Origin of the sequence: Rhizobium sp. BK212, from assembly GCF_014197475.1 — a bacterium.
GTDB classification, from domain to species: Bacteria; Pseudomonadota; Alphaproteobacteria; order Rhizobiales; family Rhizobiaceae; genus Rhizobium; species Rhizobium anhuiense.
The window spans coordinates 1-57,671 of record NZ_JACIFS010000009.1 but is presented as its reverse complement, the minus strand read 5'-3'; the positions used below and the strand labels follow the sequence as shown (position 1 = coordinate 57,671).

46 protein-coding genes (1 of these 46 running past the window's edge) are annotated in these 57,671 nt (G+C 61.0%); 18 read left to right on the top strand and 28 right to left on the bottom strand.

What is annotated here, in order from left to right:
- From FHT79_RS24830 to FHT79_RS24815, 4 genes are all read right to left on the bottom strand, one after another.
- Window positions 1-402: the 5' portion of an RNA polymerase sigma factor gene (locus FHT79_RS24830; RefSeq protein WP_183904349.1), read on the bottom strand. It extends 309 nt beyond the left edge of the window; 402 of the gene's 711 nt are visible here — the first part of the coding sequence; it begins with the start codon at window positions 400-402; its stop codon lies off the left edge, out of view.
- Between the two features lie 108 nt (window positions 403-510).
- Window positions 511-837, bottom strand: a complete 327-nt coding sequence (locus FHT79_RS24825) for a cupredoxin family copper-binding protein (protein ID WP_183904446.1) — start codon at window positions 835-837, stop codon at window positions 511-513.
- Window positions 838-845: 8 nt separating this feature from the next.
- A complete protein-coding gene (locus FHT79_RS24820) occupies window positions 846-1,367 on the bottom strand; it encodes a DUF4142 domain-containing protein (RefSeq protein WP_183904348.1) in 522 nt (173 codons plus the stop codon).
- 136 nt (window positions 1,368-1,503) lie between these two features.
- Window positions 1,504-1,851 (bottom strand): DUF488 domain-containing protein, encoded by a 348-nt coding sequence (locus tag FHT79_RS24815; protein WP_047616892.1) that lies wholly within the window; start codon window positions 1,849-1,851, stop codon window positions 1,504-1,506.
- 205 nt (window positions 1,852-2,056) lie between these two features.
- Here FHT79_RS24815 and FHT79_RS24810 point away from each other — a divergent pair, with 205 nt between their 5' ends.
- Window positions 2,057-3,196 carry a polysaccharide biosynthesis/export family protein gene (locus tag FHT79_RS24810; protein ID WP_183904347.1) on the top strand — a complete coding sequence of 380 codons (1,140 nt, stop codon included), beginning with the start codon at window positions 2,057-2,059 and terminating at the stop codon, window positions 3,194-3,196.
- Here the strand turns inward: FHT79_RS24810 and FHT79_RS24805 are convergent.
- The 14 genes from FHT79_RS24805 to tssA form a co-directional block, all read right to left on the bottom strand.
- The gene (locus FHT79_RS24805) at window positions 3,193-4,125 is read right to left on the bottom strand and encodes a serine/threonine-protein kinase (protein WP_183904346.1); all 933 of its coding nucleotides are present in this window, start codon (window positions 4,123-4,125) and stop codon (window positions 3,193-3,195) included. The two genes, FHT79_RS24810 and FHT79_RS24805, sit on opposite strands and share 4 nt — an antisense overlap.
- Window positions 4,115-5,488 carry a type VI secretion system-associated protein TagF gene (gene tagF / locus FHT79_RS24800; protein ID WP_183904345.1) on the bottom strand — a complete coding sequence of 458 codons (1,374 nt, stop codon included), beginning with the start codon at window positions 5,486-5,488 and terminating at the stop codon, window positions 4,115-4,117. The genes FHT79_RS24805 and tagF overlap by 11 nt, the downstream gene beginning before the upstream one ends.
- 10 nt (window positions 5,489-5,498) lie before the next feature.
- On the bottom strand, window positions 5,499-8,975 hold the full coding sequence (tssM, locus tag FHT79_RS24795; RefSeq protein WP_183904344.1) for a type VI secretion system membrane subunit TssM: 3,477 nt from the start codon (window positions 8,973-8,975) through the stop codon (window positions 5,499-5,501).
- On the bottom strand, window positions 8,972-10,498 hold the full coding sequence (tssL, locus tag FHT79_RS24790) for a type VI secretion system protein TssL, long form (RefSeq protein WP_183904343.1): 1,527 nt from the start codon (window positions 10,496-10,498) through the stop codon (window positions 8,972-8,974). The genes tssM and tssL overlap by 4 nt, the downstream gene beginning before the upstream one ends.
- A complete protein-coding gene (gene tssK / locus FHT79_RS24785; protein WP_183904342.1) occupies window positions 10,495-11,835 on the bottom strand; it encodes a type VI secretion system baseplate subunit TssK in 1,341 nt (446 codons plus the stop codon). The genes tssL and tssK overlap by 4 nt, the downstream gene beginning before the upstream one ends.
- Window positions 11,825-13,015, bottom strand: coding sequence for an FHA domain-containing protein (locus FHT79_RS24780; RefSeq protein ID WP_183904341.1), 1,191 nt, complete (start codon window positions 13,013-13,015; stop codon window positions 11,825-11,827). The genes tssK and FHT79_RS24780 overlap by 11 nt, the downstream gene beginning before the upstream one ends.
- 10 nt (window positions 13,016-13,025) lie before the next feature.
- Window positions 13,026-14,027, bottom strand: a complete 1,002-nt coding sequence (tssG, locus tag FHT79_RS24775; protein ID WP_183904340.1) for a type VI secretion system baseplate subunit TssG — start codon at window positions 14,025-14,027, stop codon at window positions 13,026-13,028.
- Between the two features lie 20 nt (window positions 14,028-14,047).
- On the bottom strand, window positions 14,048-15,829 hold the full coding sequence (gene tssF / locus FHT79_RS24770) for a type VI secretion system baseplate subunit TssF (protein ID WP_183904339.1): 1,782 nt from the start codon (window positions 15,827-15,829) through the stop codon (window positions 14,048-14,050).
- Window positions 15,822-16,331, bottom strand: a complete 510-nt coding sequence (gene tssE, locus FHT79_RS24765) for a type VI secretion system baseplate subunit TssE (RefSeq protein WP_183904338.1) — start codon at window positions 16,329-16,331, stop codon at window positions 15,822-15,824. The genes tssF and tssE overlap by 8 nt, the downstream gene beginning before the upstream one ends.
- Complete coding sequence (locus FHT79_RS24760) at window positions 16,324-17,154, bottom strand: type VI secretion system accessory protein TagJ (protein ID WP_183904337.1); 831 nt, start codon at window positions 17,152-17,154, stop codon at window positions 16,324-16,326. Before FHT79_RS24760 ends, tssE begins: the two co-directional genes overlap by 8 nt.
- Window positions 17,151-18,539 (bottom strand): type VI secretion system contractile sheath large subunit, encoded by a 1,389-nt coding sequence (gene tssC, locus FHT79_RS24755; RefSeq protein WP_183904336.1) that lies wholly within the window; start codon window positions 18,537-18,539, stop codon window positions 17,151-17,153. The genes FHT79_RS24760 and tssC (FHT79_RS24755) overlap by 4 nt, the downstream gene beginning before the upstream one ends.
- Before the next feature lie 75 nt (window positions 18,540-18,614).
- Window positions 18,615-20,096: a type VI secretion system contractile sheath large subunit gene (gene tssC / locus FHT79_RS24750; RefSeq protein WP_183904335.1), complete on the bottom strand. Its 1,482-nt coding sequence runs from the start codon at window positions 20,094-20,096 to the stop codon at window positions 18,615-18,617.
- Between the two features lie 130 nt (window positions 20,097-20,226).
- Complete coding sequence (tssB, locus tag FHT79_RS24745; RefSeq protein WP_047616886.1) at window positions 20,227-20,751, bottom strand: type VI secretion system contractile sheath small subunit; 525 nt, start codon at window positions 20,749-20,751, stop codon at window positions 20,227-20,229.
- 56 nt (window positions 20,752-20,807) lie between these two features.
- On the bottom strand, window positions 20,808-21,872 hold the full coding sequence (gene tssA, locus FHT79_RS24740; RefSeq protein ID WP_183904334.1) for a type VI secretion system protein TssA: 1,065 nt from the start codon (window positions 21,870-21,872) through the stop codon (window positions 20,808-20,810).
- A 230-nt stretch (window positions 21,873-22,102) separates the two neighbouring features.
- Between tssA and tssH the strand changes: the two genes are divergently transcribed.
- The 15 genes from tssH to FHT79_RS24665 all read left to right on the top strand — a co-directional run bounded on the left by tssH (window position 22,103) and on the right by FHT79_RS24665 (window position 41,446).
- Window positions 22,103-24,877, top strand: a complete 2,775-nt coding sequence (tssH, locus tag FHT79_RS24735; RefSeq protein ID WP_183904333.1) for a type VI secretion system ATPase TssH — start codon at window positions 22,103-22,105, stop codon at window positions 24,875-24,877.
- 41 nt (window positions 24,878-24,918) lie between these two features.
- Complete coding sequence (locus tag FHT79_RS24730) at window positions 24,919-25,395, top strand: type VI secretion system tube protein Hcp (RefSeq protein ID WP_003575677.1); 477 nt, start codon at window positions 24,919-24,921, stop codon at window positions 25,393-25,395.
- Between the two features lie 150 nt (window positions 25,396-25,545).
- Window positions 25,546-26,622, top strand: coding sequence for a hypothetical protein (locus tag FHT79_RS24725; RefSeq protein ID WP_183904332.1), 1,077 nt, complete (start codon window positions 25,546-25,548; stop codon window positions 26,620-26,622).
- A gap of 9 nt (window positions 26,623-26,631) precedes the next feature.
- A complete protein-coding gene (locus tag FHT79_RS24720; RefSeq protein WP_246714051.1) occupies window positions 26,632-27,564 on the top strand; it encodes a hypothetical protein in 933 nt (310 codons plus the stop codon).
- A gap of 28 nt (window positions 27,565-27,592) precedes the next feature.
- Entirely contained in the window at window positions 27,593-29,857 is a 2,265-nt protein-coding gene (tssI, locus tag FHT79_RS24715; protein WP_183904331.1) for a type VI secretion system tip protein TssI/VgrG, read from the top strand.
- A 10-nt stretch (window positions 29,858-29,867) separates the two neighbouring features.
- Window positions 29,868-30,977, top strand: a complete 1,110-nt coding sequence (locus FHT79_RS24710; RefSeq protein WP_132574931.1) for a DUF2169 domain-containing protein — start codon at window positions 29,868-29,870, stop codon at window positions 30,975-30,977.
- Window positions 30,974-32,641, top strand: a complete 1,668-nt coding sequence (locus FHT79_RS24705; RefSeq protein WP_183904330.1) for a DUF4150 domain-containing protein — start codon at window positions 30,974-30,976, stop codon at window positions 32,639-32,641. Before FHT79_RS24710 ends, FHT79_RS24705 begins: the two co-directional genes overlap by 4 nt.
- Window positions 32,628-33,704: a hypothetical protein gene (locus FHT79_RS24700; protein WP_210304835.1), complete on the top strand. Its 1,077-nt coding sequence runs from the start codon at window positions 32,628-32,630 to the stop codon at window positions 33,702-33,704. Before FHT79_RS24705 ends, FHT79_RS24700 begins: the two co-directional genes overlap by 14 nt.
- A 57-nt stretch (window positions 33,705-33,761) precedes the next feature.
- Complete coding sequence (locus tag FHT79_RS24695) at window positions 33,762-35,264, top strand: DUF4150 domain-containing protein (RefSeq protein WP_183904328.1); 1,503 nt, start codon at window positions 33,762-33,764, stop codon at window positions 35,262-35,264.
- Window positions 35,264-36,376, top strand: coding sequence for a hypothetical protein (locus FHT79_RS24690; protein ID WP_097543403.1), 1,113 nt, complete (start codon window positions 35,264-35,266; stop codon window positions 36,374-36,376). Before FHT79_RS24695 ends, FHT79_RS24690 begins: the two co-directional genes overlap by 1 nt.
- A 93-nt stretch (window positions 36,377-36,469) precedes the next feature.
- Complete coding sequence (locus FHT79_RS24685; protein ID WP_246714050.1) at window positions 36,470-37,732, top strand: hypothetical protein; 1,263 nt, start codon at window positions 36,470-36,472, stop codon at window positions 37,730-37,732.
- A gap of 62 nt (window positions 37,733-37,794) precedes the next feature.
- The gene (locus FHT79_RS24680; protein WP_183904327.1) at window positions 37,795-38,529 is read left to right on the top strand and encodes a GAD-like domain-containing protein; all 735 of its coding nucleotides are present in this window, start codon (window positions 37,795-37,797) and stop codon (window positions 38,527-38,529) included.
- Window positions 38,530-38,599: 70 nt separating this feature from the next.
- Window positions 38,600-39,352 (top strand): GAD-like domain-containing protein, encoded by a 753-nt coding sequence (locus tag FHT79_RS24675; RefSeq protein ID WP_183904326.1) that lies wholly within the window; start codon window positions 38,600-38,602, stop codon window positions 39,350-39,352.
- A gap of 72 nt (window positions 39,353-39,424) precedes the next feature.
- Window positions 39,425-40,573, top strand: coding sequence for a hypothetical protein (locus FHT79_RS31950; protein WP_210304834.1), 1,149 nt, complete (start codon window positions 39,425-39,427; stop codon window positions 40,571-40,573).
- Between the two features lie 300 nt (window positions 40,574-40,873).
- Complete coding sequence (locus FHT79_RS24665; protein WP_183904325.1) at window positions 40,874-41,446, top strand: methyl-accepting chemotaxis protein; 573 nt, start codon at window positions 40,874-40,876, stop codon at window positions 41,444-41,446.
- Between the two features lie 117 nt (window positions 41,447-41,563).
- Here FHT79_RS24665 and FHT79_RS24660 read toward each other — a convergent pair whose 3' ends face one another.
- From FHT79_RS24660 to FHT79_RS24625, 8 genes are all read right to left on the bottom strand, one after another.
- Window positions 41,564-43,009: an aldehyde dehydrogenase gene (locus FHT79_RS24660; protein ID WP_183904324.1), complete on the bottom strand. Its 1,446-nt coding sequence runs from the start codon at window positions 43,007-43,009 to the stop codon at window positions 41,564-41,566.
- Between the two features lie 23 nt (window positions 43,010-43,032).
- A complete protein-coding gene (locus FHT79_RS24655) occupies window positions 43,033-43,818 on the bottom strand; it encodes a coniferyl-alcohol dehydrogenase (RefSeq protein WP_183904323.1) in 786 nt (261 codons plus the stop codon).
- Window positions 43,819-43,858: 40 nt separating this feature from the next.
- Window positions 43,859-44,884 (bottom strand): branched-chain amino acid ABC transporter permease, encoded by a 1,026-nt coding sequence (locus FHT79_RS24650; RefSeq protein WP_183904322.1) that lies wholly within the window; start codon window positions 44,882-44,884, stop codon window positions 43,859-43,861.
- Complete coding sequence (locus FHT79_RS24645; RefSeq protein ID WP_183904321.1) at window positions 44,881-45,795, bottom strand: branched-chain amino acid ABC transporter permease; 915 nt, start codon at window positions 45,793-45,795, stop codon at window positions 44,881-44,883. Before FHT79_RS24645 ends, FHT79_RS24650 begins: the two co-directional genes overlap by 4 nt.
- Window positions 45,792-46,520, bottom strand: a complete 729-nt coding sequence (locus tag FHT79_RS24640) for an ABC transporter ATP-binding protein (RefSeq protein WP_183904320.1) — start codon at window positions 46,518-46,520, stop codon at window positions 45,792-45,794. The genes FHT79_RS24645 and FHT79_RS24640 overlap by 4 nt, the downstream gene beginning before the upstream one ends.
- Entirely contained in the window at window positions 46,517-47,269 is a 753-nt protein-coding gene (locus FHT79_RS24635) for an ABC transporter ATP-binding protein (RefSeq protein ID WP_183904319.1), read from the bottom strand. Before FHT79_RS24635 ends, FHT79_RS24640 begins: the two co-directional genes overlap by 4 nt.
- 5 nt (window positions 47,270-47,274) lie before the next feature.
- Window positions 47,275-48,594: an ABC transporter substrate-binding protein gene (locus FHT79_RS24630; protein ID WP_183904318.1), complete on the bottom strand. Its 1,320-nt coding sequence runs from the start codon at window positions 48,592-48,594 to the stop codon at window positions 47,275-47,277.
- 68 nt (window positions 48,595-48,662) lie between these two features.
- A complete protein-coding gene (locus FHT79_RS24625) occupies window positions 48,663-50,126 on the bottom strand; it encodes an aldehyde dehydrogenase (RefSeq protein ID WP_183904443.1) in 1,464 nt (487 codons plus the stop codon).
- Between the two features lie 236 nt (window positions 50,127-50,362).
- Between FHT79_RS24625 and FHT79_RS24620 the strand changes: the two genes are divergently transcribed.
- Together FHT79_RS24620 and FHT79_RS24615 are read left to right on the top strand one after the other, a co-directional pair.
- Window positions 50,363-51,262, top strand: coding sequence for an AraC family transcriptional regulator (locus tag FHT79_RS24620; protein ID WP_132574951.1), 900 nt, complete (start codon window positions 50,363-50,365; stop codon window positions 51,260-51,262).
- A gap of 528 nt (window positions 51,263-51,790) precedes the next feature.
- Window positions 51,791-55,249 carry an NACHT domain-containing protein gene (locus FHT79_RS24615; protein ID WP_183904317.1) on the top strand — a complete coding sequence of 1,153 codons (3,459 nt, stop codon included), beginning with the start codon at window positions 51,791-51,793 and terminating at the stop codon, window positions 55,247-55,249.
- Between the two features lie 321 nt (window positions 55,250-55,570).
- On the opposite strand, the gene FHT79_RS24610 is transcribed toward FHT79_RS24615, so the two are convergent.
- Together FHT79_RS24610 and FHT79_RS24605 are read right to left on the bottom strand one after the other, a co-directional pair.
- Entirely contained in the window at window positions 55,571-55,846 is a 276-nt protein-coding gene (locus FHT79_RS24610; RefSeq protein ID WP_097596464.1) for a hypothetical protein, read from the bottom strand.
- 8 nt (window positions 55,847-55,854) lie between these two features.
- On the bottom strand, window positions 55,855-57,510 hold the full coding sequence (locus tag FHT79_RS24605) for an IS66 family transposase (protein WP_168334219.1): 1,656 nt from the start codon (window positions 57,508-57,510) through the stop codon (window positions 55,855-55,857).
- Between the last annotated feature and the right edge of the window lie 161 nt (window positions 57,511-57,671).

Here is a 57,671-nt window from a genome sequence, read left to right as displayed (position 1 = left end):
CGGATCGGTCGCCGACAGGGAGGACGGAAACTGCAATACGTCGCCACCCCACCTCGTCTGCATGTCGATTTCCTCAAGTCCGGTGGTGTTCTTTTGCCGCCGCACGCGCCCCAGCGCCTCGTTGAGGGCAATGCGGGTCAGCCATGTCGAAAACTGTGCATCGCCCCGGAACGTGGCCAGATTGGTGAACGCCTTGATATAGGCGGCCTGGACGATGTCTTCGGCCTCCGCATCATTGCGGATGATGGCGCGCGCCGTCCGGAACAGGCGCCGATTGTGACGCTGAATGATGGCGCGGATGGCAGGCTCGTCGCCCATTCTTGCCAGGGGTACGAGTTCGGCGTCGGACAGTGTCGATATTGGCCGCCGGTGTCGCTCGGCCGGTACCGGAATGGCTGTCATGGGAATTCTCCCCTTGCTTGCCGTCCTTCGATCGGAGCCCGGCCCTAAAGCCTTTTGTTTATGCATGCCGGTATCCCGGAACCGCTGCACACTTCCGGGCGACATGCATTAGGGCCGAACATCCAGTTTGCCCGTCATGGCGGGATGAAAACGACAATAGAAATCAACGGCTCCCGCCTGGCTGAGCGTCATGCGGCCTTCCGATTTTGGCGGCAGGTCGAGATCGAAGCTTTTGTCGCGCGCGGTTGCCGTGTGCCGGAATATATCATCGTTTCGCCAGACGATCACATCGCCGACATGCAGCTCGGCAGGTGGCGAGCCAAATTTCATGCCGGCGATGGTGACCTGATATTCCGCCGCCGAGGCGACGCCGTTGCCTGCCCAAAGCAGCGCAGACAGCAGCGGGAGCCGCAGCGATTTGACCAGCGAGCCCATCGCCATGTCTACTTGATCATCGAAGCCAGATGCTCGGCATGCATCTGGTGCTCCTTGAACAGGGTCAGGCCCGTTTCCAGCAGTGACTTGAGCTCCTTATTCTCAGCCGAAGGAATCAGGATCTTGGCAAGCGCTGAGTTGACCGACTTGTGATAAGCGACTTCGTTTTCGACATAGGCCTTGTCGAATGCCGCGCCGTCGAGCGCCTCCAGCGTTTTCAGTTCCTTTGCTGCCTGTGTCGACAATGATTGGCTGACGGCGTTGTCTTCGGGCGTCACCTTCAGCTTCTTGACGAGAGCGAGCGCCTGGTCGTTGACGGCCTTGTGGTCGCGCTCCATGGTCTTGGCGAATTCGATGACTTCGGCGTTCTTGCTTTTCTTCAGCGCCTGCTCCGCGGCGGTGACATCGATCTGCCCAGCCGTATAGGCGATGTGGGCGATCTGAGGATCGGTCGGCTTGGGGTCCGCGGCGATCGAAGCCGTGCTTATGGATGCCGCCATGAGGGCGGCGGCGAGAATTCCTTTCAACATGGTCTGTCTCCCTTGTGTCGATATGACGATGCCTCCTGGCAGCAGCGGTGTGCGCCTTTGAAGCGGACATTGGATGCAGGTCCGTCGAAAAGGTTCCCGGAAATTACGGAGATGAAGAAACGGTTTGGTGTCGGTGTCAGTCCTTGCCGATGAAATGCTGGAGGACGATCGCGTGATTGTGGCGCAGATCTTTCGCAGCGTAGAGAAGTGTCGCGTCCGATTGCCGGATCTGGCGCTTCAATTCTTCGACGGCCGATGAATTTTCTTCCAGTTCGTCCCGGTAGCGGCGCTGGAACTCCGTCCATTTGGCGGGGTCATGGCCAAACCATCGGCGCAGCGCCGGGCTTGGCGCGATATCCTTCAACCAGATATCGACTGCCGCATCCTGCTTGCTCAACCCGCGCGGCCATAGCCTGTCGACCAGGATGCGGGTGCCGTCACTGTCTTCCTTCGGCTCGTAGATTCGTTTGATGCGCAAGGCCATTTGCTCATTCGCCATGTGTCGACGCCAATTTCGATCGAAAAGACGGGCGAAGGATTTGGTTCCACCGAGGGGCTGATGGTTGCCAATTAGTCACACATGCCTACCTCTGGACTGTCATAATTGATTTTTCGCGTGCAACTGGTATTGCTCGGTCGCATGCCGCTGATATTTTCCGATTCTCTCAATATTGCCAAAAGGATACTTGATGCGAAAGTTGGCGCCGCTCGTCCTTGTCGCAGTTCTCAGTGCCTGCGCCCGGCCATCGGATGGCCCAACCGCCGGTGGTTTCTACAATGCAACTGCCCCACAAAGTAGTGAGCGGATCCCGGTGGTCAGGCTCTCTGAAGCGCCGATGGGTGCGGTTGCGGTCACCCCGCTGGCCTATGCGGCCACGGATCCCGGGCTCAGCCTTATGCGCTCGGGTGGATTTGCCGATACGAAGCTGAGGCGCGGCGACGTCATCGAGGTGACGATCCTCGATCCCGGCGAAGATGGACTTTTCTCCTCGACCCAGAGCAAGACCCTCAATCTCGGCCGGTTCACCGTCGATTCGACGGGGAATGTGACGCTTCCCTTCATCGGCAAGCAGCGGGTGGTGGATTCCTCGCCGGAAGCCCTGCAGACGCGCATCGTCACCGGCCTCAAGGGCTCGGCGGTCAATCCGCAGGCCGTCGTCACCGTTGTCGACAGGCCCTCCAGCGGTTTCACCGTCAATGGCGATGTACGCTCCGCCGGCCGTTTCCCGCTCAGCGCACGCAAGGAGCGCGTGCTCGATGCGGTCGCTCTTGCCGGCGGTGCATCGTCGGCGCCAGGATCGGCGACCGTCACGCTGATGCGCGGCAAGCAACGCGCCACCGTGCCGCTCCAGCGCGTCATCGATGACAGCAAACAGAATGTCTACCTGCTGCCTGATGATCAGATCTATGTCGACAAGGACTCGCCGACCTTCACCGCTTTCGGCGCCTTCAAGAGTGTCGGCGAGTTCGAATTCGAACCGGGCAAGCTGACGTTGGCCCAGGCGCTCGGGCGCGCCGGCGGCCTGCTCGACGATCGTGCCGATGCAAGCAATTTCTATGTGCTGCGCAACCAGCCGGTCTATACGCAGGTTGCAGCCGCAAATGGCAAGAATGCCGCGCCGCCTGTCGTGCGCACCAAGCCGGTGATTTACCGGGTCAATCTGAAGGACGTTTCCAATCTGGCGTTGATGCAGCGGTTCCAGATGATGGATGGCGATATCATCTACGCCAGCAACGCCAGCCTGGTGGATTTTGCCAAGCTCTTCAACGTCTACCAGAAGAGCGTGCCGACGGCCGCAGCGCCGATCCCCGGATCGAGCGGCAACTAAGCGCCGACTGGACGTTTCGCGAGGCCGCCGAGCAGATGCAAGGCGGCTTTCGCATTCTCGGGCCTGTCTTCAGGATTGTGCTGTGACAGGCAGATCGCCAACGCCTCTAAAGCCTGAAGCTCTTCGCCTTCCTCGTCGCAATGATGCAGGAGCAGGGACAGCAGAAGTCCAGCGGCATAGAGATCGGATCGGCCGTCGAGCGATTCACCGGCCATTTGTTCCGGAGACACGAAATCCGGTTGGCCGGCGAAGGCGAGATCGAGTTGCCCGTGCCGGCACCCGACCTTGATCGCGATGCCGAAATCGGCGATCTTCAAATGGGAGAGGTCGCCATCGGCAAGGAGAAGATTGAGCGGCGACAGGTCGCAATGCACGGTGCCGGCGGCATGGATGGCGCCCAGCCCGGACAGCGCCGAAATTATGATCGAGATGACCTCATCCGGAGATAACGGTTGTTCCTGCAAGCGATCCGCAAGCCGTCTCCCGAGCCATTCCATGACCAGGGCCGGGCGTCCGTCGGCAAGGCGCAGAACCGCTTGTGTTTCAGCGATATGAGGGTGACGGAGCGTTGTGCCGATCTCGGCTTCACGCAGCATGAGCTTCCTCAGCACGGGGTCATCGGCGTGCTCGGGCCGCGGCAGCTTGATGGCATGAAGCGTTCCGAGATCACGATGGCGGGCACGATAGATTTGGGTCAGCGCGCCGTCATGGACCAGCGCCTCGAGCGCGAAGCTGTTGGCGATGACCCCGGGATCGGTATCGCTGAGGCGGGCCTCGCCTCGATCGAGCGCATCCCGGACCCGGTCGACCAGCATCTGCCGGGTCTCGAGCGGATACGGACTGTCCGCCCTGGCATTCAAGGCCTGCCAGAGATGGGAGAAACGTCGCGCGATCTCCTCGAAATCCGCGTCCGGAGGTTCACGGCTCATCGGTCTTCACATCGATCACGATGGCGCTGAGATTGTCACGGCAATTGGCGATCAGGCCCTCGTGGACGAGGATGTCGGCCGCCTTTTCGATCTTTGCGGAAAGCAGGATTTCGGCGATGCCGCGTTCAGGGATCGCATTCGGCAGCGGCGCGCTGCAGAGCAGCAGCCGGTCGCCGGCCTGCAGTCCGCCGAAACGGACTTCGGGGATGAGATGTCCCCGCATGCCGATGGCGCGCGAGAGCGTGCGCCGCAGGCCGATCTCAACATGGTCGCGGGTGAGGCAGCGCATCATGCCGTCCCGTAAGAGATAGCAGCGGGCATCGCCGACCCAGAGCAAGGCGCAGCTGTCCCCAAGCGTGGCCAGCACGACGATGCTGGCGGCCGACGGCTCGCGATCGGAGGAATGATAGGCCGATTGAAGCAGGCCGTGGGCGCGGCCGAGCTTGCCCTTGACCTCCTGCACCAGCGCTTCGATCGTCTGCTGCTTCGCCGTTTCGGCCAGCACGTGAACGGCGATCTTGCCGACTTCGGCCGCGGTGTTGTCGGCACCCACGCCATCGGCGATGGCAAAGAGCGAGGGCGTTTCCGAGACGAGCAGCGCATCGGCGTTGACGGCAAGCCTTGTTCCGGCATGCGTGGCATGGCTGTGCCGGAGCACCAGAGGAGGATGCGGTTCGACGACAACAGGACGCGGTGTCGCGACTGTTTCTGGCTGCGGCGCCGTTGAAACCACACTGGCACTCTCGCGCAGCAGCTTTGCGAAGTGAGCAGGTTCCGGGGCACCAGTGACGCCAAATCCCTTGGCCCGCCGCTCCTCGGGGTCGATCCGCCACCAGATCGTGCCGCGGCTGGACGCTCTGTTCTGCAGCGTCTCGTTTTCCGCGAGATCGGCCGGCCGCAAGCTCCTCAGCCGCTTCAGGCTTGCGGTGAAATGGTTGATCTCGAAATCCCGCTTGGCCGAGCTTTCGGCGATCGCTTCGGCCGCCGTGAACCACGTATCGTCCAGATAGAGTTGGCGCGGATGCTCGGCAAAGCCGTGAAGCTGTGCCGCGATGACTAGCGGAAAACTGCGCCCGACGCGGTCGAGACTGGGAAGCAGGACGCCGGCGACGGTTGCCGGTCCCCAGAGGCCGCGCTCGATGATGAAACGCCATGCCGGCATGAGGCGAAACCGGCGTTCCCAATCCTCGCCGAGGTCCTGCTGCGCTGCCTGCAATCCCGATTGCAGCCAGGCGTCGAGTGCTGTTTGCAGGCCGCGGCCGAGCCCCATCGAGACGAAATCGCCGTGGCTCGGCAGCTTGCCGAAGAAGCCGATCCTGTCGGTTTCGCTCGGGCTTCGGTCCAGGGCGGCGCGCTCGTTCATATCAGACCGGTCAGAATTGTGCCGGGCATGAGAAGGCGCCGAGCGCCTCCAGCCGGAATGGATTGAGCACCGAACCGAACTGAACGTCGAATTCCGCCGCGTGGCCGTCCTGCTGGAATTTCGCCCGGAACAGGTCGTCGCCCTGTATGGCGATGTCGGCATCGTCGAACAGCCGGAAGGGCGACCAATCGCCATTTTCCGTCAAGGCCTGCTGCCAGCCACCCGGCTGGAAGGCGAGGCGGGAAGCATTGCTTGCTTCCGTCGACGGCCAAGTGATCGATTTCGATTGGATCGGGCCGTGGAAATAGACCACGCGTTCGCCTTCGATCTCCAGCATCACGGCGCTGGCCGCCTCGGTCAGTGATACCGGCTTGACGTTGATCGTAATCGACGGGTTGTCGCTACCGGCCGGGAAGAAGGCGCGGTTGATCTTGTCGGCATTTTCGAACTGGGCGATCGCCGTGCTTGGAATGCTCGCTGCGCCGAAGGTGCCCTTCCAGCCCCATGGCGACGCGCTGGTGTCGACGAAGGCTTCGAGCTTTTCCTTGAAGAAGGTCTTGAACAGTCCCTCCGGCCCGAAAAGCCTGATGAAGTCGCTCATCGCCACGTCGCGCGGGGATTTCCGGTCGAAGGGATAACGGCCGGTGACGACGTTCGAGCAGAAGCCTGCGCCTTCGGCCGCCCATGCGTCGTTGATGCGTGAGCGGGCGGATTTGACCGCCAGCGATCCGACATCCGCAGCCAGCCCGGCCATCCAGCTGTCGACCGGCGCCGGCAGCTTGCGGGCCTGCTGCAGCAGGTCCTGATTTGCGTCTGTCAGCTGACTGTCGACGTCGAAGACTTTCGCGACTTCGGCGGTGGAGGTCGTGGCGCGCGAGAGCTGCTCCTGCACTCTCTGCAGGATCGGCTCGAGCTGCCCGATCTCCGATCGCGGCGCATCCTTCGGCTGCTCGGCAAGCGGCGATTGGCCGGCAGGCGCCTTCAGCGCTTCGCGCAGACGGCCGAACGGGTCGGGTGCATTCGCCGCGCTGGCAAGCGCGGTGGTCGACGCGGGCAGGCTGTCGCTGGCGGCCGAGGCGATTTCCGCGCCGGGTCCACGCAGATCGGTGGTGGCGACGATCGATTTGGTGATCGTCTCGACCGGACCGGGCTTGCCCGCCAGGATGCGGGTGGTTTCTGCCGCATCGCCGATCGTCTGGGAAGGTTTTACCCTGATATCGGCCAGGATCGTCGACCAGCGCTGCTCGAACGTGTCGAAGTAAAGCTGCAGCGTCGCCTGGGCGACCGTATCGACCGTCACGCCGGCAGGATTGGGATCGCCGCGGACCCATTGCTCGTCGAGCGCCGCGCGCGCGGCGTCGGTGATCCCGGTGAGAACGACGGTGCGGTAGCCGGTTGCGGAGAAAAGGCCGGGAATGCCTTCGCTGAGCGGCGCCTTGGAGGTTCTCTCGAAAGCCTGTTCGCCGAGCGGCCCGAGCGCGCCTGCCGGGCTCCAGGCGGGAAGGGCGCGGGACTCGCGATATTCCGCCAGGATGTCATAGGCGCGGCTGGCGATATTCTCAGAGCGGATGATGTCGCGCGCCTTGGCGATCAACCTCTTGTCCAGCTCGATCGGCGGCAGTGCGCCGCGCGCCATCACATTGGCATGGGCGATCAACGCCTGCCGGGCCGCGGCCCTGCCTTCGTCGGGGTAGAGTTTCGTGAACATGTCCTCCGCCTCAAGCGAGGCGAAGTCTGCATCCATGGGACCGAGCCCGCCGAGCATGCCGTAGAGCTTCAATGCGTCGAAGGTTCGGGTGACGTCGGTGGTTTCGCCCATGTCCTTCTGGAGCTGCACCAGCATGCGCGGCAGGAGCAGCGCGTTCAGCGCCCGCTGATAGGCCTCGCGCTGGCGGCTGGCGACCTTGCCTTCCTGGTCGAGGCCGAGGCTCACCGGCCAGACGCGGGTCTTCGAAAAGTCGGTGGTGACGGCGGCGAGATTGTCGAGCGCCGGCAGGATACGCAGGAAATCCGCATCCGAAACGTCGCGAACCGGCACGCCGCGCGCCAGTTGCTCATAGGCGTCTATGCGCCTTTCGGCGGCGGCGAGCGCGGTGGTGTTCTGGATATAGGTGGCCGTCCAGCTTGTCAGCACGACGGCCAGCAACAGCACCGCGCTCGCATAGGCGGCGCGGCGGAAGAGGAGCTGCCGGCCGGAAAGCCGCTTGTCGCGGGCGACCAGCGAGGCTTCGCCGAAGATCACCTCCTTGAAGAGACGCGGGAGGAAATAGCTGCGTCGCATGCGGGGAACGGCGACCGTCTCCTCCCTCTGGGTGCCGGAAGCGAAATAGATGCCGCGCAAGAGCGGCGCCTCCACCAGTTTCGAACCCGAGCAAAGCTCGGTGACGACCTCGTGCAGACGCTCCTTCAAAGAGGTGAGTTCGGCCGGAAAGCGGAAGATCCGGCCGCGCAGCTCCGGATTGGGTTCCTGCTGCAGGCGTTCGATCAGCATGGCGTCGACGCGCTGCTGCAGCAGGGTGAATTCCTCCATGAAGCGTTCCGGCAGGTTTGCCGCCTTGTAGCTTTCGTCGAGGCCGAAGGTCGTGCCCCAGACCTGTTCGCGATCGCTTTTGTTGAAACCGTCGAAGAATTCCACGAAGCCGGTCAGGAGATCGGCCTTGGTCAAAAGCAGATAGACCGGCACGCGGGCATGCAGGAGTTCGTCGAGCTCGGAAAGCCGCTGGCGGATCGCCCTGACCTCCTCGCGCTGTGCCTCCGGATCGCGCGTCAGGAGATCGCCGATCGACAGCGTCACCAGCGCGCCGTTGATCGGCTGCGAACGCCGGTATTTGCGTAGCAGGCCGAGAAATCCTTCCCAGCCGGCCTTGGCGGCGCCATTCAGATCGTCCTGCGTCGTATAGCGGCCAGCCGTGTCGATGAGGATGGCCTCGTCGGTGAACCACCAATTGCAGTTGCGCGTGCCGCCGATCCCCTGCACCGAATTGCTGCCGAGCGCATCGCCGAGGGGGAATTTGAGGCCGGAATTGGTGAGCGCCGTCGTCTTGCCGGAACCCGGCGCGCCGAAGATGACGTACCATGGCAGCTCGTAGATATAGCCGAAACGCTTCTTGGTGATGCGGCGCAGCAGCTGCAGCGCTTCCTTGAGCCGATTGTGGATCTCACCCACCTCGGCTTGCTGGCTGGCCGCCGCTTCGGCTTCCGCGTCCCGCTCTATGCCTTCGACGAGCTTTTTGTCGCGGCGGCGGTCGCGGATGGTGGTGAAGACGAGATAAGCAAACCAGGCGGCGATGATGATGCCGATCAGCGTCAGCCGCGCACTGGCGCTCGCCAGCGGCTTGAAATCGCCATAGGCGGCGAGATAGCCGTAGAACCAGATGACGACGCAGATTGCCGCCACCCAGATGATCGAGATGAAGCGCCGGCCGAGGAGGCCGGCATAGGCCTCCACATAGGAGCGCAGCGTATAGAAATAACTGAGCGGGTTCATCGCGAACCACCTCCTGCAGCAGGCGCCGTCGGGTCATCCGGCATGTCGGCCCGGCGCGGTGTCGTCATACCCGCATCGCTCAGCCGCTCGCTCGGATCGGTTAGCACCAGGATCTCAGTGCGACGGTTCATCTCCCGGCCCTCCGGCGTATCGTTGCCGGCGATCGGATCGGTGTCGGCACGCCCCTCGGTCAGGATCGCGCCCGGCCCGGTGAACGAACTGAGGATTTCGCCCACCGCCTTGGCGCGGGCTTCGGAAAGGTGCCAGTTGGAGGGGAACTGGACGGTGCGGATCGGCACATTGTCCGTGTAGCCCACCACCACGGCGCGGAAATTCTCTGCGGCCAGCGCGCCGCCGATCCGCTGGAGAAGATCGTGGAATTTCTGGCTGACCTCCGCGCTGCCGGTGGCAAACAGGCCGGAATTGCTGATCCGGACCAGCAGCCTGCCATTCGAGTCCGAAAGCGTGACCAGCTTCTTCTCGACCTCCGGTTGAAGGAAGGCGAGCAGATTGTCGAGCCGGCTCGGCGGTTTCACTTGTGGCGGCGGCGGCGGGGTTTCGGCGACGACAACAGGCGGCGGCTGAGGGGGCGGTTCGGGCACCTTGACCAGCACGCTCGGCATATCACGCGGCGGCAGCTTGGCGAGCCGCTCGAAGGTTCCGTCGGAGGCGCGATTGAGCGAGAGCGTGAAGAACAGATAGCCGAACGCCAGGATCAGGGTCAGAAGCGAAAGCAGCGTCCAGATCGCGGCCGCGGTGCGCAGCGGCTGATGCCGGGCCGAAACACCCTTCCAATGGGGAGACAGCTCCCGTTCGAACACGCCGTACTGGCCGAGCAACGTCTTGTAGAGACTGTCGCGGATGCGGCCGAGCTCCAGCCCGCCGCGCGCCGAGACGCGGGTGCGGCCCTCGAAGGCAAGCGACAGGCAGAGATAGATGAGCAGCAGCAGGTCCTTGTTGGCGCCGGGGCTCTGCTGGAAATGATCGAGCAGGTCGAATACCCGTTCGCCGCCGGTCACGTCCATATGGAAGGTGGAAACGAGACCCGAGCGGGCCCAGCCGGCGCGAACGCCCCAGGCCTTGCTGAGCACGACATCGTCGACCGTCGCGCAGACGACGTAGTGGGCGGCGCGCGCGCGCTCGGGGCTGATGCGGGCGCTCGCCAGATCGCGCTCGTAGCGGCCGACGGCTTCGATCGCCAGCTGGCGCAAAGCGTCGATCTCGGGCTGTTCTTCCGTGTAGCGCAGGGCATGGGCGAGGTTGAGCAGCGGTGCGGCCGAGCGTACCAGCGTCGGCACGTCGTCGGCGCCGAAGCGAAAATCCCGGACGAGGGTTTCGATGGACGCGGCGCTCTTCGGAGGTGATCCCACCGGCGGCTTTCCTGCCTCACTTTCGGGAAAGTCGAGGACGTCATCCAGCATCTCCGCCATCTTGCGGGCGGATTGCTTTTTCCGAGTGCCATCCTCGGTGAGTTCGACGATGGTCGGCAGGTTCTGCCAGGTGGAGGCGGGTTCGGTCTTCATTCTCTGAGGGCCCACAATTCTATTTCAAGCCCGGGGAAATCGCCGGCAAGATGCACGGCGATGGCGCCCGAAGTGTCGAGTTGTTTCCAAAGCGGGTTTTTGGTGTCGAGTTCGAAATAGATGGTGCCGGAGCGATAGGGGAGCTGGCGCGGCAGCACCGGCAGCGGCCGCACGGGAATGCCCGGCAGCGCCACGTTGACGAGGTCGGCGATGCGCTCGACCGGGCCGACCTTGATCTGCGCCGGCAGCTTGCGGCGCACGTCCTCGGCCGGCATCTCGGCCCGGACCGCCAACACGAATCCGGCATCTCTGAGCAGCGAACGGTCGTTGATCGTGCCGATCCTGACACCATGCCGGCGTTCGGCCAGCTCGATTGCCACGGCCGCCTGTTCGAGCACGGAGGACAGCGAAGCGCGCAGATCGTCGAAGACGGCGGCGAAGGTCGCCTTCAGGTCGTCGTGCCGGTAGGGCGGGAAGTCGCTGGCGCGTTTGCGGTCTGTCGTGAAGGTGGCGAGCTCGCCGGCAAGCTGGATGCAGTTTTCGTAGAAGACGATGGGGTGGATCCGCGTCGCATTCGCCGAAATATGTTTCAGCATCGGGTCGGCGCGGTTGAGGATCTGCAAGAGCAGGTAGTCGCCGACCTCCGCCGTTCCTCGAATGGTGGGGTCGCCGATCCGTTCGGCGATCGCCTCCGCGCGGTGGCGCACGATGCCGAGCAGTTCGGTGATCAATTCGTTCAGCCGTCCCGCGGCCGTGCAGTTGAGACTCGGCACGATATAGTCCGGATCGAGGATCACGGCCCGGTCGGAGCGCACCTCGATGATGCGGGCAAGTCCGATGAGCTCGTAACCGGCAAGCTCGTCGCCGGTCCGGAGATAACGCAGGCTGAGGCGGCCGACATCGATCGGCGCCATGAAGTCGGTCTCGACATTGGCATCGGGCGCTTCGTAGGGCGAGGCGACGAGACGGACGCTGTTGCGTGCGGCGCCACCGTTCAGCGCCACGTCGGCCTTGCCCGGCTGGCGGGCGGGAAGCGCCAGATAGATGATCGTATTCTTGGTGTTCTCGTCGAGATCGAGCGGCGGCGGCAGATCGGTATCGATGGGGGCTTCGAACGGCGTTCCGTCGGGCAAGACGCCGCGCAGGTTCGACAGCGCGAATTGGCCGATCGCCAATGCGCCGCGGTCGATGCCGATCTCGGCCACGCCCCAGGGATAGGGCGACAGGCCGTGCGTCGCGCTGCGCACGAGCCGCTCCGTCCAGCGGTCCGCCTGCTGAAAATGCTGCACGCGAAGGAACATGCCTTCGCTCCAGGCCACCCGGTTCTCATTCCTCATGACGCGTGTCTTTTCCTTCCTGCCTGTCTTGCGGACGAGGCCCTGCCTGCATGCCGTCCACCGCGCCTGACATCGCATCGCGGAACACGTCATGGATCGAGCGGCTCTCGCCGTCTTTTTCGAATAGTGCCCGGTAAGCCTGCCAATAGGCCTGGTCCCGGCGCCAGGGCAGGCGCCAGGCGCCGGTCTCGACCCGCGCCTCGATGATGCGCGGCTCCAGCCGGCCTGCCGCCTGAACGAGAGCCTCGAGCGTGGAATTGAGTTTGAGCTGCTGCCCAAGCATGGTCTCGAAGCGGGCAAGGAGCGCTTCCTCTCTGCCGCCGGCCAGGAAATCCTGCTCGCCGTCGGAGGATGGCGCGTTCATCTCGAAAACCGCATAACTATTCTCGATGGCTTGCTCGAGCCGGACAAGCAGCGGCTCCAGACGATCGGCGAAGGCGTCGGGCCGGCCGATCGCCAGCGCCGGAAATCCCTCGGGCTCCGGTTCGGGCCGCGGATCGTTGTCGTTGATGATCCCGATCACCGGCGCCGGCCGGCGCTGGGCGATCGGCACGGAGACATGGGTGGCGGCCCCATGTTCCAGGTGGCTGCCGTATTCGGTCTCCTCCACATTCCAGTCTTCCGGCAGAAGCTGGGTGGCTGATCGGATCTCCGGGCCGCTCCAGCCGATCTCGACACTGCGGGATGAGGCCGTTCCGATTTTCCCGGCCTTTTCGGGAAGACCCCAATCATCGACCGCACGCTCGCCAAGGATGCCGTTTGCGGTATGGCCGCCCGGAGCGATATCGGCCAGGATTGCGGAGATGGTCAGCGGTTCGTCGCTCAGCATGAGAGCGGCATCGGGATCCTCGATCTCGCGGTCCTTGTCGCCTGATATGTGGACGGAAAAGGCAAGCCCGCCCATCTCCAGCCGCGACCTGTCGGAAAGCCGCACGATCTGGCCTTCATGCACGGCGATGCCGTTGACCCGGGAGCCGTTTGCGCTCTGGTCACGCAGCAGGAAGCCTTCGCGGTCGCGCTCGATGATGCAATGGAGCTTGGAGATGGAGCGCCGATCCTCCGGCAGCCGCCAATCGCAATCGGGCGCCCGGCCGAGCGTTCGCCGGCCGCGTTCGAAGAACCATTTCGGCTGGCCTGGCGCCATCGCGTCGCTGGTGATCTCTTTCAGTTCAAGCCGCATCTTCGTCTCCTCACCGCGCCTGGACCGACAGGCGCTCGACGATCACCGCATCGCCGCTGTCCTTTGCCGCCGGCGCGACCCTCGCCCAGCTGTTCCAGCCCAAGCGCGGCGGATCGCCTACCTGTCCGAGCTGGCAGAAGGGAACGTCCTCCTTTTTCAGGATCGCCTGTATGTCGAATTCGAGTGCGGCGCCGACATAGAGCCGCGTCAGGGCGAAGAGCTCGGTGATGGCGCGGCCGCCCGGCGCAAGCTGCAGGTAGTCGGCATAGCCGAGCGGACCGATGACGATGCGAAAGCCGCCGCTGAAATCGTGGATGGCTGCACCCGCCGTCGCATTGATCCCAAGCTGGACGCCCTGCGGCTGGCCCATGCGGCTGCGCTCCTCCACCGGGATGGTCAGCCAGCGGCCGCGGAACAATTCGATCTCCACCGGCAGGCCGCTGAATTCGCGCAGCATGGCGCGCAGATTGGAAGCATTGCGGTTGCGCGCGGCGAAAAAGCCGGAGAAACGCAGGATCAGCTCTTCGTCGACGCCGCTCTTTTCGACGAGACGCTTGGTGCCGAAACCGGTGAGCGACAGGAGCGTGGTGACGAAGGCGTTGTTTGCCCACGTGCCGCCCCAGCGCAGCCGCCGGGCGATGCGGTATTTCTCGCAGGCGTCGGTGAAGAGTTCCGCCATCCGCGCACCGAACAGGTCGAAAAAGCCGGCCAGCGCCCGTGACCTGTTGCGCTCCTCGCGCATGACAAGTTCGTTATAGGCCGACGGCATCGAGCCGAGCGCGCCGACGAGACCGGCAAGCGCGCTGCGGATGACGGCCCGGCCGCCCTTGCGCCGGTATCCGCTGACCGCAAGCGGCGCCGGCGAGACGCCGACGTGGGAGGCGACATCCAACCGCCCTTCCTCCACCGAAGCCTGCGCGACGCGAAACGCCGTCACCGGCTCGAAGCGGCCGGGGTCGCGTTCGAGCAGATCGGCAAGGGCGTCTGGTTGGCGGGCGACGGGGAGATCCATGATTTGAGAGCGATCCTTCCTCAGAGCAGCGGGCGTTCGGCGGCGCGTGCCGGCCATCGGGCGATCGGCCTCGACTGCCCCTTCATCCCGATGGTCAGCCGGGTGAAGCTGTTGACCGAGGTATAGAGACTGAAGAAACGGTCGAGCACGCTGCCGAACAGGAAGGCCGAGGGCCGGTCGATGGCGGCCGGATCGAATTCGAGCGCGATCTCGGTACCGGGCACCATGCCGCCGCTGCCGAGACGGGCGGTCGAGTTGCCCGCCTTGATCCGGACGAGCGCATCGCCGAACTGCTTGGTCTCGGGACTGTCCCGGAAGGCGTAGAGCGACAGGATGTCCTTCAGCGCCGCGCCGTCATTGTCGAAGAGCGACAGGTGATTGAGAATGAGATGCGACATCAGCCGCCAGTTTCGGCCCTCCTGATCGTTCATCCTCACCGACGGCGTCGGCGGGATCAGCGCTTCGACACTTGCGACCGCTTCATGGCCGGAGGCGAGCTGCAGGAAAGGATGGCCGCCGCCGAAGGGGAGCTGTTCCGGCAGGTCGCGATTGAGGCAGAGCGTATCGACGCTCGCGACCGCATCGACGGGACCGGCGGAGCGGCGCTGGCGATCGACGAAGGCGATGTCCATGTCGCTGGTCCTGTCGTCTTCGTCGAAACGGCGATAGGCCTGCCAATAGGTCGGGCTCGCGCCTGCCCGTTGCGAGCGTCCGAAGAACGGCTGGCAGAATTCCTCCTGGCCGCGCGATCCGGTCAGGAGAACGCGATCGATCGAATAGATCTCGCGGGTCTTCTGGCGCCGCGCGTCCGGCAGGAGACGGTATTCGGTGCGGGTGCCGTCGATGGCAATCGGCTCGCAGACCTGGCGGAAGAGGTTGACGACAGGCGTCGCATTGAGCGCGAAGTCGCGGACCGACACCGCTCGCTCGAGTTTGGCGTCGCTGTCCCTCAGGTAGACGAAGAGCTCCAGCGTCTCGCCGCGCCAGGCATCGAGTCCCTCGATGTCGAGAAAAAGAAACTTCCGTGGCAGAGCGAAAAATTCGGTCAGCAGCCGGTAGCCGACAAAGCTCGGCGCCGGATAGGGCAGCATGGCCTCTTCGGGCTCGAAGCCGACCGGTTTGAGATTCCCCGCCGGCAGGAAGACCGGCGACCGGTCGTCCGCATGTTTGGCGAGCGCAATGCCGAGCGTGTGATTGGCAAGCAGTTCGTAGATCGCCACCGCCTGCTGCCAGGGGGAGGGAATGTGCAGGCGCAGCCGGTTCACGCCGAGGCTGCCGAGGGGCTTTCGGGCATCGAGGCTGCGGATGGAGAGCCTGAGGCAGCCGGCAACGCCGACATAGGGCGAAAGCGGCGCATTGATCGGCTGGCCGGAAAGTGCTGCACCGGTGATCCCGATCGGCGCCATCTCGACATCCTGCGTGGTGCGGAAACGGCAGGCCTCCCCTCGCACTGGCTCGGCCAGAATTTCCGTATGACGCGGCACTGTCTGGACCGAGGCGAGCGTATCGCTCGGTCGGAACCTGACGATGCTCATCGAGGGCAGCGGCGAGAGGTAGTGGGGATAGAGCGTTTCGAGCAGGCTGTCGGTCAGTTCGGGAAACTCGTCGTCCAGCTTCTGGCGGACCCGGGCGGCCGAATAGGCGAAACTCTGGATCAGGCGCTCCACATGCGGGTCGTCGGCGACGTCTCCCGTCATGCGCAGGCGGCCGGCGATCTTCGGGAAGGCGTCGGCAAAACGTGCGGCCCGGCGGCGCAGCGCCAGCAACTCCTCATTGTAACGGTGCAGAAAACCTTCAGCCATGCGCTGCCTCCACGAGGAAGCGCTGGGTCGAGGGATCGATGGTCGACTCGAAGCTGATCGGCGGCATGCCTTCATGCAGACGGAAGGTCGCCTGGATGCGCATGCGCAGCGCTCGTTCGGTCATCGTCTGGCTTTTCAGGATCGTCACCCTGACATCGGAAAGGCGCGTTTCGAAAAGCGCGATCCGCCGCTCGATCGCTTGCGCCAGCTTGAGCTTGGCCTGGTCGGTCATCAGATTTGCCGAGACGACGCCGTCGACGCCATAGCTCACCAGGGCGTCCTTGAGTTCGGAAAGTGCCGTCGGCGGCGTGGTCGGGCAGCGCCGCGTGTTGAGCAGCGCTTCGAGATCGCGGCGGATCGCCTCCCTGACGTCGCGGACCTGATCGACGAGGCTCATCGGCGGATCGACGGCGCGATCCGGAGCCTCGTCGATCAACCTGTCGAGGATCGAGCGGGCAAGGACGCGGTCGCGCAGCCGGTAGCGTTCGAGCGGATCAGCCATGCGCAACCTGCCTGCCGGCAGCCGTTGCCGGCACGATCTCCAGACTTTGGGTGTCATGGAAGGAAACCAGTTCGTCGCCAGCGAGGTAGCAGCGCTGGCCGCGGCCGGTGGTGATGCCCGTGGGTTCCTCGATCCATTCGGTCTCACGGCCGAGCCTCAGCGTCGCATCCTTGCCGGTGCCATGATAAACCGCAGGCAGAAGCACCGACGCGGCCGCGCCGTCGATCAGCGAGAGCTCGGCGCGGCGGAAGGCGAGATCCCGCGGACGGGCAATCGGCTCTATCGACAGAGCTGCGATCTTGGCGAAATCGATCCAGAGATAGGCGCCGCCGGTCATGATGACTTCGAGAGCGTGCGGCGTGCGGTCGTCGAGATCGCGGAAATCAGAGACCGCCCTGCCGTTCCAGATCAGTGGGCGCTCGCCCCTCAGGTTCTCGAGCGCAGCGAGCGCGGTCCTCGCCTCATCCGCATCCCCGCCGCGATGGGCGATGCCGAGGCGGACGGCGAGCTTGTCGAGCTCGCTCGGCCCCTGCGGAAATTCCGGCAGGGCGCTGCTCGTAAACCAGGCGTCACGCGCCGCCATTGCCCGAAGCTCATTACGCAGCAAGGCGAAGCCCATCGTCGCGTCGGGACAGAGGGTGGCCGCAAGGCTGCACTGATTGTCCGCACGCTGATAATCCCCGGCAAGCACGAGAAGATCGATATAGAGATGCCGCGCCTCCTGATCCGAGGGCTTGATCTTCAGATGCGCCTTGACCTCCTCGATCGCGTCATCGAGGGCGTCGTCGCTGAGCGATTGGGCGATGCTGGCGGAAAGCGTCATGCGGACATCCTCTCGGGTATGGCAATGGGGCGGCTCGGGGTCTGGCCGGTGGTCGCGGTCTCGGCGACGAGATGGAAGCTGGTGGCAACGTCATCGAGCTGGAAATGCGGCTGCAGCCGGACGGTGCAGGAGAAGCTGCCGGGCTTGCCCGGAATCTCGGCGACGCTGATGCCGGCCGAGCGCAGGGGAAAGCGGGTGCGCAATGCGATGTCGGCATCGTCATTGCCGAGCGTATAGGCGGTCAGCCAGTCCGCCAGCTTCCGCTCGATCGAGATCGCATCCGAAAGCTGGCCGATTTCGTCGCGCATGATGACCTTGAGATAATGCGAGAAGCGCGACGCGCAGAGCACATATTGCAGCATGGCGGCGAGGCGGGCGTTCTGGCGGGCATGTTCGTTGGAATAGTGCGGCGGCGCATGCAGCGACTGATTGGAATTGAAAATCGCCGAAGCGGAGAGATAGGTGGTGGCGGCGGGGATGATGCCGAGATCGCAAAGCTGCTGCTCCTGGCCGCTGGTCAGTTGGATTTCCACCGGCGGCTGGGCTGATAGTCCGTTGCTTTCGGTGCCAAAATCATAAGGCGGCAGGTCGGCTGCACTCAGCAGGCCGCCGTCGACAGCATCCTGCGTGACGCCGCGGATATCCGCGAACCAGCCTGAGACGATGAAATTTCGGATGACGACAGTGGCAAAGGCGAAAGCGGCATTGCCCCAAAGAAGCGAACTGCCGTCGGCGGCGATGCTTTCGCGGAATGGAAAGCCGTCGTTGCGATCGCGCGCATGAGGCGTCAGCGGCGAGCGCATCAGGATGCGCGGCGCGACAAGCCCGAGGAAACGCGAATCCTCCCGTGCACGCAGACCGTTCCAGCGGATGCGGGCCGTCTCATAGGCAAGCCAGGAAAAGTCGTTGACCCGGTTCAACTCGTGAAAGTCTTCAAGCCCGATCGCCTGCGGCGCTGCACCCGCAACAAAGGGGCAGAAGGCGGCCGCCGCCACCATGCCGATCTGCGACAGCGTGCCGACCGGATCGCCACCGGCCGGGTCGGCGGGAGAAAGATGATAGTCGCCGACCAGCAGGCCGAAGGGCTCGCCGCCCGCCATGCCGAACTCGCGGCTATAGATCAGTTCAAAGAGATGGCTTTGGTCGAAATCGCTGGCACGCTCCATGCTTCGCGCGAGCTCGCTCCAGCTGACGCTGAGAAGCTTGACCTTCACCTCGCCGCTGCGGCTTGCCTCGCGCACGAGCATGGCAAGGCCTCGCCATCTCGCCTCCATCGCCTGAAAATCGGGATGGTGGAGGATGGCATTGACTTGCCTGTTCAGCGCTTCGTCGATCAGCGTAATCAGCTGATCCGCCCGGCGCCGCCATTCAGTGCTGGAACCCATCGTCAACCTGACACAGATGTTCGAACGCAAGGGTCAGGCGCGGCGGCGAACCCACCACACCTGACCCTGCTTTCATCAGTTCTTCGAGGGAATCCGGGCGACCATGCGCAGCGAGGTGGTCAATTCCTCCATCTGCAACCACGGACGCATCCAGGCCACGGCATTGTAAGCGCCCGGCCTGCCGGGGATCTCCTGTACGGTGACCTTTGCCTCGCGCAGCGGATATTTCGCCCGCGATTCCTCGCCGGCGTCGTCATTGGCATTGACATAGTTGGAGATCCAGCGATTGAGCCAGGCCTCGCAATCTTCCGCCTCCATGAAGGAGCCGATCTTATCGCGGCCCATCACTTTGAGATAATGGGCAAAGCGCGAGGTCGCCATCATATAGGGCAGACGGGCTGAAACGGCGGCATTGGCTGTTGCTTCGGGCCGGTCGTAGAGCTTCGGCTTATGTGCGGTCTGCGCCCCGAAGAACACGGCATAGTCCGTATTCTTGTAGTGGCAGAGCGGCAGGAAGCCGAGCTTGCCGAGCTCGGCGTCGCGGCGGTCGGTGATGCCGACTTCCGTCGGGCATTTCAGGTCCAGATCGCCGTCGTCGCTCGAGAAGATATGCATCGGCAACCCTTCGACCTTGCCGCCGTTTTCCGCCCCTCGGATGGCGGTGCACCAGCCGTTCTTGGCGAAGGCTTCGGTCAGACGCGTGCCCATCACATAGGCTGCGTTCATCCAGCAGTAGGAATCGTGCGACAGTTCGCCGGTCTTGGAGCCGCCGGTTTCGTCGAAATTGAACTCTTCGATCGGACTGGTCTTCGGACCGTAGGGCATGCGGGCGAGCACGCGCGGCATGGCGAGCGTCACGAAGCGTGAATCGTCGCTGTCGCGCAGGCTGCGCCACTTGGCGTACTCCACCGTCTCGAAGATCTTCTCGAGATCGCGGGGTTTGGCCAGTTCGCGGAAATCCTCGAAGCCGAACATGCGCGGGCTGGCGGCCGAGATGAACGGCGCGAAAGCGGCTGCGGCGATCATCGAGACGCCCTGCAGAAGCTGGACGTCATCGAAGGAATTGTCGAATTCGTAGTCGCCGATCAGCGCGCCCATCGGTTCGCCGCCGGGTGTGCCGAACTCGTCTTCATAGACCGACTTGAAGAGCCGCGACTGGTCGAACTCGACGGCCTTTGCCAGATCCTTGGCGACATCGCGCTTGGATGCGTTGAGCACGCGGATCTTCAGATTGGCGCTGGTCTCGGTGTTCTTGACGAGATAATTCAAGCCGCGCCAGGCGCCTTCGAGTTTGGTGAACTCGGGCGACTGCATGATGGCCGCGAGCTGGCTTGAAATCGCCTTGTCGATCTCGGCAATGGCATTGTTCAGTGTGATCGTCAGGTTGCGATCATAGGTGACCGTGCCCTTCAGGGCTTGATCGGTCAGCGTGCGCAGAAGGTCCTGGGCACGGTCGGGCTCGGTCTGGCGGGTTGCCGCAACGACCTTCGAGAGCAGGTTCTCATCAGGCGCGAACCCGGCTTCTTCCTTTGTTTGCAATTGCGATTCGGCGGTCATCTATCGATCCTTTTTGCGAAAGCGGCGGCCCTCGAAGCATGAGGGGTTCCCTTCGAGAGGGGCGGCTGCCGGACAACGACTTTTCAGGAATTGAGCGCGCGGGCCGCTATCGGTCCGCGATCCCAGGCACTCAGTTCAACACGTCCTTCGCCTCTTCGGCTTTGCCGCCGCCAAGCTGGGCCACCAGCTGCGAGAGATCGGCCTTGTTCTGCAGGATATCCTCGAGCAGGCGCTCGAGTTCCTCGGAGCGGTCCGCCTTGCTCATCAGGTCGCGCAACTGGTTGCGGGCGTTGAGCAGGGCCTTCAGCGCCGGCACCTGATCGACGACAGAGCCGGGTTCGAAATCGGCCATGCTTTCGAATTTCAGCGAAACCGGAATCTCGGTTCCATCTTTCTCGAGGGTGTTCTCGACCGACAGGGTGAGCCCCGGCGTCATGCGGCGCATGACGTCATCGAAGTTGTCGCGGTCGATCTGCACGAATTTGCGCTCGCCGAAAGGCTTGAGCGCCTGCGTGGGGTTGCCGGAGAAATCGCCGAGCACGCCGACGACGAAAGGCAGCTCCTTCACCACCATCGCGCCTTCGGTTTCGACTTCGTATTTGATGTGGACTCGCGGCTTGCGAACCCGTTCCAGTTTTTCATGCACACTTGCCATCGAGATTCTCCTTCGTCTCATCGGCGGATTGTCAATTGAGATGCTGCGGCCTTTCGCTAGCCTCCCTTGTCGGTGACGGGCTGGATGCCGGCTGCCGTCAGCACCGCGTTGCGGGTGTGTTGTTCGGGCAGCAGTTCGGCAAGAAGCTCGAAAAAATCCATCCGGCCGCGACGCACCAGCGTCTCGATCGACATGGAGATCGGTGAATGGGGCTCGGTACGGCGGAAATAGCGGGCAACGGCGATCAGAAGTTCGAAGGCCTCTTCCCGTGAACGAATCGTCTCGGCGCTGACCGGTGGCATGCGAATGGCCCCGGCTCCGTTGCCATCGCTTGCCTGCAACGGCTCGGGCCCCTGCGGGACAAGGGCTTCAGGAGCGGTGAGCGGCTCTTCGATCCCGGCGAGCATCCGGATTGCAGAAGCGGCCTCCTGCAAAACATTGCGTGTATTCGAACTCGGTGGCGCCTGGTCGCCGCAGTGTCTGTCAAGTATTTCGACCATGCGATCGAAAGCGGCGATGCACTCGGTCAGCACGCCGAGATGGGCTGACATCTGAGCGACACCGGCTTCTGCCGCCGCCTGCTGCAATTCCTTGCGCCGTTCCGCTTCGTTCGGCCGCTGTGCAAGCTGAAAATCCCAAAGCGAAAACTGGGCGAACTTTCCGCCGGGGATCAACGATGTCAAACGAATAGCCTGGATCAGCGTTCCTTCGCCGCCGACGCCGTTCAGGCCCGCGAAGGGCGCGAACCGTTCCTCGATATCGCCGTCTCCGATCGAATGCAAAGCGTCGAAATACTTGTCTAAAAGCGACACGGTTGCGACGTAAACATCATGCAATCCTGAGAAGCCGCGCAGCCGTAACTGCGCTTCCGCCAGCCAGGCCAATACTTCGATGTCCTTGCTTCTGGAAGAAAGGATCTGCAATCCAAGATTGCTAACATCATGCCAGGCAGGTGCAAGCGCAATAGTGTCGCCCGGAGAAATACTACGTTCGGCTGTACGTGCGGCGTTTCTCGCGTCCTTAATTCTATAGTATATTTCACGTGATGAAGTATTAATCCGCACGTTTTCTCCGCACGGATGATTTTGTTCAAATGGATCTATAATTTCGCGAACGTTCACGCGGTTAAATTCCTCAAAAAGCAGAGCATACTGCGAAGAACGGTCATTTTGGGCGGCTCATATTGGCTTGTCAACCATCGAAGGATGATGACGGATTTATGACGACTTTCGATATGCTCGTTTTTCAAAATAGAGTCGTTTTTCTTCTGGACAAGGGTTTATGAGCGCCCTAGTTGTTTCTTCGCGTTAGGAGAGCATACTGAATTTCGACGTAAACACAGGACTGGTGGATGTCCCATATCGATCTCAATCGTCTGATAAGAACGCTTGAGCCCAATTTACGTGTCGGTCTTGAGACAGCGGCTTCGCTTGCCGTGCGGCATCAGCACGCCGTCGTCGATATCGCCCACTGGCTTCGTTCCCTTCTTGATATCGCAGGATTTTCTGCCGTTTTCGAAGAGCTCAAGCTCTCCTCCGAAATGCTGAGGACAGAGCTCGACGCGGCGATCGCCGACATGCCGCGGGAGGATGGCGCCTCGCTCGCGCTCTCTCCGAACCTGCTTGCCCTTGGGAGGGAATCCTTTCTGGTTGCATCGCTGCAATGCGGGCGGAATGTCGTGCTGCTGGCCGATCTGCTGGCCGCGCTGATCAATGATTCGGCATTGCGGGCCGTCATGCGGGGCATTGCCCCATCGATGCGCAATCTCGACAGGGCGACGCTCGACAGCTTGCTGGAGAAAACGTCGTCCGGTCCGTCCGAGCAACTTTCTATGCCCGCCACCGCGTCTCCGAACCTCAATGGGGACAATGAATTCCTGCGGCTCTACACCCACGACATGACGGCTGACGCCCGCGCCGGCCGGATCGATCCGGTCATCGGCCGTGACGGCGAATTGCGGCAGTTGATCGATATCCTGATGCGCCGGCGCCAGAACAATCCGATCCTGGTCGGCGAGGCGGGCGTCGGCAAGACCGCGGTGGCCGAAGCGCTTGCCCTGGAGATCGCCGCCGGCAACGTGCCGGCGCGGTTGAAGGAGGTGAAGCTGCTGTTGCTGGACCTGAGCCTGCTGCAGGCGGGCGCCGGTGTCAAAGGCGAGTTCGAACGGCGGCTGCATGGCGTGGTCGATGCGGTGAAGACCTCGCCCGAGCCGATCATCCTGTTCATAGACGAGGCGCATGGGCTGATCGGCGCCGGCGGGCAGGCGGGACAGGGTGATGCCGCCAATATCCTGAAGCCCGCTTTGGCGCGGGGAGAACTGCGGACGATCGCGGCGACGACCTGGGGCGAATACAAGCGCTTCATCGAAAAGGATGCCGCACTCACCCGCCGCTTCCAGACCGTGCATGTCCGCGAGCCGGACGAAGAAGCTGCAATCCGCATGCTGCGCGGCGTGGCGGAAGGCCTGAAAACCCATCACAAGGTCCGCATCCGCGACGAGGCGATCATCGCCGCCGTCCGGCTTTCGGCGCGATATCTGCCGGACCGGCAGCTTCCCGACAAGGCGATCAGCCTGATCGACACGGCCGCTGCTGCGGTGGCGCTGGCGCGCCAGACGACGCCGGAGGCGCTGAAGTTGCTCGCCGACGAGCGCGATCTTCTGGAAACCGAGGCGAACTGGCTCGCACGCGAACCGGAGACACCGGAAAAGCGCGCCCGGCTTGAGGAGATCGCCGGCAAGCAGAAGCAGATCGTTCTGGAGATCGAGACGCTCCAGTCGAAATTCGACGAAGAAAACCGGCTCGTCCGGGAGGCTGACCGGCTGGAGGAGTTCTTCTCGCCCGACGACGCCGTCGTCCCGCTGGCGCCGGCCGACAAGACGGGCGACGGCACAAATGTGGCGCCTTTCCGATCGCAAGCCATGACCGCGGAAAGCGCACGCGCCGCACTTGCCGTCACGGAACGCAGCCTGGCGGCAGTCGTGGATCAAACGCCGCTGCTGCCGCGCGTCGTCGACAAGGAAATCGTTGCCGCCGTGGTCGCTCGCTGGACCGGCATTCCGGTCGGCAAGCTGCTGTCGGACCAGATCGAGACCGTCAAGACTCTCGATGCCCGCCTGAAGGAGCGCGTGCTTGGCCAGGACGCGGCGATCGAGCGCATCGCATCGGCGATGCGGGCGGCCCGCGCCGGGCTTTCCGATCCGCGCCGGCCGCCGGCCGTCTTCCTGCTGGTCGGCATGTCCGGCACCGGCAAGACCGAAACCGCGCTTTCGCTCGCCGACATGCTGTATGGCGGCAGCCGGTACCTCACGACCATCAACATGTCCGAATTCAAGGAGGAGCATAAGATTTCCATGCTCCTCGGCTCGCCGCCCGGTTATGTCGGTTACGGCGAAGGCGGCGTGCTCACCGAGGCGGTGAGGCGCAGGCCCTATGGGGTGCTGCTGCTCGACGAGATCGACAAGGCGCATCCGGGCGTTCAGGAAATCTTCTACCAGGTGTTCGACAAGGGAACGCTGCGCGACGGCGAAGGCCGGGACATCGACTTCAAGAACACCACCATCGTCATGACGGCGAATACCGGTTCGGAGATGATCGCCGCACTGGCCGCCGACCCCGACACGATGCCCGAGGCAGACGCGCTCGAAGCGCTGCTGACGCCGGAATTGCAGAAGCATTTCAAGCCGGCCTTCCTGGGCCGCACGACCGTGCTGCCCTTCATGCCGCTCGGCAACCAGACCCTCTCGGGCATCGTCGATATCCAGATCGGCCGCATCCGCGAGCGGGTCGAGGCCACCTACGGGACCAGGCTTTCACTCTCGCCGGGAGCCCGCGACGCGCTGATTTCGCGCGCCCGCGCCAGCGAGGTGGGCGCCCGCGCGATCGAGGTCATGATTGCCCGCGACCTCTTGCCTGATCTTTCGACATTTTTCCTCGATGCCGTTGGCCAGGGGAAGAAAATTCACGGGGTCACCATCGGTTACGACGGCCACCGTTTCGGCCTCGATGCCGAAGAGGCCGCCCCGCAGGAATTCGACACGCCGGGGGAAAACCGGTTGTCGGATGAAGTAGCCCCGAGCCGCAAGCGCACTCGGGGAGCAGCGAGAAGAAAGGCAACTACGCCTTAGACGCAACTAGGCACTCAACCGCCAATAGGAGAGCTGACAGCATGCCGATTTATCTTCAGATCGACGGTATCCAGGGGGATGCGACCCACGAGCAGCATCGCAAGTGGATGGACATCGAAGCCATTCACTGGAACGTCGCCCGCAACATGAACACCTCCGCCGGTTCGGCGGCAAACCGCGAAGCTTCCGAGCCGACCGTTTCGGAAGTGATCCTCACCAAGGTCAGCGACTCCTCGTCGACCAAGCTCTTCCAGGAGGCCTGCTCGGGCCGCACCGGCAAGCGCTCCGTCATCCATCTCGTCACCACGGGCAACCCCGGCGACACCTACATCGAGTATTCCCTCGAGAACACGCTGATCGCCAGCTACTCGATCGATTCCAACGGTGACCGCCCGGTCGAGACGATCAAGCTGAACTTCACCAAGATGGAAGTGAAGTACACGCCTTACGACGACAAGCACTCGCCGCAGTCGCCGATGATCGCCTCTTACGATCTCGCGACCACCAAGGCCGCCTGAGGCTTCTCAACATCGGCAGTGCCAGCCTTGCTGCTGGCACTGCAGCCGACGTTTCGAGCGCCTTTTCCATCACAGGGAAGGGCGCTGAAACAGGCTGTTTTCGCAGATGAGTTGAGAAACATCCTTGCGCTTTAGACAATGGAGATGATCGTGTCGGCTGCAACTGAGCGTTTGAACGATATTCTTGTAGATTTGCCCAAATACAAATCCCAATGGGAGACGAATGTCGCCAATCCCTATGTGCGGGCTTACGATCTCGCCGTCGACAATTACCAGAAGACCACGAAAGCCCAGGAAGCCCGCGACCGGATGCTGGCCGAGCTCTTCGTGTTTTCCGCTTCGGTCCTGACGGGCAGCATCATGATGGCCGCCTTTGCCACGACCTCGGTGCGTGTGCTGGCGGGGCGCACGGCGCTTCGGGTGATCTGCAACAACAATCTCAACCGCACCTTCGACCTGATGCATGCCGCGGCCAACAGCAAGCCGGTGATGTTTGCGCTCGGCGGCGTGCTCGACGAGGCCAAGAAGCTCGCCAACAAGCAGGTGACCAGCGCTGCGGAAAAGCTGACGAGCAGCGCGCCGATCGCTTCCGCGCCGACCGCCCTCAATTTCATGACGCGGATCGCCGATTTCATCGACACCAACCACATCTGCGTGCATGATTTGGTCAGGGGCGTGCAGCAGGACAATTCGATCAGCGAGGCCAATAAATCCAGGCTTGCCGATCTGGTCGGCAAGACGCCGTTCTGCAATCCGCCGGAGAGCCGGCGCGTCGACGAAAACCGGCTGTCCCAGAAGATGGAGCTCTTGTTCTACATGAGCGCGGTTCTGGATTCCGACAACCTGGTGACCTATGTGCCGGCCACCGGCGGCACTGTCGGTGGCATGGGCCGGGATATCGAATACAGCAAGAACGCCATTCCGCAGATGCCCTCGGCATCGGATTATCCGAAGGCCACTTCGCCCCGCTTTATCGGCCGGCCGCTCCAGCCTTTCGAACCCGGTCAGCGTGTCGAATACGACAATATCGGATCGGTCGTACGGGATCGCATCAACACGCTCAGCCGTCTTACCGGCAATTCATCCTTCTATCCCGAGCAGAATTTTGCCGAAAAGCTTCTGATAGACCCCACAGGCCGCGCCCAACTGGCGAAGGCGGAGCAGATCATCAACCGACTTTCCACCGACGCGCGGCCCAAGCAGCTCACCGACGTCAGGATGATCTGAGGGGTGTCGATGCTGTTGACGGATCTCCTGAAGCCGCACGGATTGATGGGGCGCATGCGCTGGCCGCTGGTTGCGGCCGCTCTCGTCTGCGCCATGGCCGCAAGTGCGTCCGGCATGGTCGGTGCCTCTGATACCACCGATCAGTCCCTGCTTCAGATCGAAGAGGTGGCGTCGCGCCTTTCCGGCACGACCGCCGCTGTCGACAATGTCGCCAAGGCTGCGGCCGATCGGGGCATTTCGGCGACTTCGGATGCGCAGCCGCTGCTTGAAACGGCGGCGCGGTCTTCCTTCAAGGCCGACAGCATGCTGGCCGAAATATCGAAAGCCGTCGGTGAGGCCGGCGACGATGGCGTCGATCCGAAAGCCTTCGCCAGAGCGGCAGCGGCTTTGGAAGAGGGGCAGGCGAAGGTCGCGCGCATGTATGAAGCGCAGGACCAGACCGCGGCGAAGGATATCGAAACGCGTCTTGCCGACCCGGTCAACGGGCCGCGTATCAACCGGCTTGCCGATCTAATGGCCGGCCCGGATCTTGCCGTGGAAACGGCTTTCACCGCCCAGCTCATGTATCTGTCCCTGGAGACCCTCTCCAGCTCCGATGCCGGGACACTGGCGTCCGCTCCGCAGGACAAGCTGCAATCCGAGATGAAGAGCGTGATCTCGTCGCTGCGTTCGAAAAGCGAGAACGAGAAGCCGCTTCCCAAGGACATGGCACGGGCGAATGAAAAGGCGCGGCTTACCTTCGTGCTCGCCACCCTGTCTCCGGAAGATCTGTCGGTGCTGACGGATTTCTATGAGAGCCCGGGTGGAAAGGCCAAGCGCGACGCGCTCATCGAAAGTTATAAGCAGGTCTCCGATCAGGCCAATACCGAAATGCTGGGGCAGTATTTCCAAGCACTGGCGGATTACCTCAAAACCCATCCTCGGCCGCAACAGCAGCAGTAATTCGGCTCCCAAGACGGAACGTGATGTTATGGACGATTTGCAATCCCTCGCCGCCGATTTCATCCAGGCGAACCGTATTCTGAAGATCGTCTCGCCGCTCGGTGAGGACCAGCTTCTGCCGGAGCGGGTGACGATCGAGGAAGGCATTTCTTCGCTCTTCGAGATCAAGCTGTCGGCGCGCGCCAAGAAGCCATCCGTCAAGCCGGAGGAGTTGATCGGCCGGCTGATGGATGTCTCCGTCGAGGTGCAGCAGGGCGAGGATAGCGGCGGCGTGCGCCGGCCGTTCAACGGGCTGGTGACCGAACTCAACGAGGGGCCGCCGATCACCCGCGGCCTCAGATCCTATTCCATGGTGCTGCGCCCGCAGATGTGGCTGCTGTCGCGCCGTTCCGACTGCCGCATCTGGATGGACAAGACCTCGGTCGATATCGTCGAAACGCTGTTTTCCGAGCACGGCATCCCGGCGCCCGATACGTCAGGCGTGATCACGCCACCACCGCCGCAGCATTATTCGGTGCAGTGGAACGAAACCGACCTTGCCTTCCTCACCCGCCGTTTCGAGGAGGACGGACTGTTCTACTGGTTCTCCCATGAGGACGGCAAACACAAGCTGCATGTGGCCGACAGCGCCCGGTCTTGGCTCGGCCCGTCGCCCTCGGCGCAGGGCGAGGGGCAGGTCCGCCTGGCGCAGGGCTCGGCCGACCGCAACCATATCACCGAGTGGAGCCGGCGCTATTCCTATGTGCCGGGGCAGCGGGCCGGTGCCGACTGGAACTTCGAGACGCCGCGCATGGTGCCCAGCACGATGACGCCGTCGCTGGTGCAGATGCCGGAAGCGACCAAGCGCGAGCTCTACGAATATCCGGCGCGCATCTCCTCGGTGGCCGAGGCGGAGCGGGCGGAAAAACTGAGGATGCAGGCCTCCGAAGCCGATCACGACCGGGTCTTCGGCGGCTCGACATCCCGCATCCTGGAGGCGGGGCGCCGCTTCACCCCCTATGAAGTCGCCCATCCCGACCATGCCTATGAGGAGCATGTGGTGGTCAAGGCGGTGCATACCGTCGTCGACCGCTCTTACGAGACGAACAGCAACGAGCCGGAATACACGAACACATTCGAGGCGGTGCCGTCACGGGTGGCGATGACGCCGCACCGCGAGACCAAGCGGCCTCGGATAGAGGGCACGCAAGTGGCAATCGTCGCCGGCCCCTCCGGCGAGGAGATCCATCCCGACCAGTACGGTCGCATCAAGCTGTGGTTCCCCTGGGACCGCAAGGCCAAGAAAGACGGTTCCGACACCTGCTGGGTGCGCGTCAGCCAGGTCTGGGGAGGCGGGACCTGGGGCGCCCAAGTCATCCCGCGCATCGGCATGGAGGTGATGGTCGCCTTCGTCGACGGCGACCCCGACCGGCCGCTGGTCACCGGCGTGGTGCCGAATCCTTCCAATTCGGTTCCTTACGACTTGCCGGCCAACAAGACGCGCATGGTCATGCGGTCCAACACCCATAAGGGCACCGGTTTCAATGAGATGACCTTCGAAGACGAGGCCGGCCAGGAGAACATGTTCTTCCACGCCCAGAAGGACCAGACGACGCGGGTGCTGAACGACCGCACCAAACGCATCGACCGGCACGAGGTTTCGGCGATCGGCGCGAACCGGACGGTCGAAGTCGGCGGCAACCAGAAGCACGAGGTCGGCGGCTCGATGAACACCGTCGTCGGCGGCACCGGGCCGATGGCCATGGCGCTGATGGGGGCTGTCAGCGGTCTCTCCGGACATACGGCCGGATTGCTGGCCCAGGCCGGGCAAATTGCGGGCGGCGGTGGGCCGGGGCTTGCGGCCTTTGCCGGCACGCTGGCGTCTTCAGCGCTGGGTTTCCTTGGTGCAGGCGGACTGGGAAGCCGCGAGGGCGTTGTGTCCGGGCCGTCACCGAGAGCGGATGCGGGTACGGCGCTGGCTGGTTCCGGCACGGGTGTCGGCGACGCGGCCTCCAGCCTTTTTCCGCTGCCCGGCATCATGAACACGATTGTCGGCTCGTTCAAATCGGACACGATCGGCATTGCCCGTGCCGAGCAGGTCGGCGTGAGCAAGGTGACCAATGTCGGCCAGACATCGCTGGAGAGCGTCGGCAAATTCAAGAAGATCGCCGTCGGCGAGGAATTCGTCATCGAGTGTGGCGATTCCAAATTCATCATGAAAGCCAATGGCGAAGTGATCATTCTCGGCAAGACGTTCAACTTCGTCGCCACCGAACACTTCCAGATGCGCGGCAAGCCGATCGATCTGAACTGAGGAGGTTCGCTTGGAACTGATCAACCGGCTTCCCTTTCCGGCTATGGCCTTTCGGCAGTTCGATGCGAATGGGGACTTGGATTGTGTCGTGTCGGTTCGTGGCACGTTCGAACATGTTCAAAACGACAGATTGCGGTTACGTCGCGAGCAGGAAGACTTCCAATGGGAGGACGCCTATGAAGGTGATCCCCATGCCGGCCCTCTCCTGCGTCAGACCGATCTCACACCAGAGAAGGTCGGCACCGACATCACTTTCCTCGGCAATGCCTATGCGCCGGGCAGCACTCCAGCATCGTCATGGCAGGTCGGTCTGCGCGTCGGACAGCTCTCCAAAAGGCTTGAAGTCCATGGCGCGCGCTTCTGGCGCCCCGTCATCAAGGAAAAATGGGCCGGCTTTTCGGCAAGGGAAGCCAAGCGGGTGCTGGCGGATTGGCATCTGAGCGAAGCAGAACCGGCATCTTCGGTGCCGATCTGCTGGAGCAAGGCTTATGGCGGTCAAATTCCCGGTACGGGCGATCCGCAAACCGAAACGCCCGCCGATGTCGAAGCGCGCAATCCGCTCGGCTGCGGCATCGTCAATCTCGACATGCCTTGGGATCAAGCGCCCGTCGCGGCACCGCAAATCACGTTGCTGGGACAGACGCTGAACTGGCGCGAGCCCACCGAGCCTCAGGGACTGGGCTTGGTGTCGCCTTGGTGGCGATCTCGTCAGCAACATGCCGGGACCTATGACGATGTCTGGCTCAACGAGCGTCACCCGCTTCTGCCGGAAGATTTCGATGCACGCTTCTGGCAATGCGCTCATCCGGATCTCGTTGCGGCCCCTTATCTGAGCGGGGACGAAGACTACGAACTGGATCATCTCCACCCTAGCTTCGCCCAAGCCACAGGGCGACTGCCGGGGATCACGCTGGGCGTCCGATGTGTCGGCCAGGAGCGCGATGAGTGGTATCTGCTCTCGCTGGACGGCGTGCATTTCGACTGGCGGAACGATGGTCGAGTTATGCTGACCTGGCGGACGCGCTTTCCGCTTCAGGAGGCAGGCCAAACATCGCTTACGTTGACGCGGGTTCAAATCAAAGCGGCGGATGATGCTCATCCCGACGGAGCAGCGGCATGAGCATTCCGCGCGACAACTATGTCGGCGAGCCCGACTATCCCACGCCCTGGACGACGAAGCAGCCGCGCGAAGGGCTCCGCGATATCGATGAGGCACGGATCGTTTCGCTGTCGCCGGATGTGTGCCTGACGCCGATAGGTTCTTCGGTCGTTCCCATACCATACCCGATCGTCGACTATTGTGGGCACGACAAGGGCTATACGCCATCCGTCCGCTTCACTGGCAAGAAAGCCATGGTCATGCGCTCCTGCACCACGCATGTCCATGGCGACGCTCCGGGCAATCGCAAGGGCGTTAAGTCAGGCGCGGTAGAAGACATCTGCGAGCCGATCGAGCATGCGGATCAGGTTCGAGCCGAGGGATCTCATGTCATCCGCCATCTCGACCGCTTCTGGATGAACAATCGCAATACGCAGGGCGAGGCGAATTTTGTGCGCGGTACCGAGACATTCGCGCCGCCTGAAGACGATGATCCCATTCCCGGCTCACTGCGCTGGAAGGGTAGTGACGAAGGCAAGGTCGTGAGCGACGCGTCACCCGAACCGCTGATAATGGGGGCTCAATACGCGGATGCGGGGAGCGCTCTTCGCAAGGTAGCGCCGCAGCAATCGGCAGGAAATGCGCAACCGGCAACCCAGCCCAAGCCGCTGCCGCAGCCACAGCGGCCGCAAACGACCCGACCTTTTCCTCCCGCCGCGAATGACAACGTTTATCAACGCCGCGGAACCTTCGGACGCCCTTTGCCGACAGGAGCGGGCCGGGTGCTCGGTTTGCTCGGCCTTGTGCAAGCCGGCTACCAACTCGGCGACATGGCGGGACGATGGTATGTCGGACCGGATGGTGTCATGGCTCGGGCGATCGGGGACCATTTGCGCGGGCAAGTCCCTATTACGTCGACGCAAGCGCAGGAAATCAGCAATTTGCCCTGGCATATGCGGGAATGGTTTTCCGGGAATGCGACCATCCTCAATGCCAATGACATTCTGGCGTTGAAGGCCGGTGTGCCGCTCGATTTTCGCACGATGGATCCCGATGATCTCGCCGACCTGCTCGAGGCGCCGTGGCCCAGCGCCGAGCAGTTGCGGAAAAACGCAGAGCGCATCGGTGAGCGCCGGGCGCCTGCAGCACTGCCCGTCCCGGAAAACGTCCGCGTGGAGCAGGAGCGTGAAAAGCGGAGATGCCGGATCGACACCTACGAAAAGATGGAGCCGATCTGCAAGAGCATCGGTATGCAGGCCCATCATATCGTGCCTGATTGGACCTTGCGCTATGGCACCCGCAAGGAAGCGATCGTCGGTGAAAAACGAATTCCGAATATGCCCGGTTTCTGGCAAGGGCAGAGCATGTGCGTCGTCGGGCAGGCAAGGACGCAGGGAACCGAACATAACGATTCTCACCTGGCCGATGGGGCGATCGAGGCGCTCGGTAGAAATTCCAATCCGCCGTTCACCGCAACTTTGGATGATGTTAAGGATGCCTCTATCGACGCGATGACGTCCGTTCGGCCGGATTGTGCCGCGCAGATCATCGCTGCAGTCAATGGCGAGTTCGCCGGGAGAGACCCCAACCAACTGTTGCGAGCCAAACAGTATCCGCCTTTGCCCAGCGACACGCTCAATGCGTTGCAGACGGGTGCCAAGAGAGGTGCAAATGCAAGACCTTAAGAGTGCGAGCAGCATGATAGAATTCACTCGCGCCTGTGCCCGCTCCGATGATGCCGTCGTGATCAATGCCGTCATGACAGGATCTGACGTCTATGCTCCAGAATCCCGCATCTTTCGCTTCGAACACGACGCCCGGATCGGAGAACAATGGTATTATGACGACTTCGATTTCCATATGCAGGACATCACCTTATTCAGCAATCCGGAAATCGACGCTACGACCGACTATCTCACCTATATGTCTTCTGAGGGGGATGTTTATCACGCTTGGTGGAAAGGAAACTTTCGCGAAAAGATCGCGGGCGCGGGAACCTGGGTGGCAGACGCTAAAGGGCATGGACGAATGTCAGCAATTACCCAGGTCGGAGGCAAACTTTATGCATGCGGACAGGGTGGGCAAATCTATCGGCGACACGGTCGGGACAGTTGGAGCCTTCTGACTGATAGATTGCTGTTCGACATGGCCAGCTATCAGAAGAAAAAAGAAGGAAGGCCTCGCACAGATGATCCGGACTACCTTTCCTGGCTGAGGGACTTTCAGAAGCAAGCGCCCAAAAACATTTCTCTGAACGCTATCAAAGGCTTTTCGGAGGATGCGATATATCTATGCGGATCAGAGGGACCCCGGCCCGTCCTCTATTTCTGGGACGGTTCGGAGCTGCATGAGCTGAAGGTTTATCTTGAGGAAGCAGCGCTGACGGGCATCCACATTGAGCACGCGGATAGCGTCTGGATCTGCGGACGGGAAGGCGTGCTGCTGCACGGCAGCTATGCACGCGGGTTCACGCCAGTCAATCTGCGTCAACAGCTCAATCTCTTTCACATGATTACGCCCTATCGAGGCAAGCTGATATTGCCGTCGAGCGTTCGCCCGGGCGGCCTGTTCGAACTCGCGCCCGGCACGTCCGATCTGCGCCGGTTTTCCCCCGCTCTCCCTAAGCTGCGCGGTGAATACATTTTCTATGCGGGGGCTGTCGGTGATGTTCTTTGGGTTGTCGGTCAGAAGGATATTTTCCGCTTCGATGGGAATGAGTGGGAGCGGATTGAGCATCCTGATCTTTAAAACAAGGCATCTGTTGCCCACGGGTGTGGCTGATGCTCATCCCGACGGAGCAGCGGTATGAGCATCCCGCGCGATAACTACGTCGGCGAGCCCGACTATCCAACGCCCTGGACGACGAAGCAACCACGTGAAGGTTTGCGTGATCTTGACGAGGCAAAGATCGTCTCGCTGTCGCCGGATGTATGCCTGACGCCAGTCGGCTCTTCCGTTGTTCCCATCCCATACCCCATCGTCGACTATTGCGGGCACGACAAAGACTACACGCCATCTGTCCGCTTCACCGGCAAGAAGGCAATGGTCCTTCGGTCCTGTACGACCCACGTTCATGGCGATGCGCCGGGAACGAAAAAGGGGGTCAAATCCGGCACCGTTGAAAATATTTGTGAGCCGATCGGTCATGCCGACCAGGTGCGTGCCGAGGGTTCGCACGTCATCCGGCATCTCGACCGTTTCTGGATGAACAACCGCAACACACAGGGTGAAGCGATCTTCGTACGTGGGACGCAAACTTATGCGTCGCCTGAAGACGACGATCCCGTCCCTGGATCGCTACGCTGGAATGGCAGTGACGAAGGCCGTGTCATCAGCGATGCCTCACCCGAGCCGCTGATCATGGGCGCGCAATATGCGCAAGCGGCGCCTGCAACGGTGCCTCAAACGGTTCCTGTACCGGCCCGACCTGCGCCGATGCCACGACCGCCGGGGCAGGTCATCCGGCCGAATGTTCCGCAGTGGAATAGGCCTCCACCCCGGCCATCCATCAAAGTTGGCAAATGGGTCGGAAGGCTCGGCCGATTTGGTAGGGCAATGACTGGAGTCGGAGCTTTTATCGAGGGTATGTGGCCAACCTCGACGGCAATGCCGTGGTATGATGAAATGCCACAAGATGATTTCGAACGGGCGCTTTTCCGGAAGGCACGCGAACTTGAGGAGCAAGGCGTCGACGTTGATGACGTTCAGGAGTGGTTCCGATCCGAGCGCGCAGAGAACGCACGACGCCGGAGGCAACAGGAGACAGAGGAAAGGCAGCAACCACAACCTCTACCACAGACCCAGGGTGCGCGTGTTGACGAGGAAGGCTCACAACGTCGATGCATTGTTGGCCCCTACGAGGAGATTGAGCCGATATGTCGGGGCAACGCTCACCATATCGTTCCTGATATGGCCTATCGGTTAGGGCGGCGACCTGCCAAATCGGAATATGATTCCACGGAGAATCGTATACCCAACGCGCCGACGCTTAACCAGGGGATGTCGATTTGCTTGCTAAGTCGGCAGCACGGAAGCGATAGCGAAGGATTGCATGGAATACTTCGACAACGGTTTGCGGAACTCGCAAGCCCTGTACCGGGGACAGCGCCAATGGGGGCAATTTTAGCTGAAAGTATCAAAGTCATCGAGGATATTCCGGATTTGCCGGAAGAATGCAAAGCGCTAGCTACAGCCATGGCAACAGGTCAAGTCGCATCAAAAACCGGATTTGCCGCTCCTGGGCGAACGAGGGAACGGCCACTTCCGTCCGGCGATGCCGAAACAGTACTGAGAAGGGGGCATTATTGATGAACGGCAGTGACTGGAAGGCAACAATTCAAGCCGCTGTGGCATTTGATGTCGACCGCTTTGCGATATGTCTTGGCGAGCTTGAATACGATGATCCATTTACTGCGATCATTTCCTATGACGGGCGATTTTCTCAGCCGTGGAGCAGAACGGATGTTCGGCGCGAGATCGTCGATATCAGCTATATGGAAGCCGATCCTACGGAAGGCCATGTACCGGTAGCGCTCAGTAACGAGGGCGACGTCTATGTGTTGAAGGACGAACATGCGGAGCGATCGAAGATCCCCGGGGCTGGGATTCTCAGCGAAGATGCTGAGGGTTTTGGGGCAGTCCATACGCTGGTCGTAGATGGACATAGCCAATATGTCGTCGGGGATAGCCGCCAACTCTATCGCAGAGAGGGCTTTGGAACGTGGCAACGGCTTTCTGCGAACAAATCCCGAGAGGACGGTTATGAGGCCGAACATTTCGGAAAGGCGGTTTCCCTAGACGGTTCGCTTGTCATCGAAAGTGTTCAGAGACCTTATTCTGCACCAAGCGCTGCGCAGCTCGATCCTAAAAGTTGGGAAAATGTCAGCCCGGAGCAGTTTCTAAAGATGATGAAGGAGCAACGGTCCGAGCGCGTCACAAGGCCACGCATGCAACGCGTCTATCATTATCTTGATGGTGTCTTCTCAAGACTATTAGTTCCTGAAGATTGCGTGATCAGAGGGCTGTATCGCGACCCGGAACATCGTATTTGGCTTTTGGGCGTGGCAGGTCTGATCCTGGAGGGAACCATCGAAGGAGGATTTGAGAAGGTCGGCTTCCACGGGGATACGGAAACGTTGTTCAGCGCCGCGTGGTATCGTTCCGAGCTGCTTGCGGCTACCGACGACGGTCTTCGCCGATTTGACGGCCATAAGCTCGGCATCGTGAAACCCAAACTAAATTCCGCAGCTATAAACCGAAATGTTCCTGCACCTCTGAAAATTCAATCTTTCGATAACACGCTGATTTATTTCGACAGGAAGCATGGCGTCTGCAGGTGGGACGGGCAATCCTGGGATTGGTGCGAGATCCCGCCGTCACTTCTGCAACGCGAGTTCAAAGGCTTACCTGCCAGACGATAGGGCTCGTCTATCGTATCCTTGCAGCCATAGCTGTTAATGGGCGGACGTACGCCAGTACAGCCACCGGGATGCGGAGAAGTCCTTGATCGCGATTTGAAGGAGGTACGACTGATCGCAACGGAGTTTTTTGAGGCGCGAGGCAAACTCCACGAGGCCAGGAGGATTTCCGAGGCCGAAGCGGAAATTTCCGCCACTGACGACGAAGATTTCGAGACGTTTTACGGAGCATGGGAGCCAACGCTTTATGCCGCGACCATGGCGGATGATCGATATTTTGCGCTTTTGATCGGCGGCCCGCGCTGGGACGATCCCTATACCATCATCCTGACGCGCGACGCCGAAGCGCAGACATTCTCCCGCCTCGATGTGCGGCGGGAATTGCGGGATGTCAGGGTCGTGCCGCGGACCGATGACGTAGGTGAACCGTCTTACGTGACGCTCAGCTTGAATGGCGACATTTATGTGATCAGTCCGAAAGGCGCCGAGCATTCGGTCATTCCCGGGACACAAGCCGAATCTGATGACGCACCCGAGATTTTGTTCAGTTCCATTCTGCCGGTCGGGGATCAATGGCTGGTCGCTGGCAGCGAAGGTTTTCTGAGGCTTGGCAAGGAAAAATCCTGGCAAGATGTCTCTCCTCCATTGGAGACGAAACATCCCTATAAGGTTCCCGATTGGACGATTCTCGGCACTAACCGCGATGGCGATATTTTCATTGTTGCCACGCAAGCAGCGAGCACGCGGCATTTCAATCTCTATCCCGGCCATCCACTTTATCGAGAGGATATGTCCGAGGAACAAGAATTTCAGCTTCAGAAGAAGCTTTATGCCGAAATGGACAGTTATCCGCGTTTGAAAACGCTTTTCACCGGCCGGCCCGGAGCCTGGAAGCAGCAGGCACTGCCGGATCGTATCGCCCGGTCTCTTCCCGCTTATTCCTATGTTTCTGATATTGAGAGCGGTGGAAACGAAGCCGACTATGTCATCGGTTCCGACGGCTTGGTGATGAAGGGTAATCCTCAAGCCGGCTTTACCGACATTTCGTCCATTGCCGACCGCGAGAAGAATTTCAAGGACGGCGTCTGCTGGCGCAACGAAATGATCCTTGCAACCGGCACCGAACTGTTCCGGTTCGATGGCCATTTTGCAAAGCCATTCGCGCCCAAGGTGAAGATGCGCTCTGCCCCCTTCGTGCTGCAGCCGAGCGCGATCTTCGTTCAAAACGATAAGCTCTACGTGTTCGACTACGGGCTTCGCTATTACACATTCGATGATCAGGGTTGGAATCAACACGACATTCCGAAGGAACTTTCGCAGCGGCCGTTCAAGGGTGGTGGCGGGAAAGGACCGCCTTGACCAAATCGCGCGGCTGACGAGCTTGACGAAGTCTGTCAGTCAACTCGTTCGGGACCGAAAACGTGGCTGAAAAATCAAACTACAACATCTTTGAGATCAAGTGGTTCGACGAATTTCTCTCGGCTTACAAGATCGACAATGTCATTCGTCCGAGCGCGGCTGATGTGGAGGCCTATCGGGGAAAACTGCCGGATTTTCTTCTCCGTTTCTGGACCGATCATGGTTGGTGCAGTTGGTCCGACGGCCAATACTGGCTCTGCAATCCCTCCTTGCCTAAGCCGGTGCTGGACTATGTCTTTCGCGGTGATCCGGAACTTGATCCGAAAGAGATGTACGCCTTTGGCTATACTGCCTTCGGTGAGATCGATATCTGGTACGGCGATGCCATGATTAGGTTAAACCTGCCGAGGGGAGAGGTGGCTGTCGACAATCGAGGATATAACGAGGAATACCAACGCCGGTGGACTGATGAAGTCATGTTGGGTCTATGTTTCTCAGGTCGATTTGCGCCGGTTACTCCGCCGTGGGAGGACGAAAATCAGAAAAACATGATGCCTCAGGCTTTGGAAACGCTGGGGCCTCTCGCATGGGGCCAAATCTACGGTTTTGCGCCTGCAGTTAGTTTAGGCGGCCGCAAGATTTTGAAGAATCTTCAGAAGATGCCATTGGTCGAGCATCTGGTCTTTCTGGCTTCCATGGAACCGCCAACCTATTACGACTATACACCGCCCGCTCGGGGAGAACGTGGTCTTGGTACGGTGACACCGCGCCGAACGATCGGGCCACAGAGCCGATGAGACTGAGGCTAGTAGATTCCGCCGAACTGGAGAGTATTGGCTCATCTTCTGACCGCGGTTTGGGATACGAATGACCGCAGCAGAATTTCTTCAGGCGCGAGGTAAACCCAACGAGGTAAGACGAATTTCTCAGCCCGACGCGGAAAGTGTCATCGGGCGTGTTCCGGAGGACTTGAGAGAATTCTGGATCCAACATGGCGTGGGGTACTATGCAGACAGGAACTATTGGCTGTGCACTCCGGCTCTTTTCGAGAGCTTCTTTCGCCAGATCGTGGCCAATGTTCCGGAATTGTATGCCGATGACCTCGCCGCCTTCGGATATTCGAGCCTGGGAACTGTCAATCTGTGGCATAGGGCAGGGCGGCATTTCACATTTTCGCTCGATGTCGCACTGCTGATGGATTTGACGAGCCGAGGCCGAACCGATCCCCCACCCCATGATCTGGAGGAGATCTATCGCGCGGCCGGTGTGGACATGCCTCAAAACGCGGTTGAGCTGTTTCTCGAAGCCAGGTCTGCGCCGGAGAACATCTGGAACATATTGTTGGCGGCAACCAGTTCGGACTCATACAAGGCGATTTATGACGATAGCGGTAAAGCCCTCATGCCGCAGCTCCGCCGAAATCTCGGGGAACTCTCGCAGAGCGAGATCTATTTTCGAGATAGGACTGCGGGGGGAAATACGGCTGACCGCTATCAAAAACTGAAAATTTCCGAGGCTGTCTCGCGCGTACCTGACGAGATTTACCATTCATTCGCGGTCGAAGTCGCAGTGCAGCAGCAAATTGTATCCCAAGCGATCCCCGTCGGTAGCGTTCGATAATTTGCTTCGACGCCCCGGCGGGCAACGCGTGATGTCCTGAAGGTCGGTCGGCGCCTATTGAAGTGACGAAACATGAAGCCATTCGATCCGCTCCGCCTTGATCGGGCCATTGCCCTGGCGAAAGACACGTTCTGCGTCGTGTTCAGCGGCAAGGATTATGAGAATATGTATTCCTACGTCCTTGTTCACGAAGGTGGGCTGGAGCAGCCATGGTCCCGCTCCGATGTGCCGCGAAAGATCGATGGTCTTACCGGCAAAATGGGGGCGGATGAACGACCGATCATCTATGCCCTCAGCGATGAAGGTGATGTTTATACGCTGCCGATGGGGGAGGATTCCTCCCATCGAAAAATAGCAGGCGCTGGAGTCTATTCCGAAGATGCGACCGACCTTGGATATGTCAATTCCATCGCCCTAGTTGGCGATGTCTTGTTGGTAACCGGCTATCACTCGCAGCTTTATTGTCTGACCGAGAGCGGCATAAACTGGTTTCACAAGGAAAAGCTGCCGCAAGCACCTGAAACCTACGATTATCTTGTCTTCGGTGATCTGAATGGCTCGACTGAGAGCGATCTTTACATGAGCGTGATCTATTCGCCTATCAGTACGCGACGGGCGCTTACCGAGGAAGAAAATGCTCGGCGTCGTGAGCTTATTGAACAAGGACGAATAGAAGAAGCATCCGCGATTAGAGATGCTGCCAAGCGAGGGGCGCCGCGGGTAAACGAGGGCCGTCTCTACCACTGGGATGGCCAGGAGTGGCGGATCGTCGCCAAGCCGCGTTCCGGAAAACATTATCCGGAGCCAGAAACCCTTTCCGATATTTTCATAGAAGCGAACGACAAGATCTGGGCGGTCGGCGGTAATGGTGTCATTTTGGTCGGGAATGCCGAACATGGATTTCAGGATATTTCCTTCAAGGGTAATGATGAAAAACTGCGTTCGATCACGAAATTCAAGGGTCGGATGGTGATAGCCTCAGACTACGCTTTGCATTGGTTCGACGGGCATCTGTTGTTACCTTTGAAGCCCGTCCTTGATCCGAGCATCAATCGCAACATTCCGAACCCGCTCAAAGTCCAGGCTGTCGATGACGTCCTGTATTATTTCGACTCGAAGCATGGCGTGCACACTTTTGACGGTGATCGCTGGACAGAAATCGAAATTCCACCTGAGTTGTTGGAACGCGATTTCAAAGGGTTGCCGCCTAAACCTCGATGACCGACGCCCCTGACGACGATGAAGATTTCGAGGAGCTGCCGGACAATGGTCAAAATACGCCGTTCTGTCCGTTCTGCGCGTGAAAATGGAGGGCTGCGGGGCGCCGAAGGATTTTCTTAAACGTTGCCGCCTTGGATGGGATCGCTGTCTGTCAACGGATGATACCGGCTCGGTCACAAGCGGCAGCGGCGCAATTGTTCGGCATGCAAACGGGAATACGAGATGGTCCACGGCATTTGTGTTCTTACGATTCATCGCGGGTCTGATGCCCGCGATGCGTTGCGTTAAGGCTCGCTGCGCATGGTCGAGACCACCAACAGCTCCGGACGGAATATGGCGCATCAGGATCGAGCCGATGATCCCGACACCGGTGCGGCGGTCACGGATCCCGCAGATCAGAAGGCCAGATTCTGCGCCGAAGTCGCGGCATTGGCCAATGCTGCCATGAACGGGGATCTCAGGCGGCGAATGAATGCCGACTATGCGGATCCGGATCTGCGCCGTTCGGCAGTGATCCTCAACGAGCTGATTTTGTCGATCGACGGCAACCTGTCCGATTTCAACGATGCGATGGCCGCTTTTGCGCAAGGGGATCTGCGCGTCAGCGTGCGGGCCAAGCACCGCGGCGCATTCGGGCAATTGCAGAAGAACTTCAATCTGGCCGTGGCCACGATCCGCTCGGTGCTGGGAGAGCAAGGCTCGGAACGGTTCACGGATAAGGCGACAAAATTCGGCCGGATGCTGACCGCTTTCCGATCGAAGGGGGGTGCTTTCGGAGTTCGGGTCCCCGACGAAGATGCGCGGCCAATTCCCTCGCCTCCCCATGATCTCTGGCTGAAGCTTGCCGACGCCCTGGACGACTTCTCGATCTGAACGGGCTCCATGGCGCCGGTGCGCCGACCATTCGCGGCCTGACTGCACCGCAATTGCAACAGAGCGCCCCGTCTCCGACCGGGCGCCCCATCACTTTGCCGGCGATGCCTCTCAGCCTCAGAAAGGATAGTGCTGGGCGGAATCTTCCACCGTGATCCAGCGCAGGTCGGTGAATTCGGCGATTGCCGCCTTGCCGCCGAAGCGGCCGTAGCCGCTGCCCTTGACGCCGCCGAAGGGCATCTGCGCCTCGTCATGCAGTGTCGGGCCGTTGATATGGCAGATGCCGGATTCGATGCGCGCCGCAACCGCCATTGCCCGCTGGATGTCACGGCTGAAGACGGCTGATGACAGGCCATACTCGGTGTCGTTGGCGATGCGGATGGCTTCCTCTTCACCGGCAACACGAATGATCGGCTTCACCGGGCCGAAGGATTCTTCCGCATAGACGCGCATCTTGGGGGTGACGTGATCGAGCAGCGTCGCCTCCACCACGGTGCCGGAGCGCTTGCCGCCGGCCACGAGCTTCGCACCCTTGGCCGTCGCATCGGCGATCAGCTCCTCCATTTTCTTCGCGGCGTCGAGGCTGATCAGCGAGCCGAGCACGACGTGGCCACGCGGGTCGCCGGCCGGCAGCTGGCTGGCGCGGGCGGCCAGTTTGGCGACGAACTGATCGGCGATCGTCTCGTCGACGATGATCCGCTCCGTCGACATGCAGATCTGGCCCTGATGCATGAAGGCGCCGAAAATGGCGGCATTGACGGCACCGTCGATATCGGCGTCGTCGAGGATGACGAGCGGCGCCTTGCCGCCGAGCTCGAGAAGGGCGGGCTTGAGATGCTTGCCGCAGGTCTCGGCGATGATCTTGCCGACCTTGGTCGAGCCGGTGAAGTTCACGCGCCTGACGGCCGGATGGGCAATCAGCGCCGCGACGATCTCAGGCGCATCCTCCGGCGCATTGGTGAGGACGTTGATGACGCCGGCGGGCAGGCCCGCTTCGGTCAACGCGGTGGCAATCAGCCGATGCGTGCCGGGGCATTGTTCGGATGCCTTGAGGACGACAGTGTTGCCGCAGGCGATCGGCATGGCGATGGCGCGGGTGGCGAGGATGACGGGCGCGTTCCAGGGGGCAATCGCCAGGCAGACGCCGGCAGCCTGGCGAACACCCATGGCGAGCGTGCCGGGTTTGTCGGAAGGGATGATTTCGCCGGTGATTTGCGTCGTCATGGCGCCGGCCTCGCGCAGGATATTGGCGGCGAGCATGACATTGAAACCGGCCCAGGGTGCGGTTGCGCCGGTCTCCTCGATCATCAGCCGGGTAAACTCGCCGACTTTCGAATCCATGATATCGGCAGCCTTCATCAGGATGGCGCGGCGCTGGCCGGGGCCGGTCTTCGACCAGGCGCCGAAGGCAGCGGAGGCGGCATTGACGGCCGCGGCAACGTCGTCCAGGTCCGCCGCTGCGGCGCGGCTTGCGAGCTTCTCGGTGAAGGGATCGAGACGGTCATAGGTCCGGCCGGTGGAGGCTGCGCGGTCGGCGCCGTTTATGAGAAGGGAAATATTCATCGGAGATCTCCTGGGAACAAGAACTAGAAGCCGAGGACTTCGGCGTTGATGGACGCTTCGAGGCCGCCGTCGACGGCAATGTTGGCGCCGTTGATCCAGCGCGCGCCATCCGAGCAGAGGAAGAGCACGGCCGGGGCGATATCGGCTGAGGTGCCGGCCCGGCCGACGCGGGTAATGTCGCTGTCGACCCTGGCGTCACCGAGCACGGCGCGGAACTGCTTGAGGATCGGCGTTTCCACCGGCCCCGGGCTGACCGCATTGACCCGGATGCCGCGGTTTTTGAACAGCGGCTGATGGGCGGCGCGCATGGTCCAGAGCAGCAGCAGTTCCTTGGAGAGCGGGTAGCCTTGCTCGTCCTTGAGGCCGTGTTCGGCCACAACCGCCGCCACGTCCGGAAAGCCTTCGATACCCGCCAAGGACTTTGCCCGCTCGAGATTGGCGCGCCAGCCATAACCGGCAATCGAGGCGACGTTGACGACGGCGCCGCCTTCGCGCAGGCGGGGTGCCACGGCTTCGGACAGGGCGCGAAGGCCGTAGAAATTGACGGCGAGCGTCGAGGCGATACCGGTGCTGCCGGAAAGGCCGGCGACATTGGCGAGCGCGTCGAGGCGCGTCGGCAACTGCGCGACGATGTCGGCAACGCCTGATGGGGTGGACAGATCGCCCTTGATGAAGGCGGCACTTCCACCGGCCGGTTCGCGCACATCGACGCCGATGACCTCGGCCCCCATCTGGCCGGCCAGCTCGGCCGTCCGGGCGCCGATGCCGGAAGCCACGCCGGTCACCAGGATTGTTTTACCAAAAAGCATGAACGTCACCTTTCGCAAGAGAGTCGGGACATAAGCCGGCTCATTCTTCCCATTTGATCTTATGCGGGCCGGGCAATTTCAGCCGGTAGCCGACGGGCAGAAGTTGAAAGTCGTAGCGGCGCTCGATTTCGCCCCACAGGCCGCGCGGCAGGTAGAGGGAGAAAATCAGGGCGGTGGCGCCGAGGCCGATCAGGTACCAGACGCCGGCTGCGCCGAAGAAGGTCTCGATCACGAAGAACAGGATGGCGCCGAGGATGGCGCCCTCGAACTTGCCGATCCCGCCGACCAGCACCATGAAGATCATGTAGGCCGTCCACTGGACGCTGAAATAGGTCTTCGGCTGGAAGGTGGTGGCGGTTGCCAGCCACAGGCCTCCGGCGACCGCGATGCCGAAGGCGGCGAGCACGAAGAGCAGCCTCTTCGTCGCGATCACGCGCACGCCGACCGAGGTCGCCGCCTCCTCATTGTCGCGGATCGCCTGCATGGCAGCACCCGCGCGGCTGCGCATCAGGATGAACAGCGCGCCGAGCAGGGCGGCCATGGCCGTCAATGCGAGCCAGTAGATTGTCGCCCGCCGTGTGCCGCTGTCATAGACGTTGAGCGAGATCAGCGAGGTTCCGGTTTCGCCCTGGATCAGGCCGTCGAGGTTGACGAGCAGGTGGGCGAGTGTGGCGACCACCCACATGCCGATCGCGAACTCGCCGCCCTTCAGGCGCAGCATGAATAGCGAAAGCGGGATCGACAGGGCGCCGGTGACGATCGCGGCGGCAAACAGCGCGACGAAGGGATTGAGCCCTGCATCGGCAAGCCGGATGGTGAAATAGGCGCCGAGGCCGAAGAACACCTGCTGGCCGACCGAAACCAGCCCGCCGAAACCGGCAAGCGCATTCCACATGGCGGCAAGGATGACGTAGATGAACAGCGCCGTCATCCGGTCGATCGCGCCGGCGCCGAGCACGGCGGGAGCGAACATCAGCAAGGCGAGCACCGCGGCCATGGAGCCGAGCGCCACCCGAGACGATTTCGTCCAGCGCTCTATCGATATTCCGTTGGAGATGATGGTCATGTCGGGCTCCGGAGACGGGCGCGCAGCTTGAGACAGGCACCGAATTTGTCGAGAACCGGCATGCCGAACCGGGACAGCCTGATGAAAAGCACCAGCAGGAACACGGCATGGCCGCCGATCAGGAAACCTTGCGGATGCAATTGCGCGCCGAGCGATTGGGCAAGGCCGAGAACGATGCCGCCGGCAAGCGTGCCCCACAGCGATCCCGCTCCCCCGATCACGGCCGCCTCGAAGGCGAAGAGAAGCTGCGGGCCGCCGGCATAGGGGCTGAAGGTCGCCCGCATCCCGAGAAAGGCGCCGGCGATGCCGACCGTGACCATGGTGATCGCAGTGGCGACGCCGTTGACCCTGCGGGCATCGATGCCGACCAGTCCTGCCGTATCGGGATCTTCCGCCGTCGCGCGGATGGCGCGGCCGAGGGCGAAACGGCTGAGGAAGAACTGCAGCGTGCCGAGAATGAGGACTGCGGCCACCATCATCATGACGGCAAGCTTGCCGACGAAGATGTGGCCCGGCAGCTGCCAGGAGGCATAGGACAGGTTGCCGATGAACGGCGCGAGCGACCTTGTGTCGGCGCCGAACTGCTCGAACAGCAGATTGTCGATGACGATCGACAGGCCGAAGGTCGTGAGAATCGGCAGGAGCGTGCCGCCGCGGGCGCTGCGTTCCAGGATGAAGCGCTGCAGCAGCCAGCCGACGGCGGCCATCACCGGCAGCACGATCAGCAGGCCGGCGAAAGGCGGAATGCCGGCTTTGGCGGCGAGCAGCCACAGGCCGTAGGCGGCTGCGACCGCCAGGCTGCCATGCGCGAGATTGATGATCCGCATGACGGAGAACATGAAGGACAGGCCGCAGGCGATAACGGCGTAGTAACCGCCGAGCAGAATGCCCTGGAGCAGGGTATTGATCACGATGCGCTCCTTTCGCCGGCTGCCCGGTGCAATCCGAAATAGGCTTGGGTGACGTGCTCGCGCGTGACGGCCGCCGCCGGCCTGTCGAGGACGATGCGTCCCTCGAGCATGCAGATGACACGGCTTGCCACGCTCATGGCGCGGGCGAGATCCTGCTCGACGAGCACGATTGTTGTTCCCGACGTCAGCAGCGCTTGCAGCTGGGCATAGACGCGATCGACGACCAGAGGCGAAAGCCCGAGCGAGACCTCGTCCAGGAGAAGAATATCGGGATTGCTCATCAGCGCCCGGCCGATGGCGGTCGCCTGCTGTTCCCCGCCCGAGAGGTGCCCGGTCTTGGCGTGACGACGGGGTTTCAGGTTGGGAAAGGCGTCGAGCACGCGATCGATGCTCCACTCGCCCTTGCGGCCGGAGCTCTTTCCGAGAAGCAGGTTTTCCTCCACCGTCATCTGTGAAAACAGGCGCCGGCCTTCCGGCACCAGGGCGATGCCCTTGGCGATGCGCTTGTGGGACGGCACGGAAGCCAGATCTTCATCGTTGAGAAGGACGCGGCCGGAGGATGGAAGATGGGCGCCGGCGATCGATCTGAGCAGCGTCGTCTTGCCGGCGCCGTTCGCGCCGACCAGCGCCAGCACTTCGCCTTTGGCAAGTTCGAAACTGACGCCGCGCACCGCCTGCAGCAGGCCGTGGCGGACGTCGAGGTCACGGATGGAAAGAAGGCTCATGCGGGTGTCCCTCCGAGATAGGCCTTGACCACCACCGCATTGCTCATGACCGTTTTCGGTTCGCCATCGGCGATGATCCTGCCGGCGTCCATGCAGATCAGCCGCTCTGCCACCTGCAGCAGGATATGAACGATATGCTCGATCCAGACGATGCCGATGCCGCGGCGGCGCAATTCGAGGATGGTTTCGACGAGCTCGCTCGCCTCGCCATCGGTCAGGCCGCCGCCGATCTCGTCGAGCAGCAACAGTCTCGGCTGCGTGGCAAGCGCGCGGGCAAGCTCCAGCCGTTTGCGATCCAGGAGGCCAAGCGTATCGGCGGGGCGGTTGGCGACGCCCAGCATGCCGCAGAGCGAAAGCGAATCCACCACGCGCTCATAGGCCTCGTCGCGACTGGCGGCATGGCCGTGCGATGCGGCGACGAAAACATTCTCGAAGGTCGTCATGCCGCTGAAGGGTTTGGGAATCTGATGGGTCCGGACGAGCCCGGAGCGGCAGCGTTCCGCCGCCGTCCGGTTCGTCACGTCGGCGCCGTCGAAGGTGATGCTTCCCTCGCTCGGCGGAAAGGCGCCGGCGAGCACGCTGAGCAGGGTCGTCTTGCCCGCGCCGTTCGGCCCGACAATGCCCACCGCCTCGCCATCGCCCATGGAAAATTCCAGATTCTCCAGGACCACCAGCGCGCCGAACCGCTTGTGGATCCCCTTGGCCGAGAGAAAGGCTCCTCCCGGCCGTCTTTGCGCTTGCTGCTGCACTTTGGTTATCCGTTGTAAGCGGTGAGCTTGGCGCCGACCGGAACGTTCGGGTCGGTGGCGTTTTCGGTGACGACATAATCGAGTGCGAATTTCGAGCCCTCCGGCGCTTTCACCCATTGCGTGCCGATGATCGGCCCGGGAGAAACATTGGCGACGGGACCGCTGGTGAAGTCGACCTTGCCGGCGATCGTCGTGGTCTTCAGCGTGCTGAGCGCCTTGGCGACGGCCTCCTTGCTCTTGACGTCGGCGCTTGCTTTCAGCGCATCGAAGCCGGCGTCGAGAAGCGCAAGGCTGGCGCCGAGCTGCTGCGTCCACTGTTTGCCGCTCGCCGTTTCATAACCGTCGGCGAGTTCGGTTCCGGAGACACCCGTCAGCGTCGATTTGTAAGGGAAAGCCTTGTGCCAGTACGCGGCGCTGCCGATGTTCAGGCCGAGGTCGCCGAGCGCCTCGATGTCGGAGGGAAACAGGCCCGTCTTGGCGATCTGGCAGATCTTGATCTGCTGGGTGAGGCCCTGCTGCGCGGCCTGGCGCCAGAAGGCGGCGAAGTCGGGCGGGATCGGGAACGAATTGAAGATCTCCACGCCCTCCTGCCGGAAGAGAGCGATCTGCGCGGTAAAGTCGGTGGTGCCGGTTTCATAGGCGCCGGGATCGACGATGGTGAAGCCCTCCTTGGCGAGTGCCGGCGCCAGATGGGCACGGATCGCATTGCCGTCGGCATCGTTGGGATACATGACGCCGACCTTCTTGTTGGTCTCGATCAGGTTCCATTGCGAAACATAGGCCTTGTGGAATTCTTCGACGCCGAAGCCGAAATGATAGGTCCACTTGAACGGCGAGGGTGCGCCGGGCTTGGCGCCGCGGCCGAAATACCAGGCTTCCCAGGGCATGACCGTCGAGAGGCAGGGAATGCCTGATGCTTCGCAGGCGTCGGCCACCGGGTTGATGGTTTCGGGCGTCGAGACGGCAAGCATCAGGTCGATCGACTGGTTGTTGATCAGGTCCTTCGCCAGCTGGCCGGCGCGCGAGGGATCGGATTGGGTATCCTGGTCGAGAATCTCCACCTTCCAGGTCTTGCCGCCCGCCTGCAGGCCGTTCGCCAGCGCCTTGCGCGCCAGGTCGAGCACATAACCGTCCGTCTCGCCGAAGCCGCCGAGCGGGCCGGTGCGCGGGCTGATGAAGCCGACCTTCAGCGTGTCGCTGCTTTGAGCAAAGGCGGTGCGGCCGGACAGCGCCAGTGCCGCGCCGCCCGCCACGGTCGATGCGATGAAAGAGCGGCGGCTCAGCGATGCCGCGTTGAATTTTCCGCTGCGGAAAATGCCGTTCATGAAATCATTCCTCCCTCTTGATGGGGCCTCCCAGCCCGTTCCCAATGTTCATTTCGGCCGATCTCAGTTCAGATCGGGTAGTGCCGTTTTCCCGACGCGATGGTCACCCATCGGAGCTCGGTGAATTCATCGATCGCCGCCTTGCCGCCGAAGCGGCCGTAGCCGCTTGATTTGACGCCCCCGAAGGGCATTTGCGGCTCGTCGGAAACTGTCGCCTCGTTGATGTGGCAGATGCCGGATTCGAGCCGCATGGCGACGGCAAGCGCGGCATTGACGTCGGCGCTGAAAACGGCGGCGGAAAGCCCGTATTCATTGTCGTTGGCAACCGTCACGGCCTCGTCGACGCTGCCGACCCGGATGATCGCGGCGATCGGCCCAAAGCTCTCCTCGCGGTAGATGCGCATGGCGGGTGTGACGTGATCGATGACGGTCGCGTCCATCAGCGTGCCGTTCGCGTGGCCGCCGCAGACGAGCACCGCGCCTTTCTGCAGCGCGTCGTCGATGAGCGACCTGACGCGCCGGATGGCCTCGGCGTTGATCAGCGTGCCGAGCGGCGTGTTGCCGTCCTTCGGGTTGCCGGCGACGAGGGTTGCGGCCTTCGCCCGGAACTTGCCGACGAAGCCGTCGGCGATCTCGTCCATCAGGATGATCCGTTCGGTCGACATGCAGATCTGGCCCTGGTTCATGAAGGCGCCGAAGGCGGCGGCGCTCACGGCCTCGTCGATATCGGCGTCGGCCAGAACGATGAACGGCGCCTTGCCGCCGAGTTCGAGCAGGCAGCGCTTGAGATGCCTTGCCGCGGATTCGGCGATGATCCGGCCGACACGGGTGGAGCCGGTGAAATTGATGCGGCGCACGGCCGGATGGGCGATCAGGGCGTCGACGACGGCGGCGGCATCGCTCGGCGCATTGGAAACGACATTGACGACGCCTCGCGGAAAGCCGGCGTCACACAGGACGTCGCCGATCAGGCCATGGGTTTTCGGGCAGAGTTCGGAGGCTTTCAGGATGACCGTGTTGCCGCAGGCAAGCGGCATGGCGACGGCCCGGGTGCCGAGGATGATGGGCGCATTCCAGGGGGCAATGCCGACGCAGACGCCTGCCGGCTGGCGGACCGCCATGGCAAGGTTTCCCGGAATACCTGAAGGAATGAGCTCGCCCGAGATTTGCGTGGTCATCGCCGCAGCCTCTCGGAGAATATCCGCGCCGAGCCCGCAATTGATCGCGGCCCATTGCGCGGTGGCGCCGGTTTCGCCGGTCATGGCGGCGATGAGTTCCGGTGCGCGCGCGTCCAGTATATCGGCGGCGGCATTCAGCCGCCTGCGCCGTTCGCCCGGCCCGGTCTGCGACCAGTCCGGAAAGGCTGCCGCAGCCGCATTGGCCGCCCTTGTCATGTCGGCAACGGATCCTGCCGAGGCGATCGTCGCGACATCGCCGGTCAGCGGATCGATGCGTTCGAAGGTGGCCCCTTCGGAAGCATCCATCGCCTCGTTGTTGATCATCAGCTTTGCCGCGAACACTGTTCCACCCAATTCGTCACGTGTCGGCGCCAAGTGCCGGCGCCTGCCTTATTGCCATGGGAGAAAACGAGCGGACGCGGCGCCACGAGGGTCGCCTGACGATTCCTGCATCTGCTGAAGAGCCTCCTCCCAAAGGCTGATGAGAAAAGGTTACGCCGATCTGGCGTGGATGGAATGCGATTTATTGGGTTAATATTGTAATTATCTGGCGATTGTCACATGCTTGACGCGGGAATGGAGGAGAGGCCTTGGCGACGGACGGCGGGATTCATCACTATGCCAGGGGCGAGTGGCACGGGCCGTCGCTGTCGCACCGGCGCATCCGTTTCCAAAAAGGGCTGTATGCCGATTTCTACCATTTCCTTCTGCTGGGGGAGGGGAACGGGGAGCTTCATTTCGACAATGGCGACCATCGGCCGCTGCACGGACCGCTGCTTGCCTTCCTGCCGCCGCAGGCGCGGTGCGACCTGTCGATATCAGCCGGAAGCGCGGCCCATCTGGTTGGCGCCTCGCCGCAGATCATGGTCGATGCGATCGGCGACAAGGTGGAATCCTATTCGTTGCGCATCTTCACCGAGCAGCGCAAGCTGGTCGAGGCACTGGATCCCGCAGCAGTGGCCGAAATCAGCCCGCTGATTTCGGGCTTCGTGCGGGAACTGGGCGATCCCGCCCGCTCCTCCTGGATGGTCGCATCCGCCTATATCAGGCTCATTCTGATGGCGCTGTGGCGCGGCTCCGACGGCGAGAGAAGCGAGCAGCGCGGGCAGGGCGAAACCGGGTCGATCCTGCAGAGATACCGGCAACTGGTCGAGGCCGGTTTCCGCCGGCACCGGCCGATCAGCGATTATGCCGCGGAATTGGGCGTCACGGCCGACCGGCTGCATTCCATCTGCCAGAGGGCGCTCGGCCGCTCACCGATCCAGCTCCTGCATGAGCGCGTGGTGCAGGAGGCAAAACTCAGGCTGGAACGATCGGCCCGCAATATCCAGGAAATCTCCGACAGCCTCGGCTTTCGCGATCCGACCTATTTCAGCCATTTCTTCAAACGCAAGACCGGCCTTTCCCCCGCCGGCTACCGCGAAATCGCCCGCGCTTCGGCCGGCTCGGAAAACAGCATGCTGTCCTCGGGTTATGCGGATTGGCCTTAGGCTCGGGGCACATTGGGTAAAGTTGGAATTTGTCTGTCCTGGATCGCAAATCGTGCTGACTTGGAATCCCAGGCCGGTGTAGGATTGCGATGCGCCAAAAGCGGACGCTCAAACAATCGGCGACCATAGAGGTCCTGTACGCTAAAGGTGCCGCCCAAATAGAGCATTTAACCCAATCGGATACGCAAGCCGCATAAGCCTGCCATGTACGCAGAGCTATCCCCCTGCGGACAACTCAAAATCCGTCCTTTATGCATCTATCCCGTAGTATTGCGGAAGCGGACGAGCGCACACGGCGTTGGCGCACAGCTTTGATGGCAGCATGGATGCGGACACCCATTGGGGGAAACGCCTGCACGAAGGGACTTAAATAGCCCATCGCAAAAGTATCCACTTTCTGCGATCCGAAGTATGTAGAAATCACTCCAAGCGGGCGGCGAGTCCAGGCTACAACCACTTGCCGAATCAAACCATTGCGTGTGTATGTATTTACCCCACCTAACAATTAATCCCGCAATAAGAGAGATCATGCCCACGTCCGGTCCCCGCCTCCCCGCTCTTCCGACCCTTAGTGAAATCCTTCCCGATGGGACAGAAGGAGGAAAAGAATTCGGCCGAATTATTGATCTACTTCTCTTTAACGAATGGCGAGGTGAAGGAAATAAATTCCAACCGTTGGATGACTCAGCTGGAGACTTCCGGGGATTAGATAGTTATCGTTATGGCCGTCGCGGCAACAAGATAACTGGATACCAATACAAATTTTATAAGTCACCGCTAAGTAGTCAGCACAGAAGCCTCATAGCAGCGGCGATCGAGCAGGCAACTGAGAATTCTGAAAATAAAATTTCGACATATGTTCTTGTAACACCCGATGATTTGACGAACTCTGGAAAGCGAAAAGAAGGCGGCGATGTCGCCTGGTTCGAAGCCCTGCGGGAAAAGTATCGGTCCCGATTTGAGATCGAGCATATTGGCCATACAAAAATCATTGCAATGTTTTTAAGGGCTAGGCATCTCTGCCTCTTCTATTACCCGTCTCTAGTTCCCCTTGGAGAAGCGAGAAGAAAGACAATCCAGGAAGTTAGAGCCCAATATGATGAGAATATGCGACGTAGATTCGGTCGGATCGAATTTGTGGGGATGTCCGTCTACAAAGAAGAAGCTTCTCGCCGGGTACCTTTGGAAAACATTTACATCCCCCTATCCCTAGTGTCTGAAGCTTCACCTGAGGAAAATGACGACACACCTCGGATTGAGCCTGTTTCATTAATTGCTCCTGGCAAGAAATCGATTGTGCTCGGCGATCCGGGTTCTGGAAAATCCACGCTTGTTTCATTTCTTGCGCTAGTCGGCATCACTCCCGCACTTCAAAAACGGTGTGCAGGAGCATCGGACGATCGCCTTCCAATAGTCATAACCTTGAGGCGATATGCTGACGAAATAAAAACGCGGAAGAACTTGTCCCTGATAGATTACATCGTTGAAAGTGTTCAGGCGGACTTCAATATAAGCTCAGCAAACAAAGATTTTTTCGAAGCTTACATTGAAAGTGGACGAGCAATAATTTTCTTCGACGGACTTGATGAACTTCCTGGGCCGCAATTCAAGGGGTTGATGCGGCGAAGAATTGATTCTTTTTGTACCAGCTATCCTATAAATACTGCAATAGTGACATCTCGTATTGTTGGCTACGAAGCAGACGTTCGTTTCGACCCACCATATCGACATTTTCGACTTGCTAAACTTCGCCTAAACGAAATTGAAGAATTTGTATCAGATTGGTACGGAGAACGCATAAAGGAAGACGTAGAGCGCGGCAGAAACATTGCCGATCTTGTCAAAGTAATTAAAAACCCAGACAACGACGCCATAAGAGACCTTTCTAGAAACCCTCTCCTGTTAACAATTGTTACTCTTGTTCATAGGATTGACGCAGTTCTACCTGATCAAAGGGTTGTACTATATCAAAAATGCACGGAGACTCTTCTTAACACTTGGAATAAGGCGAAAAAGCAGGATGATGAGCCGATAAAGGGCCGTATCGAGCAACGTAATCGGTTAAGGGTCGAGGCGATCGCTTATTGGATGCATAGGAATAGCCTCCAGGCCAAGGGACGAGCGGTGGCACCGCACAGTGAGATAGTCAAATTTCTAACAGAGCATATCGAAAGCAAAGAAAAGAAGCGCGACAAAGACGAGCCGTCTGAGGATCAGGCGGAAGAGTTTTTCACTTTTGTGAAATCGTCAGCAGGGCTGATGATCGAAGCTGGTGACGGTCTTTACAGCTTTATACACCTGACATTTCAGGAATACCTTTCGGCTACATACCTCACAACCTACGGTGAGGTCGGCGGAGCGTTGTCTATATGGAATGAGCTGAACGGCGATCTGGAAAATCCCCGATGGCGAGAGGTCGTTCGCTTGTTGGTCGCTAGCCTGAAATCGGCCGCAGCCCAAGCCTTCTTTGTCGAGAAACTATGTGAAGCCAACGTCCAAAATCCTTCCCGTGATTGCACGCTATTGCTGGTCGGACTCTTACGGGATGGCATCGAACCTGCAGAAGAGAAGGCTGAACAGATTTGTCTTCAAGTATTTGACATTCTTATGAAGACAGAATCGCCTGACGACATTCGTACAATAAATACTGCAATTAAGTCTTGGACCCTCAAGGAGCATACGAATCTCGAAACCGCCAAGTCCGTCTTCGAGACAATATTCCGCGGCTCCTCACCGAAAGACAAGCTAACGCTAGCCTTGATTAACCAGAGTGCAGAACTTGGCCCTCTCGATCCGGAGCTGCGCGCCACCATAGACTATGGTAGCCACAAAGTCGTGGAGCCACTTCTATTTGGGCCAGGAGCGGCTAGACCTGCTTCCCCGATTTGGGGGGAAATGTACCTCAAACAGACGATTGATGCGTTTCAAGATCCTGACTCGAACGCAGCTTCGGCTATAGGCCTAGGTATTTCAATCTTACTCGATCCTACAGAGGTAGCAGAGAGACTACTGAGCCGTAGCTTAAGCCTTCTAAGCAGCATCGGACGAGGCCCGCATCGCGATTACACAATGAATCTGATCGCGTTGGCTAGCGAGACAAATCTGCACCCGTCGCTTCGAGAGGCCCTAGCGTATTGCATCAACCCGACAAATGGATACGAAGAACGCGTCGAACGAGGGCAACTGATTGAGGAGTTCTTCGACCGTTGGCTAAGCCATGTTTCGCAATTGAATAGTCGGGGCGAGGAAAATACCTTAAGCGAAGCCGTACGGCAGCGGTTGCGCTTTTTCTATAGGAGGCCGGGAAGTAGAGCTGCCCTGCCCGGAACGCCTAGAAACGGCAAGCCTAGGCGAACACGCGAAATGGCTTTGATACGACGCTCGTTGAAGACGGTAAATCTGGAGGCTGGGATTTACACACGCATGATCTTGGCATCCGACGTAATGCGAGAAAGTATTGTCCCGACATTTGTCAAGGAAATGAACCTAACACCGCCAGGCCATTGGGAGGAGACTTTAAGGGCTACGCTAAGTGCGCTAGTTCCGCAGGCTATCGGTCGGTATTTCGACTACATCGAATGGCAAGCCCTCACAGCGCGCTTATCCGAAAATCTTGCGACAAAAGATGATTTTAACTGGGCTTGCTGGCTGGTGCTGGTGGACGTATGGGTCCGAGCAAACCGCACTGCGCCGACTGATGCTCCTACCGGACTGGAAGAGCTTGTCAGCGTCACCAAAGAATGCCGCCACGAACCTCTCCAGTTTGTCTTAGCATTTAGGGATATGTATCTTGGTAGCGAGGAAGCGCTTAGTAGGGCCGTGGAGCTTTGTGAAACAAAGGGCTCTTCTACGTATAGAATGCTAGTATCTGCCGGTTGGCCAGACTGGATTACGGACGAAACCTCGCAACTCGAAGCAGGAGTGGTTCAACCTCGGAAGAAGGCAATCCGATCTGGAGGGTCCAGGCATCGAAATCAATTATCGTAAGACTTTGATACAGAGTTAGTTGGTTGGCCTTTTCAACCTATATGGCTGGCTCGTGCAACTTCAGTAATGCAGGAGTAAAGTCAGATCGCCTCCTGTTGGAGGCATGTAAGGTGCAGCCATTGCCGAACTTCAACGCCATGAGGCTGCTCGCCCCGGATATCGCTCGTAATAAGCTGGCACATGGAAGTCGGGCATCTCGTCTCACTTCCTGCTTGTAGAGGTTTTCTAGGTCGTGACTTTCACTACCTCGTAGGTGCCCTAGCGCTTCTCTTTCTGTAAGCATCCGGTGATTGCCGCACCTGGCGCTGATGGTGTGTAGGTTCAGCGGTCTGACTGAAGTGCCGCGACGGCTCTTGCCGCCTTATCGCAGCGCTCTCTAAGTTCTGGGTATGAGAGCCCCATGTGCTCGTTCGCGATCTTGAAGAGATACTGCGCGATGGCATCAACTGAGGCGGTTTGGTTGGCCAGCATGCCAAAGACGGTATCGGCATAGGCATCATATTCGTCTTGCGCTTCAGGAATGTCCGACACCCCGATGGGGTCCCACTCGGTGAGCAATATTTTCCGAATGATAGCTCGGTTGGCTTTGCGATCCATCGTTGATCCTATGCCGCAACGGCTGCTGTTTGCGTCGGTTTCCAGTTCCACGGCAGCAATTTTTCCAGCCTGCTGATCGGCGTGTCGGCAATGTTGGCGAGAACGTCGGCGAGCCAAGCCTGTGGGTCGATGTCATTGAGCTTGGCGGTCATGATCAGCGTGGCCATGAAGGCGGCACGATCAGCACCACGATCCGATCCGGCGAAGAGCCATGACTTTCTTCCGAGAGCAAAGCCTCTGAGCGCGCGTTCGGCGGCATTATTCGTCAGGCAAATCCGGCCGTCTTCGAGGAAGGCCGTGAAGCCGTTCCAGCGCTTCAACATGTAGTCGATCGGCTCAGAGACAGGAGAACTGCGCGACAGCCTTGCCCGCTCGGTTTGGAGCCAGTCGTGCAGTTCGTCGACGAGCGGCTGGCTGTCTTTGCGGCGGCGCTCCAGGCGCTGCTCGGGGCTAAGACCGTTGATCTCCCGTTCGATATCGAACAGGGCATCGATCCGTTTGACGGCCTCCAATGCCATCGGTGAGATCGGTGCGGCTTTGCTGCCCCGTTTGGCGTTCGTGGCAATGTCGGCCAGCACGAAGAACTTGCGGCGCGAATGTGCCCAGCAGAGTGCTTGGCGCAGAGGCGCGGGATCGCGATCTGCTTTGAACAGCGGGTTATAGCCGCCATAGGCATCCGCCTGCAGAATGCCGGTGAAGGTCTTCAGATGTCGCTCTGGATGCTCCTGCCGCCGATCCCGAGAGGAATAGTAGAGGGCGGCAGGCGGTGACTGTCCGCCGAACGGCCGATCGTCCCGAACGTAGGTCCAGATGCGGCCGGTATCGGTCTTTCCCTTCGCCAGGATCGGCACGGTCGTGTCGTCGCCATGCAGCCGCTCGGCCGCCAGGACATGGGCCTCGATCAACGAATGGATTGGCTTCAGGGCTGCGGCACACGCGCCGACCTGATCGGCAAGCGTCGACAGGCTGAGATCGATCCCCTCTCGGGCATAGCGCTCGCTCTGGCGATTGAGCGGCTGATGCTGGGCGTACTTCTCGAACAGGATCATCGCCAGAAGGTTCGGGCCGGCAAAGCCGCGGGGTGTCACATGGAAGGGTGCTGGCGGTTGCGTGATCTTCTCGCACTCGCGGCAGGTGAACTTCTCCCGCACAGTCTGGATAACCTTCCACTGACGCGGGATGACCTCCAGGGTCTCGGTGATATCCTCGCCGAGCTTCGACAGCTTGGCCGATCCACAGCATGGGCAACTGGATGGGGCGGCAATAACGACGCGCTCGCGCGGCAGGTGTTCAAGAAAGGGCTTGCGTGACGGACGCTTGCGCTCGAAGGCCCTGACGGTCGAGCTTTTGGCAACCATCTCTGCCGCGAGTTCGTCTTCGCCGGCATCAGCTTCGAGTTCTTCGAGTTGCAGTTCCATCTGTTCGAGAAGCCGCGTCTTGCGCTCAGAGCTGCTGCCGTAAAGCTCTCGGCGGACCTTCTCGATCTCCAGCTTCAGCCGCGCGATCAGCGCCTCGGAATGTGACACGAGCGCTTTTGCGCTGGCAGCTTCCGCCTTGGCTGTCGCCGCTTCCACCTCGGCAGCAACACGCAGCGCTCGCTCTTCCGCCAGCAGTGCGAGCGCACTGGCAAGGTCATCTGGAAGCTGGTCGACAGGGCTGTTCATGGCGAGATGGAATCATATTCGCCCCCGCTATTCCAGTGTTTTTGCTCATCCAACCGAGGTTGGTCGCCAGGTCTTTTGCGGCATCCGCCAGTCGATACCTTCCAGCAAATAACCGAGCTGCCCAGGCGTGATCACGACCGTCCCATCGGCCGCCGACGGCC

Coding starts and splice junctions, on each gene's coding strand:
- FHT79_RS24825 (WP_183904446.1), bottom strand. CDS start 837: ATGGGCTCGCTGGTCAAATCGCTGCGGCTCCCGCTGCTGTCTGCGCTG.
- FHT79_RS24820 (WP_183904348.1), bottom strand. CDS start 1,367: ATGTTGAAAGGAATTCTCGCCGCCGCCCTCATGGCGGCATCCATAAGC.
- FHT79_RS24815 (WP_047616892.1), bottom strand. CDS start 1,851: ATGGCCTTGCGCATCAAACGAATCTACGAGCCGAAGGAAGACAGTGAC.
- FHT79_RS24810 (WP_183904347.1), top strand. CDS start 2,057: ATGCGAAAGTTGGCGCCGCTCGTCCTTGTCGCAGTTCTCAGTGCCTGC.
- FHT79_RS24805 (WP_183904346.1), bottom strand. CDS start 4,125: ATGAGCCGTGAACCTCCGGACGCGGATTTCGAGGAGATCGCGCGACGT.
- tagF (WP_183904345.1), bottom strand. CDS start 5,488: ATGAACGAGCGCGCCGCCCTGGACCGAAGCCCGAGCGAAACCGACAGG.
- tssM (WP_183904344.1), bottom strand. CDS start 8,975: ATGAACCCGCTCAGTTATTTCTATACGCTGCGCTCCTATGTGGAGGCC.
- tssL (WP_183904343.1), bottom strand. CDS start 10,498: ATGAAGACCGAACCCGCCTCCACCTGGCAGAACCTGCCGACCATCGTC.
- tssK (WP_183904342.1), bottom strand. CDS start 11,835: ATGAGGAATGAGAACCGGGTGGCCTGGAGCGAAGGCATGTTCCTTCGC.
- FHT79_RS24780 (WP_183904341.1), bottom strand. CDS start 13,015: ATGCGGCTTGAACTGAAAGAGATCACCAGCGACGCGATGGCGCCAGGC.
- tssG (WP_183904340.1), bottom strand. CDS start 14,027: ATGGATCTCCCCGTCGCCCGCCAACCAGACGCCCTTGCCGATCTGCTC.
- tssF (WP_183904339.1), bottom strand. CDS start 15,829: ATGGCTGAAGGTTTTCTGCACCGTTACAATGAGGAGTTGCTGGCGCTG.
- tssE (WP_183904338.1), bottom strand. CDS start 16,331: ATGGCTGATCCGCTCGAACGCTACCGGCTGCGCGACCGCGTCCTTGCC.
- FHT79_RS24760 (WP_183904337.1), bottom strand. CDS start 17,154: ATGACGCTTTCCGCCAGCATCGCCCAATCGCTCAGCGACGACGCCCTC.
- tssC (WP_183904336.1), bottom strand. CDS start 18,539: ATGGGTTCCAGCACTGAATGGCGGCGCCGGGCGGATCAGCTGATTACG.
- tssC (WP_183904335.1), bottom strand. CDS start 20,096: ATGACCGCCGAATCGCAATTGCAAACAAAGGAAGAAGCCGGGTTCGCG.
- tssB (WP_047616886.1), bottom strand. CDS start 20,751: ATGGCAAGTGTGCATGAAAAACTGGAACGGGTTCGCAAGCCGCGAGTC.
- tssH (WP_183904333.1), top strand. CDS start 22,103: ATGTCCCATATCGATCTCAATCGTCTGATAAGAACGCTTGAGCCCAAT.
- FHT79_RS24730 (WP_003575677.1), top strand. CDS start 24,919: ATGCCGATTTATCTTCAGATCGACGGTATCCAGGGGGATGCGACCCAC.
- FHT79_RS24720 (WP_246714051.1), top strand. CDS start 26,632: ATGCTGTTGACGGATCTCCTGAAGCCGCACGGATTGATGGGGCGCATG.
- tssI (WP_183904331.1), top strand. CDS start 27,593: ATGGACGATTTGCAATCCCTCGCCGCCGATTTCATCCAGGCGAACCGT.
- FHT79_RS24705 (WP_183904330.1), top strand. CDS start 30,974: ATGAGCATTCCGCGCGACAACTATGTCGGCGAGCCCGACTATCCCACG.
- FHT79_RS24700 (WP_210304835.1), top strand. CDS start 32,628: ATGCAAGACCTTAAGAGTGCGAGCAGCATGATAGAATTCACTCGCGCC.
- FHT79_RS24695 (WP_183904328.1), top strand. CDS start 33,762: ATGAGCATCCCGCGCGATAACTACGTCGGCGAGCCCGACTATCCAACG.
- FHT79_RS24690 (WP_097543403.1), top strand. CDS start 35,264: ATGAACGGCAGTGACTGGAAGGCAACAATTCAAGCCGCTGTGGCATTT.
- FHT79_RS24675 (WP_183904326.1), top strand. CDS start 38,600: ATGACCGCAGCAGAATTTCTTCAGGCGCGAGGTAAACCCAACGAGGTA.
- FHT79_RS31950 (WP_210304834.1), top strand. CDS start 39,425: ATGAAGCCATTCGATCCGCTCCGCCTTGATCGGGCCATTGCCCTGGCG.
- FHT79_RS24665 (WP_183904325.1), top strand. CDS start 40,874: ATGGTCGAGACCACCAACAGCTCCGGACGGAATATGGCGCATCAGGAT.
- FHT79_RS24660 (WP_183904324.1), bottom strand. CDS start 43,009: ATGAATATTTCCCTTCTCATAAACGGCGCCGACCGCGCAGCCTCCACC.
- FHT79_RS24655 (WP_183904323.1), bottom strand. CDS start 43,818: ATGCTTTTTGGTAAAACAATCCTGGTGACCGGCGTGGCTTCCGGCATC.
- FHT79_RS24650 (WP_183904322.1), bottom strand. CDS start 44,884: ATGACCATCATCTCCAACGGAATATCGATAGAGCGCTGGACGAAATCG.
- FHT79_RS24640 (WP_183904320.1), bottom strand. CDS start 46,520: ATGAGCCTTCTTTCCATCCGTGACCTCGACGTCCGCCACGGCCTGCTG.
- FHT79_RS24630 (WP_183904318.1), bottom strand. CDS start 48,594: ATGAACGGCATTTTCCGCAGCGGAAAATTCAACGCGGCATCGCTGAGC.
- FHT79_RS24615 (WP_183904317.1), top strand. CDS start 51,791: ATGCCCACGTCCGGTCCCCGCCTCCCCGCTCTTCCGACCCTTAGTGAA.
- FHT79_RS24610 (WP_097596464.1), bottom strand. CDS start 55,846: ATGGATCGCAAAGCCAACCGAGCTATCATTCGGAAAATATTGCTCACC.
- FHT79_RS24605 (WP_168334219.1), bottom strand. CDS start 57,510: ATGAACAGCCCTGTCGACCAGCTTCCAGATGACCTTGCCAGTGCGCTC.